Source organism: Pontibacter sp. H249 (assembly GCF_037892465.1).
Lineage (GTDB): Bacteria > Bacteroidota > Bacteroidia > Cytophagales > Hymenobacteraceae > Pontibacter.
Window position 1 is genome coordinate 1 of the sequence record NZ_JBBKTR010000011.1, and the last position, 53299, is coordinate 53299.

Here is a 53299-nt window from a genome sequence, read left to right on the forward strand (position 1 = left end):
TTCTGATTATACTTCTGTTTGTGCTTTGGAGAAAAACGAAAAGCCAAAAATCTAGCACCAACTAATTCCTCTCTTTCTGTTGATCTAAAATATCCTGCTTCGGCTGTTAATCTTACGTTATATTCCCTCCCCACAACCCTCCCTCCCTATCTTCAGTTTGTAAGCATATAGAGCTTAGTGTTTACAAACCATGCCCAAGCAACAGAAGACAGACTACAACCACCTGATAGAGCAGCTGGAGCAGCTATATGAGCAGGCAATTGCGCTGGAGAAAAAATTTGCCCCTACGTTAGAGAAAATTGCTCCGGAATTTAAAAAGAGTGCCAAAAACCTGTTGCACTACCTGGCCTTACGCCACAACGACATCCGGGAACTACAGCAGCAGTTGGCGGAACTAGGCCTTTCTTCGCTGGGCCGTGCAGAGGGGCATGTGCTGGCAAGTTTGCAGGCGGTACGAAAGCAACTGTGCCATTTAGCAGTATGCGAGGCAGCGCCAAAGCACCTGGCGGTGTCGTTTAACGAGAACAAACAGCTGCTCGCCACGCATACAGAAGACCTGCTTGGCCCTAAGCCTAAAAAGCGTGGCACCACCATTATGGTTACCCTCGCCGCCGATATGGTAGAGGAGTATGAGCTGATCGTAAGAATGATGAAGGCAGGCATGAACTGTGCCCGCATAAACTGCGCCCACGATAACGAAAAAGTATGGCTGAAGATGGTGCAACTGATCCGGCAGGCAGAAAAAGAAACCGGCATCAGTTGCAAAATACTCATCGACCTGATGGGACCTAAGCTGAGAACAGGACCGTTAAAGGAAGGGCCGAAGATGCGTGCCATACACCCGGTGCAGAACGATTTAGGACAGGTAATGGAAGCCGCGAAAGTATGGTTAGCCCCAGCTGGCGCCGAACCACCTAAAAACATGGACGCTGTACTTCCGGTAGATGCCGATTGGGTGGCACAGCTGCTGGAGAACGACCGGATAAACTTCAAGGACACCCGTGGCCGAAAACGCACCTTCCGGGTGGTCCGGAAAGAGGATAATGGCTGTGTGGCACATCTTTTCAAAACGTCCTACATTGTTACCGGCACCGAGCTGAAAGCCAAAAGTAAATCGGTTGCCGACAGGACGACCAAAGTAGGCGACCTGCCTGCCGTATACTCACCACTTATACTTAAAAACGACAGCATGCTGGTGCTAACCAAGGAGCAGATACCCGGAGAGCCTGCCCAATACGATGCAAAAGGCCACATGGTGCAGCCTGCACATATTGCCTGCACACTACCTGAGGTGTTTGATCAGGCCAAGGCTGGCCAGCCTATACTTTTTAACGACGGCAAAATTAGCGGCGTTATTGAGGAGGTAAGCAAAGAGAAGCTGCTCGTTAAAATTACCTCTGCCAACGAAACAGGCAGTAAGCTTCGTGCCGACCAGGGTATAAATCTGCCAGAAAGTAATCTGCATATACAAGGCTTAAGTGAGAAAGACAAACACGACTTACAATTTATAGCCCGCCACGCCGACATCGTAAACCTGTCTTTTGTGAGTCACCCGGAAACAGTAGAGGCCCTGCACCAGGAGCTTAAGAAACTGAAAGCAAAAAAGCTGGGCGTGATGCTGAAGATCGAAACGAAAGAGGGATTCAGGAACCTGCCCCACCTGTTGTTAACAGCCATGCAATGCTACCCAGCTGGTATTATGATAGCACGCGGCGATTTAGCAGTAGAGTGCGGCTGGGAACGCTTGGCAGAGGTGCAGGAAGAGATTCTTTGGCTTTGCGAGACAGCGCATATCCCTGTAGTATGGGCCACCCAGGTACTCGAAACTTTATCCAAGAAAGGGCGCCCATCCAGGGCCGAGATAACCGATGCAGCCATGGCCCAACGCGCAGATTCTGTAATGTTGAATAAAGGTCCGTATGTTGTACAGGCCATCGAAATGCTGCATGATATTTTAGTGCGCATGCAGGAACATCAGAATAAGAAAACCTCTATGCTGCGTAGCCTGCATGTATCCAACCTAGCATCACAGCCCTAAGCCAGATCAATAACATCTTATATGCTTTTTAAGCACATAATTACACATCTTTCTGAATTTCAATGGTTTTATAAAAACTTTTATTAAATTTACACATATAACACCCCTGTAAAGTACTAAATATACTCATTAATGATTGATTTAGTATTTGCGCTTAGTAAAGGTTTGTTCAACGCATAAGTAGTAATATGAGACCGAGAACACTTGAAAAGCTGCTTTACAAGGCAGCCATTTTGTTGGTAATTGCAGGAGCTTTTATTAGATTTATACATGCCCCGGACAGTAACACTGGCTTATACCTGATATTAGCCGGACACGCAGCCGGGGTTGCTGGTATTCTGCTGTACATGAAGCATGCAAACGAGCAGGACCGCCAGCACCACAATACAGAAACAAAGCAATATGAAAACAACTAATCTCTCCTCTGTTAAATACCTGATCGCCCTGTGCATATTTGCCTGTAGCTTTGGCGCCTATGCGCAAACCCCTTCAAAATCAGACATAAAAGTTTATACCCGATCCGAATCTCAAAACCCACTTGTGATTTTAAACGGGAAGGAAACAGCCATGGGCGCCTTTGTATTGGAGCCGGATAAGATCAAAAGTATAGATATACTCAAAGATCAGAAAGCCACAGCAAAGTATGGCGACAAGGCGAAAGAAGGCGCCGTGATTATTACTCTGAAGGAGCAGGTAGAGCTGAGCAGATTAGCTGTACTATATGCACATTTCGAGGTGCCGGCAGCGCAGCAACAGTTAAAAGTTGCCATTGATGGTAAAATGGTACAAAAGCCGGAGCTGCTGTTAGTAGAGCTTGCTTCTGTAAAAAAAGTAGAAGTGGCTACTGCCGATAATCCTTTTGTAGAGGGTGGCGAGGAGAAGTACCTGAACCTCGTTACAAAATAAAACCAGCCACCTACCTGTAAGCGTACAGCTGTGCATGGCAAGTATAAAATCAGTAGCGGTTATACTTTTGCTAACAATTTTCAGCATGAGTGTAACCGCTAAATCATACTACATCAGCAGCACCGGCAACGATCAGAATACCGGCCTCTCACCTGTTAGTGCGTGGCGCAGCATCAGCAAAGTTAACAGCCATAGGTTCAACCCCGGCGACTCTATACTTTTTGAGGGAGAGCAGGTTTTCCAAGGTAGTTTGTACTTTCATAGAGATAATCTGCAGCAGGGAACACACCCTGTACTTATCAGCTCTTTTGGCCCAGGCAAAGCAACCATAGCCCCCGACACCAGCTATGGCCTGTACGCCTACAATGTTGCTTACCTTGAGATCAGCAAGCTTATACTTTCCGGCAGCGGCTACCAGACTAACCAGAACAGCGGCATCCTGTTTTACAACGATCTCCCTAACAACACCAAGCTACAGCATGTGCGCATCCACGATGTGGAGGTAACAGGCTTTCGGGATGCTGGCATTGCTATTGGCAGTTGGAACGGTAACAGCGGCTACAGCGATGTAAGTATAACAAATGCCGTTGTGCATGCTGTCGGTTCAGAGGGCATCACCAGCTGGGGCTATTTCGATCAGAGAAAGAAAGGTTATTCGCACCAGAGCATCTACGTTGGCAACTGCCATGTGTACAACATTTATGGACTGCAAAAAAAAGACAAGCACAGCGGCAGTGGCATTGTGCTGTCGGATGTAGACGGAGCCACCATTGAGCATTCGGTGGTGCACAGCAGCGGTGCTAACAACCTGCATTGCGGCGGACCTGTGGGCATTTGGGCCTGGGATGCCAATGCGGTTACTATCCAGTTTAACGAAGTATACAACATGCAGGCCGGCAGCGGCTGCGACGGCGGCGGCCTCGACTTAGATGGTGGTACTACCAATTCGGTAATGCAATACAATTACTCCCACGACAACGATGGTCCTGGCTTCCTAGTAGCGCAGTTCGAATGGGCCAGGCCCATGCACCACAACACCATCCGATACAACATCTCGCAAAACGATGGCCGTAAAAACAACTACAAAGGCATCAGTTTATGGGTAGCTGATTTCAATAACAGCGGCGGCATCAATAATCTATACATCCACAACAACACCATTTATGCAGACGGAGCTATAGTACCAACCGGAGGTGGTTTACGCGTAATGAGCAGCGGATTACATAATGTAGAAGTATGGAATAACATCTTTTATACAGAAAACGGCGCCGCACTTTTAGCTGTAGAAGACACAACTAACTTAATTAGCTTTGGTAACAACAGCTTCTACAGTAAGGGTGCACCTCCTAAATTTAATTGGGGTGATAAAACATATACCAGCCTGGAGCAATTACAAAAGGTAACAAGTATGATAACGGCATCAGAACTGTTCATGCGAAAGCCAAAACTTAGGAAAGCAGGTAAAGGAAAAACGATAGGTTACACTGGAGAGTTGGTTTCATCAAAAGCGTATAAGCTAAAAGCACACTCTCCTTTAAATGGTAAAGGCGTATGGCCAGAACAGCTGCAATTTAATCCTGGGCAGCATGACTTCTTCCTGAACCCTTTGCCCCTGAAGAAACCGCTGGACGTGGGAGCACACCAGCGAACCAGGTAGTAAAGCGATTTATACTTAACTTGCCACGTAAACTAAAACTATGGACGGCAGAAAACGATCAAACATAAAGTCCGGCCTCCGGGTAAATATTGTGCTAAAAGAAGACCAGCGCACCGGCGATCTTACTGAAGGTTATGTGCAGGACATCCTCACCAATTCTCCTAATCATCCGCATGGGATTAAGGTTAGGTTAGAGACGGGGGAAGTTGGTAGAGTTAAAGAGATACTTCCTGAGTTATAGAGTTTAGGAGTTATAGGGTTTGGGAGTTAGAGAGTTATTATTTTTTAGCAGCGTTCCTTCTAACGATAGTCAGTATTGCTGTAAGCTCATCTGCTTCTTGCTTTAAGGCAGCTAGAAGTATGGGTTTTATAATTCCACTCTCTTCAAGCATTTCGAGCCAGAAGAGTGACTCATCTGCCTCTTCTAATGCTATGCCAACTTTAGCAGCAAATTCTGCCTTAGATCTTCCCCTGCATGCTGCACGATAATTTGCAGCAACAGATGTAGCAGCACGAAGCAACTGCTTACCCAGAACCTGCGCCTCCGCATCTTTAGGCAAAGCCTGAAAAAGTTTTATCACCCTTAAACCATAAGACTTGGTGCGCGTCTTAAACTGCTCCCCAAACTCATAATTACTCAATCTTCCCCCACTCATATTACTATTTTTCAACTCTCTAACTCCCAAACCCTCTAACTCCTAAACTCACAATAGTCCTTCATCGGCAAAGCTATAATAATCATTATCGGTAAAAATAATGTGGTCCAGCACGGGCAGGTCCAGAAACTGACCTGCTTCTTTCATTTTCTTAGTGAGGGAAATATCGGCGGCGCTGGGTTTAATATTGCCGCTGGGGTGGTTGTGCACCAGGATGATTGAACTAGCCAGCTGCTCCAGCGCCTTCTTAAAGATGATCTTCGGGTCAGCTACGGTACCGGCTACACCACCCGAGCTTATACTTTCTTTCTTCATCACAATGTTGGCACGGTTCAGGAGTATAATCCAAAACTCTTCGTGGGGCAGGTCGAGCAACTGGGGTTTAATATAGTTGTAGATATCGGTAGAGCAGGTGATTTGCGTACGGGCAGCGGCGGCAGTCTCTTTGCGACGGCGGCCCAACTCCAGGGCACTAACAATAGTAATGGCCTTTGCCTCTCCTATGCCTTTGTGCTTCATCAGGTCTTTTACCGAGAGCTTCGCCAGTTCGTTTAAGTCGTTGCCAACTGCAGTAAGTATAAGTTTCGCTACATCCACGGCTGTCAGTTTGGGAGTGCCAGAGCCTATAAGTATGGCTATAAGTTCGGCATCGCTGAGGGCGGCTTTGCCTTTTAGCAGGAGCTTTTCGCGGGGACGGTCTTCTTCGGCCCAAGTTTTAATGTTTAGCGGCTGCACGTATGGCGCATTGGCAGTAGCTTCGGTCTGTTTCACTTACGGTACAAAATTTGATGATAAGAAGATGCTTCTGCAATTATTTTTAAGTAAAATTAGTTCAGGAATAGCAATCGAAGGTTAAACATCTTTTTATTAAAGCAGTTATACTCGCGCAGGCATTGCTCCTGTAGCAGTTTCAAATAAATATGACACAACGAATTTTGAATTTTGGCATCGTCGTCCTGCTCCTTTTCCTGGTCGATTTGTATGTCTTCCAGGCAGTACGAACTGTAACACAGCACTTGGCGCCATTTACACAGCGACTATTACACATTGCTTACTGGGCAATTTTTGCCATAACGGCAGGCACCTTTATACTTGCCTCTGCCACACGCGGCACTCCACCTAGCACATTTCAAACCTACCTGGCCAGCACGCTTTTTATTGTGTTTGCCTCTAAGCTGGTAGTAATAGCCTTTTTAATGGTAGATGATGTATTGCGGGTAGGAAAGCTTGCTATTAACGGCCTGAGCAGCGAAACTTCTTTTGATCCGTCGCGCAGCAAATTTATAAGCCAGTTGGGCCTTGTAGTGGCAGCCATACCGTTGTCTGCTTTTATATATGGCATGGTGAAGGGCGCTTATGACTACCGTGTTAAAAAGGTAACGCTCCGTTTCCCGAACCTGCCACAAGCTTTTGACGGGTATAAAATGCTGCAGATTTCAGATTTGCACACAGGTAGTTTTACCTCCACAGAGCCTTTACAGGAAGCTGTTAAAATTATCAACAAGCAGGAGGCTGACCTGGTATTTTTTACCGGCGACTTAGTTAATAATTTGGCTTCTGAGGTAGAGAATCATATTCCGGCACTAAGCCAGATTAAGGCAAAAGATGCGGTATACTCTGTACTCGGGAACCATGATTATGCCGATTATGTGCGGGAGTGGCCACATCCAACTGCCAAGAAGGAGAACCTGCAGCGCATGATCGAAACGCATTCACAAATGGGGTGGCAGCTGCTGATGAATGAGAACCGCATTATCGAGAAAGACGGTGAAAAGATTGCTGTACTTGGTGTAGAGAACTGGGGCAACAGGGCTGGCTTTCCGAAGTATGGCCGCCTGGAAGATGCTTATAAAGGCACTGAAGGCACACCATTTAAGGTACTCCTCTCCCACGACCCATCTCATTGGGATGGCGAGGTTAACCAAAAGTATAACGATATTGACCTTACGCTTTCGGGCCACACGCACGGCATGCAGTTTGGCGTAAACATACCAGGATTTAAGTGGAGCCCGGTGCAGTATGTATACAAGCAGTGGGCAGGCCTCTACAAAAAAGGGCAGCAGCACCTGTATGTAAATACCGGCCTTGGCTTTATAGGCTATCCTGGCAGGGTTGGTTTCTTACCAGAAATCACAGTTTTTGAGTTAAAGAAAGCTTAATCTTAAGTATCATATTTTGCAAAGAAGCCGGCCAATGTGTCGGCTTTTTTCGTTCTGCGATACTTGCCGGCAGCCTCCATAATCAAACATAACAAGGTACAGGACGTAATAAACTGAAGTAAAACTTATGCTGGTTTCTTAATAAGTAAAACTGGCATCAAACCTTAAAAACCAAAGCAAATCATGAAAAAGGCGTTAAATATTATGCTGGCTGCAGGTATACTTTTCTTTGTGAGTTCATGTATAGAAGATAGTGGCACCTCTTTTGAAACAGAAGAATCTAACAACGATGAAAGTGTTAATCCTAATCATATCAGGCCATACTCGAACCTAGACTCCCTATCTCGCATGATACAAATGACCACAGCTACCGTACCAGCAAACGGGCAACTGGCTACCGAGATGGTTAAAGTATATTATAAACCTGGCCAAGACGTAAGTGATATAGTAGAACAATTTAACTTAAATGAAACCGCTCGCATGACTGGGCAGGCAGGAGATACCAAAGATGTGACTAGTGCTACAGACCCGCTGGAGCAGCAAAGTATGCGTACTGTACAGGATAGCGTAAATGTGGTAACAGGTGGCAAGAACAATGCTGATGCACGCTCTAAAGAAAAGACTACAGACAGCGGCAGCTCCAGCGAGCAACAGTCTGGCACCAAAGACAAATCTGCTGTCGAGAAAAAGAAAGCAAAGCAGTAAGTATAAAAACACAAAAATGGCAGGTTATAAAAGATTATAGCCTGCCATTTTCATTTTTGTTAATCCTAAACTATCTTTCCCAAACAATATTTAAACGCACGCATACTTTTTAGCAAAGTCAGGCGTAGTAAATAAGGTTTGCTTCTGAACGCTGCCTTCCAACCTATACTAAATGTTCCGTTTTTACCTATACTTAAGTGTTACATGTTTGCTGTTATGCGTAAGCCTCCATGCCCAGGCACAACGCACGCTACGGGTAAGTGGCACGGTGGTACAGTCTGATAAAAAAACTCCTATTCCGGGTGCCAGCATTGTAAAAGTAAACTCAAACTTAGGCGTAATTTCTGATGAAGAGGGCAAGTTCCTGATTGATGTTGCCCTAGAGGACACACTGATGATACGCGCCATTGGTTTTAAACCGCTTTTGTATTTACCCAAACCAGTGCCTGTTTCTGAGATAAGAGTAAATATTGTGCTGCAGGAGGATAGTGTAATGCTGGGCGAAGTGGAGGTAACAAGCCGCCCATCGCCGGAAATGATACAGCGTGCCCTGCGTAACATGAAGCAAAATACCACCAGCCAGGTAAAGAAACCAGGTTACATACCAGGTCTTGAGCCACCCCCGCCAGCAGAACCAGCACCTGCTACCATTATGAGTCCCGCAACGCTGCTGTACGACCTGCTTTCCAGAGAAGGCAAAGAGAAACGTAAGCTGCAAGAGCTGCTCCTGCTCGAAGAAATAGAGCGGCGGGAAAAGGAACGGCAAGAGTACAACAAGTTTTTTAAGAATAATAAAGGATACGAATAAACCAGAGAGGCCTGCCATTACTGCAGGCCTCTCTGGTTTTTAGAACAATAGCATTCACTAAATATAATAAAACTGCTATGTTTTCGTGTTAGTTATACCAAGCCACGAAAACAGACAGTAAATGCTTAAAGCCACCTATACTTTTTTTTTATTCTTGCTCCTGTTTTATACTTTACAAGCCAGTGCGCAGCAGATAAAAGTTATTGGCAAAGTATTGCAGCCAGACAAGCAAACGCCGGTTGCAGGAGCAGGTGTTTTAGTACTTAAATCAAGGGTAGCAACTGTTACAGATATAGCAGGCCAATTTAAACTTTACGCACAGCAAGGCGATTCGCTGCTGGTACGTGCAGTAGGTTTTAAGCCATTATACTATAACATAAAGCAACAGCCAGCAACAGAACTGCGACTCACAATAATCCTGCAAGAGGATAGCGTACTGCTGCAGGAAGTACAGGTTAACAGCATGCCCTCCGAAGACCAGATCAGGAAAGCGCTTCGAAATATGCCTGAAAAGCCAAAGATGCTGGTGCAACGGCCTGGCTATATTCCGGGGTTAGAGCCGCCTCCGCCTCCACCTCCTCCACCGCCTACCATTTTATGGAACCCAGTTTCTTATTTTTCTAAAGAAGGAAAGCAAAAACGTAAGCTTAAAAAACTGCAAAGCACCGAGGCTGCTTACCATAGGCAGCTAGAATTAAATAGGCTAAAAGCAGCACAAGAAGAAGCTGAAAGACAGTATAACAGCTTTTTTAAAGACAGCACCAGTTACAGGTAAGTCAGCTAAACAATTGCTTCCTGCGTAGGTTAAGAGAAACAAATTAATCTGCTATGAAGATTGGATACCCTTGCATTAACGAATCCTTAGACTGCACATCGGCACGTACTTTTAGGTTGGCCTCGTATTCTGAAGAACGGCTAATACAAACCGTAGAGCAGAATCTGGCGTGCTTGCGCCGCATACTAGAGTATAATGTGCAGCACGGGCTAATGTTTTTCAGACTTAGTTCTGGCCTGGTTCCCTTTGCATCGCATGAAATTAACCAATACAACTGGCAGGAGCACTTTAAGATGACGTTCCGGAGACTGGGCAATTATATTAAAAGCAATAACATGCGCATCTCCATGCACCCCGACCAGTTTGTGGTACTGAACTCACCAAATGAGCAAACTGTAAAGAACAGCATAGCTGAACTGGTATACCAAGGTAGTATACTAGACATGATGGGATTAGACTCTACAGCTAAACTACAGATACACGGCGGCGGCGCTTACGGCGATAAACCCTCTGCACTTAGCCGCTTTGCCGAAGTATATCATACCCAGTTACCCGATGCCGTGAAAGCACGCCTTTGCGTAGAAAACGACGATCGTACTTATAGCCTCAGGGACTGCCTGTACCTGCACGAACTTACCGGTATGCCTATCATATTCGACAACCTTCACCACGAGTGCGTAAACAACGGAGAACCCATGCGCGAGGCCGTAGAAATGGCAGCTACTACCTGGCACCCAGAAAAAGACGGTATTCTAATGATGGACTACAGCTCGCAGGCGTTAGGAGAGCGCAAGGGAAAGCATACCCAAAGTATACACGAGCAGCTGTTTCATGATTTTATGGCAGAAACCGAAGGTTTGGATATGGATGTTATGTTAGAGATAAAAGACAAAGAAGAAAGCGCACTTAAGGCACTTAAACTTGCTAAAGAAATGGGCAGAGCCTAGAATAAACCTGTCAGTATATGGTATACCCACTCGGCCAACTGCCACAGTGCCCACAGCAAAAAGACAAACAGCGCTAAGATGGCCACAGCCGCGCCTAGCAGTATCCCTTTGCCGCTGCCCTGGTACTTGCCTTCTTCGTAATGAGCTTTTAACATGCGTACGTTACGTTCATTGGCTTTAAAGGCAAAATCGAATATGTTACCAATTATAGGTATACTTCCGATCAAAGCATCCAAGGTGATGTTCAACAGCATCAGCACTACTACCTTACCGCTTGCACCGTAACGAGCCATTGTCATTACAATAGACGCTGAGATAGCAAAGGAGGCAAGATCACCGACAACAGGTACAAAACCAAGTATAGGATCCAGGCCAAATCTAAAGTTCGTGCCCGGAAACCGAAACTGGTTGTCCATGATTTTAACCATGTGCTCTACCCACTTAAGCTTCTCGCTGCGCGGGGTGCGCGCATAGTGGCTACTGCTATAATCTACCATAAGCGCATATACGGTAGCCTGTTGTTTAGGATATTTTAAATAGGGTTATACTTTTAGCCACGCCTTCTTTTTGTAAAAGACTTGTTTCGCTTTTTCTGCTGCTTATTTATACTTTTAGAGCTGTTCCACTTTTTGTTTTTGCTCTCTTGGCGTCCATTGCTAAAGCGCATGCTTCTGCCATCATCATCTACAACAATAGCTTTATTGCTCCTGCCAAGTGGCGAGCAGGAGGCTAACATCACACCAATTAGTAACACAAGTAACCCTTTAGAGAAAACACGCATAGACATAAATTTTTAACCTTACCCAAGTTCAAGCTTTAAATGAACAATAAACTTAAGGATGTATATACCATATAAAATTATATTGGTTTTATACAATTATATCTTTATTACATATTCGCCGCTGAATGGTGCAGAGGCATAAAAAAAGCGTCGAAACCTATGGTTCGACGCTTCATTAGCCAAAATGCTTATCTGCTACTTTTTCTTCCCGTGGCTATTCCCTTTTCCATGTGGCTTACCTCCAGATTTAGCTTTCTGTTTAGTATGCCCTGGATTTGTAGTGCGAGGGTGATGTGGGTTGTTTGTATTTTTATACCAACCTTTGTGTAAGCCATTATCTTTGTGGGAGTTTCCTGAACGGACATTCTTTCCATCGATTACAATTATGCGTCCATCGCTGCTCTTTTTAGAAGATGAGCAGGAAGCCATAGCAAGTGCAAGCGTTAACACCAGCACCCCTTTGCCAAGTATAAAATTCATAAAATAAGTTGGTTCTTAAAATCGAAGTAACGCCAGATAATGCACCTTATTGCACCGCTTCAACTGCATCCACTAAAATTCATTTTTTTAAGAAGTAAAGCAGCTTTATTAAATGCTATTACTTGGCGTAATACATTAATGTAGGCACAAATGCTTGACTATAGTTAAACACATTGATAGCGTTGGCGAAAGAACAATTAGTTAAGAAAGTTGTAAGAAGTTTTTTAGTGACCTGCCTGGCCTTCTGTTTCTTATTAGTGTACGCAGAGGTATCACAGTCGTTTATTATAGCAACTATCTATATTATTAAAGTAATGAGGTAGTTGGTGCCGCTGTTCATAATTATAAAATTGGCCATGTTACTCATTACCTATAACCCTTATTTAAATTGCGGTTACTGCTGTGTTAGGATTTACATTATTAATAGCCTATAAAAGCAGAAAGCCTCCCGAACGAGAGGCTTTCTGCTTTTATAGGCTTATTGTATATTATCTGCCAAAGTCATCCTGAAGGCGCACAATATCATCTTCATCAGACGGATTATCTGCATCGGTGTGCCGCCATATTTCAGCAAGCACTCCCCAATCATCTAACCCAATAAGGCGGTGTCTTTCACCTTGTTTTAACGTAATCAGCGACTCTGGAGATAACTTCTGAAGTTCGCCTTCTTCGTCAGTTTCACTGGTAACTACGCCAACTTCGCCTTTTAGTACTTTCCAAATTTCGGCACGCCGGTGATGATACTGCCACGATAATCTCTTTTCTGGAGCAACAATTAATATCTTAGGACTTAGTTTACCAGAAATCTTTAAATCCTCTATTGCCACCTGATCAAAATATTTTTCAGCAAAACGTGGCGCCTGCTGTTCATCTATTACAAAAAAGCCACCCCATGGCCTGTTTAAATCTTTTTTCTGAATATGAAAGCCCTGGCTGGCAAGCTCTTTCTCAACTTCGCTAAAAAGCGTTTGCTTATCTTCTACTAAACTCATCATAGTAAGGGTGTTCTAAAGGGTAATGTACAGGAAATAGTTGAGTTAAATTAATACTTGCCCTCATTAAATTAAGTTGCCACAAAATTAATCAATATCAATATTAATGTAGCTAAGTACAATTAAACATTATTAAACTATAAACAAAAAAATATGCTTCATAACCTCATTAAAATATGCTGTATTGATAGCTGAAAAAAGCTCTGCAGCAGAAGGCATAGCAGCTGCTGCAGAGCTAAAGTTTTAAAGTTGGCTGCCGATAATGAATAAACAGAGCCAAGACACAAGATATTATTGACGCTTTGACTTCTTTGCCTTACGAAGTAATGCTTTACGATGCGCTTTTGCTAACCGACGCTTCTTCTCTAATTTTTTGTAATAATCATCATTAGATTTTTTCTTCATGAAGCTGAATACTCCTTCTTTAGATGATTTTAAGGCTGTTTCATACTTGCTTACTACTTCTCCATCTGCTGTGTGAGCATAAGTGATAAAAGGCGCAAGAACAATTGCTAAAGCCAGAAAGAAAGTTAATTTTTTTAAGGGTTCCATTATAGTATAGAGATATAGGTTTATATAAATTATTTTATAACACCTATAACTATACTTTAAAATAAAGGTTTCAATATATTTAATATTTTTTATTTAAAATATAAATATATTTCCAATGCATTATATTTAATATACACAAAACATCATCAAAACCCTTGTTTACACAAAATATCCATAATTTCAATGCTGTTGAATGAATATCAATTAAAGTATAATAATAAGCCCAACTACAATTGTTACCAAAGTTATAGCTCTTTTGCACTTTAAAAATTCATTAATAGCTGATTATCTGGTAGGACGTATGCTTCGGGCCAATTCGATGAAGAGCAGTTTTATTTAGATGACTACCCGAAGCATTACAGGCACGAAGTAGGACGATTTGCTGAGCTCGGCTTTCAGGGATTTTTAAGCAAGGGTTTAACCAATGTTTAACCGGGTAAATAAAAAAGGGCCTCAGCAATATGCTAAAGCCCTTTTTTGTGGGGTGTTGTGGAGATGCAGGGACTCACGAAACACCCCTAACTAACTGATTACCAATAGATGTGTTTTTACAGGTGACGTAAAGCGTGCCGTAACTGTTTGCAAAACCTATCGGCGGTGCTTCTTTAGGGCTATAATCTGGCAGTCCCCCTCCAGGAAACTTTCCAGCACAAGCCTCACCTGGTATGCCTCATTCCGGAACTCCAGCACAAACCCCGATGCGTTGATGTACTTCTCGTAAAAAGTGGCTGTCTCCATCACCCGCAGGGCCAGTTCCTCCACCTCCGGATAGAAAAACTCCGCATCCTCCCCGTTCCGGTAAAAGCCGCTGTGCATAAACATGCCGGCAAAGGTAACGAAAAAGCCCGATCCATAGGACCGGGCTTTTGCACCTAAACATTAAACTACTCTACCTTAACTAACCATATTTGCGGTACCACCAGATCAAACCCGTTGCTGTTATAGCGACTCCCAGCAGCAGCCATAGCCACCAAAGAGATGCTTCTTCCTCTGTCGTATTGCCATCTCCTACAATGGCATGCTTCTTCGCCTCTACCGGCGCATTATCGTTACCGATGATGGCCTCATCTTTTGCGGTTATATTGCCAATGTCTTTTTGTCTGGAGTCCGTGTTGTTCGACTTGTGCTGCGAATTATCAGTGTTACCCACGTTCTTCCATTTCTGCTTTCCCTGCCTCTTCGCTGGCTGCGTCAACAGTGCCTGATGGTCGTTGATCGGCGTAAGGAAGACATTGAATTTTGCCAGCCGGTCCAGTTCCTCCGGCGTATACCGTAGGCTGTCCGTGCTGATAAGGCTCGTCTCAAGCCTGGGAGTCAGGCAAGATGGTAGCGACATTGATGTCATTACCAGAAGCAGCAGGGAATATAGCTTTCTCATGCGATCTGCCCGTTTTTAGAGTACTTCACATAGGCCTTGGCCAGCTTGATATGATATCCCCCTGCGGCATAGTTGCTGCCATTGTAAAGCTCGGCTACCTTATTCCAGTTCAGGGACCTGATAGCGGCCATCATGCCTTTTTTGTTCTCCAGGTAGTGGAGCATACCCTTCACCTGCTCGTACTCGCTGCGCTTAAAGGCCTCCACCATCTCCCCGGCACTGGCAAAGCCAAGCATCTTATGATTGAAGCCCATCACCTGCCCCAAGCCCCAGCTGGCGCTTTGCATGGCGGCATCGGGATGGATGGCAAAGGCACAGTTGAAAGCCTGCCACTCGGCCTGCTGCACGTCCACCTTGTTCAATACCGCGATCTGCCAGTTATGGAGCAACAGCTTTTGGGTGTCGGTCAGCTTTACCTTTCCTTTCTCCTGCTTATCCCACAGCTCGTAGATATTCTTCAGTATATCACCTGGCAGCAGACGTTTAAACCAATGCGGCTCAAACTGGATCTTGATGCGGGGCTGCCCTTTCCAGTCGGAGAAGAAACCGCTGCCGGCACTCTCCACCTCCAGGAAGGCCTGCAGCATCGGCAGCGATATACCGAACTGCCTGGCCAGTTCTTGCTTCTGTTGTAGTGTTATCTTCATATGCCGATAAATAACCTGATGACTGTGACAATAGCGGTGGTGATCACTTCAAACTCATTGGCCTCGATCACACCCGCGATAAGTAAAGTATAGTTGATAGCCACGCACAGCAGGGCAATCGTGCCCCACTTGCGCCACTTGTTTCGCATCACCCAGCGGTAAACCTTTTTCATAACCTTAGTTTCTTTTTTGCTTTCTCAAAGAGCCATTTACCGGCAGCACCGATAAAACCGGACACCAGCGCCAGCACCGCCGCCTGTGCGGCCGTCTCCGGGGCAGGCAGCCAGTTCACGACCTCTGCAAACTTCACCGTGCTGATGGCCAGCACAGCACATTGTATGTATTCCCTCATCACGACTTAGTCCCCACTACTCTAATACCTATCCTGCTTTTTCTTTTGATGGGCCTGCCCACACCGTTTATGGCTTTGATGGCTTTGCCCAGCTCCCCTTCCCAGTAGCTGATCTTGGAGCGGTAGGAGGCGATGACCTGCTGCCGCTCCTGGTGCGAGGCCTGCTCATAAGTACCTTCCGTGTCTTTTGACTTGGTGATGCCCGAGGAGGTGACGCTGATGCCGTGAAAAGGCAGAAAGCGCACGTAGGCGTTGAACACCCACACAGCCTTCACCAAATCCACCTCTTCCATACCGTCTTCGGCAGAACCCATGAAGGGCTGCGTGCCATCCTGCCACTTGGTGTACAGGTCCCCCAGCAGCGGCTTCACATCCATGAGCAGCGCGTCCTGGATGTAGGGCGTGAGCTTACCTTCCGATAAGTTTTTTGAAAGCGGCACGTGCTTTAGGAAATCTTCCTTTGTTAGTTGCTGCGGCATTGGCTGTTTCTTCTTTAGTCGTGTTCAGACCTACCAGGTCCAGTATCTGTTCTTTTGTCATACTCTCCAGCACCTTGGTTGCCACCAGCGGTGAGAGGGAGTTGAGGGCATTCAATGTCTTCTGCCCCTCCGAGGTCTGCTCTGTCTCCAATGGCTGCAATCCCAGGAAATTGCGCTTCTCATCCTCTGTCATCGCCTGCCATGCCTGCTCGGGCATGGCCTTGATGATGTTGAGGCTGCTCAGCGTCCAGTCGATGTTTTGGTAAGGGAAGAGCATCTCAAAGGTGCGCTGGATCTTGCCCTGAATGTCGAGCACTTCCTGCTGCGTGAGCTGGATGATGTTAAGCAGTTGCTGCGTGTTGCCCAGCTGCCCTGTGGTATCGATGCCGATCAGCGTCGGGTGCAGGCCAAAAGCCATGCAGATGCGCTTGCGGATGGTCTCGGACTTGGCATCCATGGCCAGCGTGTTCTTCATGCCCGGCATGTCCAGTACTTGCGGGCAATCATCCTTGCTCTCACCGTTGAACACCACCGCATCGCCTTCCCCTTCCGGGTCGGTCAGGTTCTTGACCTGCTCTTCGATGTAGTCCCACTCGGTTTTGCCCGATTCATCCTTGGTCTCATCGTCAATGTCACCGGCGATGAACACGCCCACATTCGGTTTTACCCTTTTGCGGATGGCGTTGTAGTCGGCACGCTGAATCTCGGTATCGGATAAGATGTCTTCCTTGGCAGCCCAGGCCGCTGGCTCAGGGTAGTGCGGGTGCGCAGAGGTCTCCTCGAAGACATAGAGCAGTTGCCCCGGCTGCACGTTACCGTTTTTATCAACCTGTTTCAGGCACCGCGCAATGGCCTCCGGCGAGTTGTCGAAAGCATCGAGTATCTCATCCTCTTCCTTTTTATACTTGTCGGTACCAAGTGTCGGGTTGACCTGAAAGCGGCCATCATCCAACCGGCGCACCGTATGAAAGGGCACGTGGTATACCTCCGCCACCTCATGGCCCAGGTTGTACTTTACCCGCAGGGCAAATCCGAAGGGTGCGGCATCCCAGGCAATGAGCGGCAACAGGTCATCTGCTCGCTGCAGCGGATTTACCCTTACAGCGGCTGCGGTCCTGTCGGAGAACCCGTCTGCCTGAATGAACTTCTTCAGCTTCAGCCAGCAACGCCTGGCCGTGGGAGAGGCCAGGAACGTGGCGACGATCTCCTGCGGCAGCTTGTTACCCTTGCCGTAGTCAATCACCTTCGCGCTCCCGATCTCCTGCGGTTTGTCGGCCGCAGGCTGGGTGGCGGGTTTCCCCGCCGCCTTCACCAGCTTTGCCTTGTATTTACCTTTGCCCTTCTTCACTTAGCTATGCTTTGGGTTCCGCCGCCGCGATGGCAGCCAACAATGTTTTCAGGTTGCGGGTGCCGGCCTTGGTGCCAGTCACCTCGTAAAAGCGAGTTCTTGCCTCCTCTAAGGTTAGCTCAGGCGCTGTGCCTGATTTTACCTCACCGGCACCAGGTGCTTGCACCTCGATGATATTGCCGTTAGGGGCTAAAGCGCCTGTGGTAGTTCCTTCTTCTGAGCCTGTGCTGTCTTCTTCTGAATCAGTATCAGCAGCATCAGCTTCCGGCTCTGTGCCTGGGATGCGCTCAATGTTGTGGGCATAGGCTTTGTGGGCCAGCACCATCTCCGCTTTTTCGTCGGTCAGGTTATCGGGTCTCACGGCAATGGTGCCGTGCGCTGTCACCAGGACAATGAGCTTGCTGGTGGCGTTCTTTGAGAATCTGTAGTTAGTTGTAGTTGGCTGTTCCATTTCGTTCTGTGCCTCTTGGATGCGCAAGGCGTAGCGCTCTGGTTGTCTTACAAAGGTTTCTAAAGTGTTGATGATGCGACGCTCGTTGCAGGGTCTGCAATCATAGTCCACACCGGTTATGGCTTTGTGCACGCTGCCTATCTCGCTGTAGTCCCGCGTTGGAGAGTTAAGTATAGCCTGTGCGCGTGCTAGCAATTGTTGGGTTAGCTGATTCATGTGCTTAAAAAGAAGGGCCGCCACCACACATGGCAGCGGCCCCAACCTTCACCTTAAACTATGAAAACTATGGAGCCAGAAGCCCCTCCAGGTAAGCGATGCTCTCGGCACGGGTTTCGGCGAACTTGCAGTACACCGGCAGCTTGTCAGACTTGCCGTCGAAGACCAGCTGCAAAGCAGTTGAGTCCTCGTACTGCACGCCAGAGCCACCCTCCGGTATCGTCATGATCAAGCCGTCCGATAGGCCGTAGGTAGCCACCAGGCCGTGTGCCTCGAAGTGTCCCGAGTTAAGCGGCACGATCAGCACCAGGTCGTCTGCCAGTGCCAGTTTTTCAATACTCTCCTTTTCTGCCTGTGAGTCAAAATAGGCCACGAACGTACCGCCGTGTGCGTAAGAGGGACCGTTCTCGGTCTGCTCCATGCCTGTCTTGGTGGAGTTCTTGAGCTTCTTACCTTTGAACTTCTTCAGGTGCTCACCTTCTTTGAAGGCGATGCTGGTTAGTTCTTTGGTAACCGGGTCCATCACAATTGGAGCTGACTCCAGCAGCTGCGAGATACCCAGTATATAATAAGTCCTGTCAGCGCCTCCCCTTTTGAGGAGGGCACCGCAGGAGGGGTTAAGGTTGGTAACCCCCGTTAATGGTGCGCATTCTGCCATATCCTAGCCTCCTTTCGTTAACCTGCCACAACAGGTGAAGTGCGGTACACAGTTAGCTCAGGCCACAGAATCTGCACGCCCAGCTTAAACTCTGCATCGATTGTATTCACCTTCTGGTATGGGTGGTACATAATTTCTACCGACATGGCGTCGTCCACGCGGTCCGTGCCTAGGCAGATGTTCTGCGTGTCGGTCAGGATCATGCGCCACTGCTCGGAGCCGTCGAAGTCACTCTCAATGATCTCTGTCCAATGCACATGACCCACTACCTCAATGCCCTTGTAGAACACACTATCCACGCCTTCACCGTCCTGTGTGCGCTTCAGGTAAATGTCGCCACTTGCCTTGCCGCCCAGGGTGGTATAAGCATCGATCAGCGCATCACGGATCTCATCGTTCACCTGGAACTTCTTGCGATCTTTCGGAATGGCTTTCAACACAGGAGACTGTGCTTTGTACAAGTCTTTGAACAGGGCGATAACCGCTCTCGCACCTTCCTCTGTGTCTTCGTTTGGAAGCTCCGCAGGAAGGTTGGCGATCTTCATGCCCGGGTTGGTCGCCGCATAAGCCGCCAGCACCTTGAACACACCGTCGAACTGGTTGTAGTCTGCGCTTGCATGGGCCGTGTCGGCAAAGTACCCTACGCGTGGGATATCCAGCGCCAGCGCCTCTTTCACCTTTTTCTCAATGTAGGCCTTGATCTCCGTGCCATCCAGGTTGTAGATATCGTTGCCCGTGTTCAGCTGGTCTTCCAACAGGGAGTCTTCCAGCGTAGCAGCGCACTGCTCCAGGTCCACACCCACACGCGTTACCTCCAGGTCTACCTGGCTGATGTTAATCACCTCGCCTGATGGCGTGCGACCGCAACCGGCTTTCTTTTTTAGAATCTTCTGCAGAATGGAATCCACAGCAAGACGCTTCTTGCTCTTCACGTTCGGAACCACGCGAAACTGCTTAAGCAGCTCTGGGTCTGTAAAGATGGGCTTGGCGAATATCTCATCTGCCTCTTGCCCGTTCCACTCGTAAGTGATGTTGAATAAGCTCTTATCTGCCATTTTCTTAATTAATTAGCTTTTCCGTACTTCTTTTTGATGTTGCCCGCAACCTTGTTCCATGGATCATTGGCTTTGGGCTTGTTGCCGCCCTCGCTAAAATTCTGAGTGCCTTTCTTTCCGGCGTTGCCAGAACCCGGTACCGCTTTCTTCAGCTCGTCGAGCTGCGCCTGCAGGGCCTTGATCTTGTCTGCTTCTTTTCCCTTTGCTGCAGCTTTCGGTGCTGGCTTCTTGGAGGCCACCGGGGTATTGTCAGCGGATGCCTCAGCCTCTTCCTCCTCTTCTTCCTCAGCCTCTGTGATGTTGGCCACCACGCCTTCCACCACTTCAATGGTGCGGCCGTCAGCCAAATCATAGTCTCCGTCTTCCAGGGCCTCGGTCAGTTCCGCATCAGCGAATACCGCTGTGCCTTCTTCCAGCTCTTCGCCTTCATAATGGATTGTGGCACCATCAGCCGTTTCAGTTGTAGCAGCGACTACTTCCACCACTTCGGCTTTTGGCTTCGGTGTTGGTTTGTTGCTGGCCTTTGGTTTAGGAGTCTGTTTATCCTGGGCTTTTGGCTTAAGCCCGAACATAGCCGCGATCTCGGAGATCAGCGAGCCCTTCTCTTCTTTTGTAATAGCCATTTTATTTAATTCAGATTGGTTGCTCTTGGGATTGTAGAAAGCCATCGCCTTCTTTTCTGCCTGCTCGGGCGCGACTCCTTCAATGGCCAGGGGAAGTATCTCATCGATAAAGCCCTCCGCCTTGGTTTCCTCCGCTGTCATGAAGCGCTCTTCCCGCACGAAATCCGCCACTTCCTCTTTCGATTTACCGGAGGCGGCAGCGTAAATGGTGATCATGGGAGACTCGTACTTGTCGAGGTAGTCGGCATACTTGCGCATCTCGTCGGCGTTGCCTTCGCAGCCGCCCCAAGGCTTGTGAGCCATGAACAAGGCGTAAGGCCGGCTCTTGCGCAGGCCCTTGGAGGCACCTTGCAGCAACAGCGAACCCATCGAATAGGCGCGTGACTCGTTGATCACCTCCACCTTTACCCCTCTCTCCTTCAGCGCATCCATCTTGGCCAGTATCTCAAAGCCCTGAATCACGCAGCCACCGTTGGTGTTGAGGCGGAAGGTTACTAGCTCCAGCTCACTTGAGCCGATGGAGTTGTCTTCCCAGTTGTAGCCCAGGTACCAGTCCACCATGTAGGCCATGAAACCATAGACCGGGTAGCCGTACTCGTCTACTCCCTCGCCGATGGGGCCTGTGATGGGTATGTTTATGTGCTTTGCCATAAGGTTACACTCTTCGCTAAATATTTTAGTAAACTTACTATATAATCACTCTTACATTTAGTAACTTCACTACATAAAGCCGGCACTACACCGGCACAACTTTTAGCCAAAGTTTTATGAGCATGAAAAATGGGGTAAGCAGGGTAGAGGTACGCCTGCTGCCGCAACTGGAGCGCGAGCTGAAGGAAAAGGCCGCCGCTGAGAACCAGACCATCAACGCCTTCCTGCGCCCTTACCTGTGGGCCATCGCCAAAGGGAAGATTCACCTGGCCGCTGTCGTGGACAACGAGAAGCTGCTGCCTAAGAAAGCCTGTAACAGCTGCTGCCATGAGTGAGAGCGCCAACACCTCCAAAAGCCTGAAGCAGCTGTGCAATGAAGCCTATGCTTTGTCGGGCTACCTTAGAAACAACCCCACCGATGAGAAGGCTTCTGCCCTGCTGCACAGCACCACGCTGGAGATAAAGCAGCTGCAGGAAGCTACCAATCGAGAACCTTTAAACAGCTAAGTGAATGAGAAAGAAGAATTGGGTATTTATGAAGAAGGCCAATGACTGCCTCTACAGTAGGCGCAATGGCTACATAGGAAGGATAGTGCTTGGCTATTCTATTAGTTTGAGACTGCTAAATATTGACATCTTATAATGACTATAAAGAGCAAAATATTAAGAGGCGTCGCTGCAGGTTTAGTAGTGATCCTTCTGTTTGTCCCAGTAATGATCTTTCAAGTAGTAACTCTGCCATTTCATTGGGTTTTCACTATACCTCTTCAGATGGTCTTAGAGTGGACAGATTGGAATACAAGTTTGAGCTGGAGTAATTATAAAAGGAAAGCGGTTAGGCTTACCAAAGAAGCATTCACGTTTTCTTATCGATTTTACTAATGGATAATCTAACTAGGCAGGAAGCCAAAGACGCACTATTGCAAGGTAAGAAAGTGCGCCATAAATACTACACTCCTGAAGAATGGCTTAAGTTGGAGAACGGCACTCTTAAAACAGAAGATGGTTGCAGCCACGGTTCTTTCTTAGATGAGTTTTGGACTAAGTATCAAATATTCCCTGATGGATGGGAGGTAATTAACTAATGGCAGACGAAAAAAAGGAAGTGCTGCTGCGCATCCGCGTAGACGAGGAGGCAGCCAAGAAGAAAATAGTTGACTACCAAAAGGAGATCAACGCCACCAAAGCCGCCCAGCAGGAACTGGCCAAGGCCATCAAACTGGCAGGCGGTGCCACCGATGAGCAGACAGCCCAGCAGGTGGAGCTTAAAGCCAGGTTAAAAGACCTGACCGCCCAGCAGAACACCCAGATCAAGGCGCTGGAAAGGCAGAAGAAAGCTGACAAGGACGCAGAAGGTTCGGTAAATCAGCTGCGTGCTCAACTGGCCCTGCTCACCGACCAGTACAATGCCCTGTCCGAGGAGGAGCGCGAGAACACAGAGCTTGGAAAACAGCTGGAGGCGCAGACGCTGGCCATATCCGATAAGCTGCGGATGGAGGAACAGCAAATCGGTGACACCAGAAGACAGGTAGGCTCCTATACCAAGAGCATTCTGGAGGCTGTAGACGGCACCGGGCTTATTGCCACCTTCACCGACAAGGCAACACAGGCCAAAGCCGCCTATACGGCCACGCTGCAGCTCACACGGAATGCCATGGCAGGGAATGTGAGCATGCTCAAGCTGCTCCGCCTTGGTTTGGCCGCTACCGGCATCGGAGCAGTATTGCTGCTCCTGGGTGGGTTGGTCTCGTGGCTGACCAAGACACAGGAGGGCATTGACTGGGTGAACCAGAAAACCAAGGGCTTCACGACTGTCTTGGGTGTGCTGACCGATTACCTGTCTTCTATCGGCAAAAAGGTGATTGACTTCGTGGGCAGCTTCGAGGATTTGGGCGATGCGGCCGAGAAGCTGGGAAAACTCTTACTGGAAAACCTGATCAACCGCTTCAAAGGGCTGGCAGTCATTATCGATGGCATTATCAACCGGGACTTCACCAAGATACAAGATGGAGTGACGCAGGTGGGCACCGGCATCACCGATGCCACGGCCAAAGCCAAGGCCTTTACCAAAGAACTGAACGAGGCCCGAAAAGCCGGGGAGGCCATTGAGAAGGAGAACCAGCGCCTGAGAGAGTCGGAGCGTGCTTTGAACGTGGAGCGGGAAAGAGCCAACGCCCAGATTGAGAAGTATAAAATGGTGGCAGAGGACACGACTAAATCTGAGTCCGTACGTGCTGATGCAGCCCGCAAAGCCTTTGCCCTGGAAGAGGACCTGCGGGGCAAACAACTGAAGCTGCAGCAGGACAAGATCGCCAACATGATTGCCGAGCAGAAGCTGACCAATAACCTTACCGCAGATAACGATAAGCTGGCCGAGGAGCAGATAAAGCTGGCCGCCATCGAGAGGGACAGCATCGGAAAGTCTATTGAGCTGCAGAACAAACTCAATGCCTTGCGCCAGGAAGGTGCAGCCAAAGCACGAGAAGCCGCTATCAAGCAATTAGAAGCAGAGGCCGCGCTGCTGGAGGTTCGCACCCAGAATAGCCTGAATTCAGAAGAGGATATTTTAAACCTGCGCATTCAGATGCTGGACAAACGCCGGCAGATAGAGTTGAAGGCGGAAGGATTGACGCAGGCGCAGGTAAATGCTATCAAGGCCAAGTACCTGCAGGAAGAGGCGAACCTGCGCGAAGCGTTCCGAAATGAGCAGCAGGCAAAAGAGTTTGAGGAAACGGAGCGCCAGAGCAAGGCGGCGTTTGAGTTGTCCCAGAAGCTGCTGCAGCGTGCTTCCGAAAGGCAGGAACTAGACCTGAAGCAACGGCGTGCCAAAGGATTGGTTTCAGCGCAGGAGTATGAGCGGCAGCTGGAAACCATGAAGATGATGCAGCTGCAGCGTGAGTTAATGTTGCTAGAGCAGTTCGCCGGAAAGATTGCAGGACAAGAAGAAGCGATTGCCGCCAAAAGAATAGAAATCAGCAATTACCTAGCTGATAAACAGATTGAGAACCAGAATAGAGTAGAAGCCAATGCGCAGGCACAGGCGGAAGCAGAAGCAGATCGTCTTAATAGGCAGGCAGAGGAAACAGCTGCATTTGTTACCAATATAGGTGAGATGTTTGCATCTTCTTTGGATCAGCAAGGATTAGACTTGCAGAGGTTCGCGCAGGGCGTGCTGATGGTTACGATTGACGCAATAGAAAAAGCTGTACAGGCAGCTGCAGCTGAGGCAATTTTAAAAGCCACTGTTTCTTCAATGGCTTCGCCTGAGTCAGTGGCGACCGCAGGAACAGCGGGTGTTGTGAAGGCAGCGCTTTTAGCCGGTTTGATCAAAGGGGCATTCGCCATCTTTAAAGCTCAAATCAGCAAGGCTGTAAGTTCCCCACCAAAAGGAGGATTTGCAGAGGGTGGTTATACTGGCTCCGGCTATGGTGCGCCAGATCACTCAGGATACCGTGTCGCAGGCGTGGTGCACGAAGGGGAATATGTCGCTCCGAAATGGATGGTGAACCAAAACCCGGGTCTTTTCCAAAGCTTGGAGCAGCAGCGTGTGAGAGGCTACGCCACAGGCGGCTATGTGCAGCCGCCTGCCACCAGGCAGTGGCTTGGCGGCCAAAGCATGGCGGGATTCGACTACAACAAACTTGCGACGGCCATGAGGCAAGTAAATATTTACACTAAGGTTACTGATGTAAAAAGCGGCTTGGCGAAAGACGCCGCAACTGCCAGAATTGCCAACCAGTAATTACCAGTCACTGGATTGAGCGGCAGCTTCTTTTATGTTAGCCATAAGAGCAGTTGCCGCCTTTTCTATTTCTCGCTCAAAAGAGGCGTAACCAACAGACGGTTTACCTTTTTTGTTTACTTGGTTCTGAGGGGAGAGAATCTGCTCGGCAGGGAACAACCTTGTTTGAGGCTCACAAGGGCCATAGGCAGGCAGGCAGTACCGCTGCATGTGAAAGTCACTTAACTCTATACGATACCGCCCCTCTTTCATTTCCAGCTTCACAGTATACCACAGCTTCCTTTTTTCCTGAACCTTGCCATCGTCTACAATAATATCCTGCCAAGCTTTGCCGATCACTTTGTCTTTCGTATCCATCTGAATCACATCGTCGGCAGACTTGAATTGAACAGTAAAGAACTCCCGCAATCGCTGGTATAATTGCTCCTGCGTCAATCCCTCAGCGGAAACAACTTCGGAATAAGTAATTTTGCCATTCGCCACGGGTAGGTTATGCCCCATTACAGCAAGCGGCAGGATAAACAGCAGGGAGAGTATCAGTTTCTTCATGGGATTGTTTTGTACAATGGTAAGTATACGAAGATTGTAATATTTGGATTAAGCGCAAAAGGAAGGCGCATTTCACAGTAAATCAACTACACTTACTAAGTTTCATGTAGTATAACAACTCTAATATCCTACTGAAAATAAAACACCCCGAAGCCGAAGCCCCGAGGTGAAAAAAAATGCTTTTGGTTGCCACCAAATAAATGCGAAGTGCAAATATACATGTTCCCCTGATATCAGTTTCAAAAAACCTTATGTTTTACAGTCGCCACAGCTGGCACTCGGTCGGCCCCTCCCCTGTGAACTCTGTGATCTGGTTTAGGTAAAAATAGCCTTGGAACTGATCCAGCCAGATCGGAATGCTCGGGTCATACTCCTGCACATCCTGCACGTTAAGCGTAAAGTAAGGCGTAATGCCCTTGCACTTCTCCAGCACTCCCTGCAGGGAGGTGTAACGAGTAGGCAGCAACACTTGGAAGCTGATCGGGGTGAAGTCAAGCCGTAATGTAGGGCGTGTCTCAGCCTGGGTTCTCGTGAGGCGCAATGTAGCCTGCGCCTCCCCTCCTGTTACGGCAAGCCGGGGAGAACCTTTTCCCGCCTGGTAGAAGTCTCCTTCCTGCTGTCGCAGGCACCAGCCGTCCGTGGAGTCATAGCGCCCCTTTACACGCTCATAGATCGCCCAGCCTTCCCGCACCATCGGGTCGCCGCTGGCATTGTGCACCAGCACCCGCTCCCGATCTGCTGCGCCGTGCCCGTTACGCGCTGCAATGTCTGACACCTCATGGTCAAACTCCCGGCTTTCTAATGGAGAGAACAGCGGAACTACGATACCCCACCCTGATTCTGCAGAAGCAGCAAATGGGAGCTCCACCATGTTCTTCTCCCGCTCCAGTTGGGCATTGTCAACAGTCAGGTAGCTGTCGCCGTTCCCGCCAGTCTCGTCTTGCTTGTAGCGAAACCAGCTCTTCTGCGCAAAGTCCCCAAAGCGGTAAGACACCGCTACCTGCGGACTGCCCACGTACACCAGCTTATCACTCCAGTCCAGCGCTGACGCCTTGTTTTCTTCCAGCTTATTGAAGGGCGTAAAGTGCAGCGTGTTGCTGTAAGGCTCGAAAGTGACCATCAGGTCAAACAAAGCCCGAATGGATTTCAGAAAATCTTTTTGCTTGATATCAGGCAGGTTCAGCGCCACATCCCACTCTGTCTTGAAAAAAGCCTCCTCTCCCATCCGGTACCCGCGTGAGAACATGCCCAGCGAGCGCGGGGTGCCCAGGTCCTGCCAGTTGATCGGCCTGACCTCCAGCACCAGCTGGCTCAGGTCCTCGTGCGGCTCAATGCGAAACGAGGCTTTCAGGGAGTAGCTTCCCGGCATGGTCATCTGCAGCGTGTGCTTGCCCAGCTCCATGCCGTTGCGCTTGAGCACGATCCACAGCTCCGGTGTCATCACCGAGTCAATGTGCGTCATCGTGGCATCAGCCCAGACATCCAGCACGCCATAATCCGGCACGGTCAGGAAAGGGTTGAAGAATAGATCCACAGGCGGCGCGTCTGAGTACCTCCTAGTGCTTTGCCATTGCTGGCTGTGCAACGGTTTTTCATTGGAGAAGGGCAGCACCAGCTTCTCCCACAGCACATCGTCAACGCCTGAGTAGTTCACCCCAGCTTCGGCAAGCATCTGCTCAAACACCGCCTTTGCATAAACGGAGGGGTACATCTCCTCTGCCCACACCCCGGAAACATTAAAGGGCTTGCCGGTGGCATAAGGAGCATAGACAAACCCTTCGGTATTATTCGTGTTGGCGCTGACCGTGGCGGCATCGCGAACGTGGTTGAACCTGCTCATATCCAGGTCGCGAATGCTTTTATCCCCCAATCGCTCGAATAAGTCCAGAGAGCCTGAGAAAACCTGCAGCTCGTATCCGCTTTGTGAGGCCTCGCTTAGGTAAGCTTTCGGCAAGGGGAGTACTTCCGCCCCATCCTGCAAGACGCTCGCATCCAGCTTTGTATAGGGGATGTCTGTCAGTGAGCTTACGTCGCCCGCATTCCCCATGATCCTGTTATTATGCTCAGTGAAAGGCGCAGTCAGTGTGTTGGAGTAAGTGCTTTGCACAGTGTCCGGCTTAGTAATATCATTCGATTGCACTGTCACAGCAAAGATGGCCCCCGGCTCCAGGTCTACGCGCTCCTCGTTTATATACAGATCCATTATCTTCTAAGGGTATTGATCGGTGCTTTGGATATCTCAACGGTCAGGTCATAGCTGTTTCTTCCCAGAGGCATGGCAGGCACAGCGGCAGGCAGCACGTACACTTCCTCCGTGCTGTTGTCCGGGTGGTGGATCCATACCATAGGCGATGTGAACAGCTGCCACAGCGCCTGGTAGCGGTCGTAGCTCAGGTTGGCTGTGCGCAGCGTCATGGTTGGCTGCCCGGCTTTGGAAGCGGCTGCTTTCAATCCGTTGGCATAGCTGAACTCACCCGATGCCTCAGAGGCAAACGGCCTGTCTACTTTCCCGCTGAATACCCATGTATCGATGCCGCCCAAGTTGTTGAACCAGCGCAGGCACACGCCTTTGGTGCAGCCTGTCACCTCCACTACCTTTACCTCTGTAAAGATTTTAGGAGGGTAGGTACAGGCATTGGCCTGAGCGTTGCCTGGCGTGGCATTGGGGTTATAGTTATCCGCCTCCGGGTCGGTGCAGCCTAGCACTGGTTCAGGTTCAGGTTCTGGCTCAGGCACATAGCCGCATGTACTGCTGTTCTGCTCCACGACATTACCCCAGCGCTCTCCTCCGCTGCCATCTGCCAATACCTGTTGCAGATCGTAACCGTTGCAGTCGTTGCGCAGAAAGGTGCCGTCAGCAGGATAATTGGGACCGCATGCTATGGTAACCGGCTGCGTTTCGGTGTCTCCGTTTGCCCCGGTTACCCTCAGGGTATAGGTGCGGTTCTCCAGTCCCTCAATATAAATGTTGCCGCTCGTACCCGAAAAGGTGCCGCCGTCAAGGGTGTAGCCCTCTGGCCCGTCCAGCACCGGCAAAGCCTCCAGCGTGACGGTGTAGTCCTGGTTGATACTGGAGGAAAAGGAGCCGCTGACCACCCCCGCGCCGTTGGCACAGGAGGCGCTCGCCTGGATGTTGATTACTGCCATTTAGCTTTTCGTTTCTTTTAGTTATGCTTTAAACGTCTCGTAACAAGTGCCCCGCTCCAAATTCAGGTGTAAAGGGTTCCCACGTATTCCAGGCAATCGAGGCCGGGCAGCGAGCAGGGCACACACGCTATATTCCCAAAGGGCTTGTTTCATCTCTAAAATTCTGGTGAGGCTCATTTCTTGAAGGTCTCGTAACATTGCCCCAATTGTGGAGAGCAAAGTTGTGGTATGCGCTATGGTAATAGTAGGACGGGAAAAGTTAGGCTTCGGCTTATCTAATCAACTCCCCGGAGTATATCCTTTCCGCCAGGTCAATCCCCAGCGCCGTGTAACCCGCCGCGTTCATGTGCGTGTCATTTGGGGTGCCAGCGGCTTGATAAATAGGCGTGCTGTCTAAAGTTTTATAGTGTTTGTCCTCTGCTGCCACCTGTGTTTTTATGGCTCGAATATCGGCGGTATAAGGATAAGAAGAGCTGCTTAGATTAGCATTGATCAATACATCAATCCAGGGCAGGGCGTGGTTTAATTCCTCCTCTCTTGTGAGGTATATCAATTCTTTTAAATTCGCATAGTAAGCGTCTTTATCCGCCTGCGTGTCTGCATCGTTTTCCCCCTGGAACATAACCACACAAATGATCTTGGGCAGTTTTCCTGCTGCAATCAAGGCTGCTTTGGCAGCCTGCACAGCCTGCAGCATCTTTTCCGTGTGGTAACCCGTATTCCAATTGACTATTTGCGGCCGCCATTGATCGGCTAGTGAGGAACCGTCTAAAGCATATTTTATCAGATACAGTTCTTTCCCTGTCAGGTCTGCCAAGCGCTTCATCAAGGGCGTTTCTAAACCCATTCGCAAATTTGCGCTTCCGGCTGGCTGCTGGTTGTTGGTGGTGCTGAAGTTCAGCGGGACAAAGCCGCCGCCCTTTTCGATGTCCCAAATCTTGATATTGTCGAACGTGGTTTTATATTCGGCCGCGTAGTTGTTTTTATTATCCCAGCCTAGCGCGTTGCTTTGGCCTATCAGCAAGACAATAGGCGCGATATTGGCGGGTATTCCTGTAGCCGCTACCTGCCCTGCTGTGGCCGGCTGGCTGTACAGATCCAGCGTTACGGAATTCCCCACAACCTTTTTTAAAAGTCGGTTTTTTTCAGCGCCGAAAGGGTGATTATAGTGCAGCTCGTCTACGTGTCTGGCTATCGCGGTGCCGTTTGCATCTGCAAAGAAATTCAAAACATCATTTGCAGCGCTATTGCGCTTGAACTTGGTTTCTGACCCGTTATGGTAGCTGCCAGATGGATTTGTCAGGCTAAAGCCGCTTGCTGTTGCCTGCGTATCTTTGGCTGGAATATAGACGAAGCCTCTCCTGGTTGGCTTGCCGCTCCCCTCCCTTAGCCTCAAATCGCCATAGCCGGACGTGTGCGATTTAACACCGACCTCATCTGTGGAGAAATCATACAGCAAATCGGTAGTGTATGCGCTGTTGAAGACCCCATTATTAAACAGGCTTGCGGCTTCTGTGGTTTTGTTGCCCGAAAACACGCGCAAGCGGTGGTAAATCGTATCGTTAGCGGAGTTATTAGCAGCGCCTACCCACAGTTGGGTAGGCGCTGCGTTCGCCGCTGGGTTTTGGCTCGCGGAAACGAGGTTAACGCCATTCAACACCGCCTTGCTGTTGCCGGCCGTTGTGAAGTCTATGTAGGCCAATAAATGGTTTACCCCCTGCTTTGCGTTCGCGCCCACGGTGAAGTAATTCCAGGCGCTGCCTGTGATGCGCAACCGTAGCTGATTGCTGTTAAAGTGCATCATGCTACCACCTGCTATGTTGGAGTTCAGTATTAAGTAATTCGCGGCCGCGGCAATCTTAGCCTTAAGGTCGCCTAAGTGCTCAAACCATAACTCAACGGTAAAGCCTGTAGGCAACGATAGCCCTGTAAGCCTTGCCTCTGTTTTACCCATTGCCAGCTTCTTGCTGCAGCCTTTAGTCAGGTTGTAATGGTAGTTATCCTGCTTAGCCCATACAGAAGTATTAGCCGGAATAAATAAGGGCAGTTGGCTGTTGGCTATGTTGTACAACACCGCGCCAAAACCCTCTGCTACAGGGCAATTTACAAACGGAGTAGCTTCGCCTGTGTGCGTGATCTTCAGTCCGTATAGTTTGCCTGTCCCCACGGCCAGTACACCGTCTGCGGAATATGTCGGCATAATAGAGCCTGAAGCTACTTCGATGGTGTCGGTGCTGACCAGCCCCGCAACATTAAATGTCGTGGCTGTCGTTATTTCCAGACAGTTGCTATCCACCAACTGCAAATTAACGTCCGTTCCTAGCACCTCCGTTCCGGCCTGGTTGAAGCCCTGCGCGAAGTAGCTGTACTGCTCTTGCTCCGGCTGCGCCTCCAGGGTGGTGAAGCTGGCTGCCTGTCCCGGTGCGCTCTCGTTTCCGCTGTCGTCTACTGCCGTGAAGTAGCAATTGCCGGAGGTGCTGGCGACAAGTCCTGTGCGGGTGAAGGATGGTTCTGCGAGTAATTCAGCGTTAAGCTTGATAAAGCCCGATCCTAGATTTTCGTAAAAGTTGTATCCCTGTACCATTTATTCGTCTGTTGAAGTATCTGCCGTGGCCGTGTAGCCGGTTTCAGTAATGTTTGATATGATTGTGCCCTGCGGCGCGGTTGGTGGCGTGGTGTCCGGTGTCGGAGCTTGGCCACCTAGCAGGTAAACGTTGAGTTGATGCTGCGAGGAGAAGGCCGGGTGCGTGCCGTGCTGGTTCTCAGAGATAGCGGTGAAGTTGCTACTGAACTCTGGCAACTGCTCTGCTGCCACCTTGCCATCTACCAGGTCAGCCTTGCCTTCTAGCATTGCCATTACCCATGCCTTCAGGCGTGTGACAACAGCTTTTAGCAAGGCGCGGTGCTTCCTGCCGCTGGTCTTGTTTTCATCCAGCTTTGACTCATCCGGGAAAACCTTGATGGTGTTGTCGATGGAGCCGGCTGTGCTCTCATCGGCCAGTAGCTCATCCAGTAATTCTAGTTCTGTCGGCATTAGTTATACTCCAGTTCGTTATATTCTAAGACATTGTATTCTAAGGTGGAGGCCTGCTCCGTTGCCCTGTACTGGTTGGTCAGGCACACGTTGATGTACCTGGTACCCGCCAGAGGCTCCGGCACGTGGATGTTAAAGCCCACCAGCATGCTGCGCTCATGCACCAGATCGGAGCGTATGCCCAGGGTCTGCCTGCGTGCGTCCAGGTACTCGCGCTCCAAATACACCATCTGCCGGGTTGAGCCTACGCCCATGGAGAGCTGCAGCGGGTACTCCCCGAAAAGCCTGGGCACCTCCATTGCTGTGGCAAACTTTGGCAAGGCGTCTATTGTCTCCGGAACATCTAACACCGGATCAGCCTCAGTCGCGCGGTTCTGGTTGGTCACGCATACCTGCATGCGGTGCGTGCCCACCGGAAAAGGCCCCGATTCTGTCAGCCACAGCAAGCCTCTCTCAGGAATGAGCGTTGAGCGGATAGCCAGCTGATTGCCTGCTATATCCGAGTACACCCGCTCGAAGTACAGCGCCTGCACCACACTTGGGCTAAGGCTAATGGCCAGCGTGAGCGGGTAGCCTTCCCAGGCCATTGCCCTATCGAATCCGGTGGCAAACAGCTTGCTCAAATCGTGTAGCCTGAATAGTCCGACACATTGTAAGGCAGGGCCGCAGCCACCGCATGGCGCACGTTTGCGCTATCGTCCAGCACATTGCCCTGGGCATCCTCCAGCACGCAGTAAAAGGCCACAGAGGAACCGTGGGCAGGCTCTACCGTTAAGGCACCTGCAGGTATGGTGAGCTTCATCTGAGCACGCAGAAAGCCGCTCACATCAATACTCACCTCGCCTTGGCGCTGACTGGCCCTTGTCTGGCTCAGCGCCTCTCCTTGCGCATTGCAGATAACCGCCTTCACGTAGGCGCTGTCAGTAGCGATGCGGTATACCACCGGGTTAGGCATGCGCCCACCCACGGGGCTAAAGGTTGCGGGTCTCTCCAGTATCTCCATTAGGCTGTTGCTTCAAGTAAGTATTCTGCTATCTCTGCGGTGTAGGCCTCGGTAAGCAATGCCTCCACCTGCTCTATCAGTTTATCGTTGATCACACCCGATATCACGCCGGTGTGCTGCCTGTTGCGCCAGGGCTTGCCCCCTTCCTCATGCAGTTTCCTCGATATGAAGTAGGCGAGTGTGCCTTCGTCTATCGGCATGCCGTTTCTATCCTGCCCCCTGGGCTCAATCCCTTCCTCCCGGATATAGGCCAGCACGTAACGTCGCACCGCACCGTCTCCGTTATTGACCGTGGGCCTTCTGCCGGTCTCCTGCGTGTAGAGGTACTCCGAGCCGTAGATACTGAACTCGGTATCAGTCAGCTCATAACCCACAGAGGCGGCCAGCTTCTCGCGCTCGGCTCTTGGCAGGTATTGCCCGGTGTCGGTGGTGGCGATGCGCTCGGATAGCTGGCTGACCAGTTTCTCACCCAGGCGGTCCAGTCTTAGCTTGGTGGCTAGAAGCATAGGTTTATGGGCAGTTTAAGCGTGAACTCACAGGCAATGCCGGTTAGCTGGTGCACGGTGTAATTGCGAACCAGGGAATCCCGCACGGTGATATCGCCGATTCCGTCTTCCTCCTGCAGCATACTCAGGAACTCCGCCGATGCAAGCTCCTGCCGTTTGTAGATGGCCTGCAGCTCAGCGCTCGCTGTATCCTCCCCGCCTTGCTCAAAGAAGCCAAGCGCGATGTTGGCGGTCTTATTGCCCGACTCAATGTTTCGGGTGCCTGCAATCGGGTCCAGGTGAATCACCGGATAGCCGTGGTCTTCCACAGCCTGCTTCAGGCTTTCGTCATTGCCGCAATGGAAGTGCCCGGCCCCGTTCAGGATGCCGAGCGCCACTTGCTTGATCAGGTCTTCTAAGGCTGCGTAGGTCATTTGCCGCTTATTATCTCGCTGTATTTCTTCTCGTAATCCGATTTCTCAGAGTCCACGCACAAAGCCGTGTAAAACACGTAGGCCGGTATCTCCAGCAGTTCGGCTGCTTTGGTCAAATCACCGTCGCAGTAGTTTAATAGCGTCGGGTAAAAGCCGTACTTCTCAAACTTCTCGATGCCTGCCAGTAGCTGCTCTGCCTCCGGCTCTTTGTCCAGTATCGGGCTGTAGCGCTTGTCTATTCGCTCGATCTCTGCCAGCACGTGGTACACCACGCCCAGCACCTCGGGCAAGGGCAGCGCCTTGGCCTGATCCACCAGTTGCTGCGGGAATCCCGCGCCGCTGATAGCCAGCAAGGCATTGTAATCGTAGGGCCAACGGTACACCGCATAGATGAAAGGGAAAGCCTGCTCTGGCAGCTCCTCATTCAGGCGCAGGTACTGGCGGCATAGTTCCAACTGCCCTATCGCTGTAGCCCCCAAGTCTGCGGGCATCCACTCTTGCTTGACAGCCTCGGGCTTTGTCTGCAGCAACCCGCCGATAAGCTCGGCCAGCAGGTGCTGCGAGTGCTCGTCTGCCTGCTGGAACTCTTCCAGCTTCAGGCCTGCAAGCACGCATATAGCCGCTGTCATGGAGCCTGCCATGGCCTGCATGTACTCGCCTAGTGTCACTTCCTGCCATTCGGTCTTACAGGCGCGGTAATCGTTGTTAAGTCTATAGCCTATCATCGTTTGACTGTCTTGGCTTTGAATTTCTTTCCTGCTGGCTGGTGTACCCTGTTGATGGCTTGCACCAGATCATCTACCATATCATCATGGGCAGCGAGCGGAAAGGCGGCGCATTGCCCTAAAAAGTTATCGTTCCAACTACCATCTATCAGCACCACGCGCCCAGCCTCCACAAAAGGAGAGATGGCATTCACGCGGCTATCCTTATCGCTGTCAGGTGCAGGAGCCTCTACTATGTTGAGCGACGTTTCGCGCTTCAAGGTCTGCACCGTGCTCTTGCCGGATGCTTTCGGCTCTATGTGCAACTTGCTCTGGTTGGAGTAACCGTTGCGCATGGCAAAGGCTGGCAGCTCCTTCACCAGCTCCGGGAACTCCAGCCAAGCCTCTTGCACATCCCGTATGTACAGGATAGGCTCCATGTAGCAGCTGGCCATAAAGGCACTCGGGTCATTCTTCTGATCCTGCGTATAGGCCGTATCGGCATCAAACTGCCAGACAACCGGTTTGCCCAGTGTGCGCTTCTGAAACTCCTCCCAGGTGATCTTTCCAAACCATGCCTTCTTCAGCTTTCCACCCCCGTCCGGAGTAGGTGTCTGCCCGATCTGACCTGCATAGCCGTAGCTGCCCAGGTCTTCTTTCAGTTTATCCAGTGCTGCCCTATCCAACCTGTTCACATCCATCAGACCGTTTACATAGTACCTGCGCACTCTTTCCGGCTTCACATGCTCCGAAAGTTCACCCGGCAGGCAGATGTGGTTTACACTCTTCTTTTTCTTCAGCCAGTCCCCTGTTGGGTCTGACTCATGTAGGCGCTGCATGACCATGATAGTGACAGTGCGCTTCTTGTTGGTCTTTCTGGTGGAGAGCGTGGTACCAGAGAAGCGGTTGGCTGTCTTCCGGGCATTGCTGCTCTCTGCCTCTTCCGGATTAATGGGATCATCATTGATGATAAAGTCCCCGTGCATACCCGTTACCCTACCTCCGGTTGAGGTGGTGAAGCGCTCCCCCTTCTTTGTATTCTTAAAGGCAGACTTACCGTCACTGTCTTTCTTGAACTCGATCAGTCCAGGATAATAGCGTTGAAACTTGTCAGACTTCAAACAGTCCCTGGTCTTCACCGCATGCGCTATACTTAAATCAGCTGCATAGCTGGAGGAGATCAGGCGTATGCTCGGGTCTTTCACCCAAAGCCAGGCTGGGAACAACTGCGTGACAATGGTAGACTTCGAAGAGCCTGGCGGCACGTTGATGATCACATCATCCTGCGGCAGCCCCTTGGCCCATGTCTCATACACTCTCTGCAGTTCATCGCATATGAACTTGATATGCCAGTTTGGCACCAGCTCCACCGCCTCTATCGTGTCCCAGAAATCCCGAAAGAACTCATAGAAGGACTCCCTGCAGAGTGCCGCGTTAACGGCTATGTCAAAGCTGCTCTGGCTTTCTTCCATACTTGAGCTCATACAGCTGCTCATAACTCAGGTGGCTCAGGTCCTGCTGCTTTGTTTCCACCTCGCCTGATATCTCCTTCTTGTCTGCAAGTCCTAAATCCCGCGCGATAATGCTGGCGTTAAAAGTGCCGACAGCGGCCCCCTCGAACTTCTGCGTGTAGATGGTTTCCTCTATGCGTGTAAGGACTTCGGAAAAATCTTCGCGTCCTGCCTTCTTAAAATCATTAAAGTACTTTGTGTTCACATCCAGGTACAGGCACAAGCCTGATAGCGTGTAAGGTCTCTGGGTAGGTCTGTCAACTTCAAAGGCATCCTTCCCTACCCAGTCCTTCTTTATCCACGGGTGTTTATCGCACCACTCAAAGTATTCACAGGCGGCCTCCCACAGCAAGTCAGGAGAGGCAAAAAGCTTGTCTCTTCCGTGCTTGCTTCTCAACTTCCAGAACTGATTTCCCTTTGGCGCTGCCATATAGTTTACTTACTATAAATTACCTAACAAATATAGTAAATTAACTAAACATTCAGGCAAATAAAAAGAGGCTAAGAATTCTCACCCTTAGCCTCTTCATCCGGTTAACTTTTCATTTCACACCATCTGGTCTGTGGTGGCTGGTATATTTAAATTCTCCCTCTTCACGTAAACCTTTATATACTTAACCTCATGCTCTGGACTTTCTCCATCCAGCTTGAACTTCTCGTTATAAGCGTCAACTAAATCTTCAACTGTTAGAAACTCTCGCTCATCATTGTCAATGAAATAATAAGAGCGAGACTTGGTTATGCCTGTACCGCACTTGGTTTTGTTAGAAATTGTCTCCATCTGAAGGCCTAACTCATTATTGCGCATTAGGGTATGGTGCTGGTTACGCATGTTCAATGATCTAACAAAGTCAAAGCGAATGTCATCAGCGTGTATCATATATGACTTTAGTATTTCGGTTTCGATTTTGCTTTGCGTTTGGCTCTGTTTTTACGCCTTGTTTCTTCTCTCTTTTTGCGTATATCCATTGCCCACTTGTCTGTATATTCCTGCTTGGTTTCGCTATCGTTGTGGAATATTTTATTGTATAAAAGTCTTGGCATAAAGCATTAGTTAAAGGCGTGGTACATGAGTATCTATTTTACCTGCAAGACAATTCTCAATCATTGCCTTTGCCTGAACAATATCCCTGTCCATAGATGTTGTTTTGCTCTCTGACTTTAGCAGTCTGGATACAAGCCTTAGCGTGTCCTGTATGTGTTCTGCTTGGAATTTGTAGATGGTTAGTTCTTCCATATTCAATTATTAGTTTTTGATGAGCTTGTAAAACCTAAACCATGATTTTCTACCACTTAAAGTATCTCCATTCTCTATATAAAGAGCGTAATCACCTTTAACATCTAATATCAAAGCATCATAGGTTTTAGGCTCTCTGAATGGGTTGTCTTCGTGTAAGACATATCTCCAAACTTGACCTGCTTTAACTTCAAAATCAGAATTCATTTCTGGCTGATTTTTAGGTATTAAGAAGAAAGCTGATACTGCAAGCAAAACTGCCATTAGCAGTACAAAGGGTAAATTGTCATTTCTCATTTTTCTTAGTTCGATTGATCTGTTTTCTTAAAATCTACAACCCATACCCATGGGTTTGCATCCCAACTTTCTTTGCCGTTTATACTTATCCAAAGAGTTTTGAAAGAGACTTTAGCTGATTCTAGTGGAGCTAAATTTTTACCGCTGTAATCTTTCCATCCTGAGAAACCGCCTGGTACAGCATCTACCCAAAGTACACCTTCAGCAATGGCATCTTCTTCAGTAATATCATGCAGGCGTTCTACTCTGATGTTAGGGATTTCAAGCTTAATGCGGCATGCTTCTTTAGGCATGTGTATTGAAGGCTTCCACTTCATCCGGTTAAAGACTTCAGGCAACCATTCCTCCATTTCTTTCTGCCTGTATAGGTAAGGCTCTTCGAGGCTATCGCTGTAGTCCCATGCCTCTCTTACCCAAAGCCTGTCACCTATTTGACCGTAAGGGCATTTGATGCCGCAAAAAGATTCACGGAGCTTGCCATCTACCACTTTGAAATGCACCATCTGCCCGTTGTCGGTTATAGATGCTTTTATATCTGGCTTGCTCATTGTTGAATCAGAAAGTCCATGTTTAACGACACGTCTGGTTTGTGTCTTTGTGCCATCTACTATTGCCTGCACCATAGGAGTGCTGAACAGGATTGGCCTTTCTTTGATTTCTGTAGCTGTTGTTGTCATGGTTTTAATCATTAGTTATTCGGTTGCTTTCTTAATTGCTTCTTTCGCTAAGGTATAAGCAGGTTGCCCCTTTGCATTCTTAACTATATGCTCAAAGTCATTAAGCAGAATCTCTAAAGCGTCCAGTAGTTCTGGTGCTGCCGCTGCCAGTTTCCCGTTGAAATGTGCAGCACTACACTCATCTTCATCCAGTAGGTTAGTGGCTCCGTAATGGTCGCCATCATGCAGTTGGCTATAGCCTGAATATTCGATATGATGCCAAGGTGCAGGTGTATGTTTATGTTCCATTTAATTATTAGTTATTCTTTGCTCGTGTAGACCACACACCACCACAATTGCCACACTCGTCATAATTCTTTTTCTTCATCGCAAATCTGCAATTACACGGAGAGGTTATTATTGAAAGCTCCTTTTGTTTTTCTGCTTTCCAATCACCTATCATTGTGGCGAGTTTATCTTTCTGATGCACGTTATCCGTGCTGATTTCTGAAAGCGTGGTTTCCATTTCCTCTAAAAAGGCAATGTCTGACGTTAGCTGCTTCTTGCTCATTTTATCTTCAGTTTTTTTGTGACAGTATTGCTTTTACTTTTTGTACCGTATTGCTGGAGACGCCGCATATTTTGGATATCTCCCGTATGCTGTAATCCTTATCGCTGTTGAGGTAGTAGACCACCCGCTTCTTCTCTTTCAGGAACTGATCCACCGGCTTTACAGAGCCTTTCTTCCTGCCCAGCACCTTGCCTTTGCGCCTCGCCTCTTCTAGTCCTGAATGAATGCGTTCAATGATCACCTCCCGCTCCATGCGTGCGAACTCAGCCAGCAGGGTAAACATCAAGTGTGCGATGGGATTCCTGCGGCCATCTGGTGTCAGGGTCTCCATGTTGAAGTTGAGCACATAGACTGATATGCCAAGCTCTGTCAGTTCCTCCAGCACCTGCAGCACCTCCGATGTTTTCCTGCCCAGTCGTGACACCTCGCAGACGATCACCTTGCTTACCTGCCTGGTGCTTGCCAAAGTGAGCAGGTCCTGTATGGCTTTGCGCTCTTTGTTGCTTTTTGCGCCGCTGACCTTCTCTGCCAGCGTGGCTACGATGGTGTAATTCTGGGAGGTGCAGTAGTCGGTCAGATCCTTCACCTGGCGTGTGTAGTCCTGCCCTCCCTTGCTGACTCTGGCGAATATGGCTACCTGTGTCATGTCTCTTTAAATTGGATGGTTTGATTAATGGTTTTTAAAGCCTTGGGTTTAAGCAGCTGCTCCGGGGTGAAGCGCAGCACCATGATACCCATGGCCTGTGCGGCATTGTATTTTTCAAGATCATTGACATAGCCTTTGCCCCTGGTATGCCTGCCCTGCGTCCAAACACCGCCCTCCACTTCGATGGCGATGTTGCTCTCAGGCAGGAAGAAGTCAATGCGCCATTTCCTTTCAGGGTGAAAGGCATGCTCTGCGATCACCTGCTGGCCTGTCGCCTGCTGCAGCTTTTTGATCCGGTGCTCCTGCTCTGCCTGCTCCAGCTGGATATCAGCGGCGGACTTCTTGCGGGTGATCTTGGCTTTGGCTTTGCCGCCGCTAGCGAAGTACTCCCGTGCCTCTGCTGCGGTCATGACTTCTTTGCTTTTGGTCATGGCTAGAAGAGAACCTTTAACTGATTCAGATCGCGCAGGTGCTGTCTTTTGGCGGCTGCTACGGCTAAGTACTTATCCTGCGTGTGCTTTACCTTGGCGCTGGTTGCTTTCCTGGTCAGGAGATTCACCTGCCGCTTCAGTTCATGTATCTTGGTGGTGATGTCGGTCATATCTCCAGCGTTGAAATATCCGTTTCGTTAAATGCCAGCAGCTCCAGCTCCGCTTTCATGATGCGCCGGCGATAAGCACCCTGCGCCTTCTGCTCAAACATATTGTCTGAGAGCGCCACGCCCTTTTCAAGGCTGGCTTTATAGGCTTTGAACTGGATCTTCTTGCCTGGCTCAAAAGCCTCCCCGCTGGCGATGGCTGCATTCTCCGTCCGGGTCCTCTCTTCATGGTAGATCTCCCACATCTTCTCCGATGGCATGGAGAAGGCTTTGGCTTTCTTGAAGCGATCATAGTAGCAGCCTGTCAGGTGCGTCAGGTCGTCTTCTGTAAGCGCATCGGATGCGGCTTTCTCCACGCCTTCCTGCAGGAAGCTGAGCGGCTTGTAATCCCTTTGCCTGGGCAGCTCTTCGATCCGGTTGCAGGTCTGGATGGCTTTGGCCTTGCAGTCATTCTTGTAGACTCTCAGCCAGGAGCTGATCTGCTCAATGTTCAGAAAAACGATGTCGGTCGGCTTCACCTTCAATTCCCCGCGGGCACCCATGCTAAACACCAGGTCCACCTCTTCGATGGTGTAGTAGCTGTAGCGTTGACGGAGGAGGCGGTTTAGGTCCCCGAGTAAAAGCGTCTGCTCTTCTGCAGCCCCCCACTGGTGCTTGTGCCCCAGCAGCAGCAATGCCTTATTGAAGGCGCGGGTAATAACCATATCCAACTCCGCATCGTTGACTGCGCTCACCTTCCTGCCGTTCATGGCTTGGATGATTTGCAGGTCAGCAGGGGTGGTCTTCTGAGTGGGCAGGAAGGAGATCAGGCTGCCGGCGCTCTGGTACTGCACCACGCCTGCGCTCTCCGGATGTTTTATAGTTAAAGCTGTGCTCATATTCTGTTCCCTTCCGCATCGTAGGCCACCGCTGAAAGCACCTGCTTGGCGATGTCTACACGCTTTTCGAATTGTGATTGTACTGATTGATGATTATTTGTAACTTTTGTATCAGGCGTTCGTAAGATTCTTCGAATCTCAACCAAGTGGTTGTGTATCTGAATGGGCTTCAGCCTGTCCCGATGGTAGTTCTTAGGGTGTTGCCAGCCTGAAAGGATGTACACAAACTCTTGATAGGCCTTTTCCTCATCCCCATCAAATACAGCAGCCAAATCCTGCTGTATTTTTTTTACCCCATTGAACAGCGAGGGATTGCGCCACGAGTGGGGCGGCTCCTCCCCGTTGTTCTGATCCTTGTAGAACTGCCACCAGGCGTCTTTGTACTTCTGGTACCAGGCATGGTGGCTCTCTTCTTTTTCTTTTTCGGCGCAACCTTTTTCTTTTTCTTCTTTCGGTTGTGCAGGGAAAGCAGCACCATCCAAAACGTTGCTTTCAGAAGGACCTGAAGCGCCAGCTTCTTTATCTTCTTTAGTAATGTTTGGTTTAGTTTGGTTTAGTTTAATGTTGTCTGAAGCGTTAGCTCCCGAAAAGCTTACCTGTTCTTGCCCGAAAAGCTTACCTGTTCCTGTCCTAAAACCTGTAATTTTTACAGGTTTTAGGTTGTAAGAAGTAAGTATCCTTCGGCCTTTATGCGAGTCGAAGTCCAAGAGGCCAGCTTGCTTGAGCGAGTTGCGGGAGGCAATGAGCGTCTTCTCAGATATGCCGAGCGTGCCGGTGATATATCCGTTGGAGTGCTTGAAGGGATTCTTCCAACCTAACGTGTTGCATGTATGCACCAAATAGAAATACAATGCTGTTTCGTTACCGGTGAAGCAATGCTCCTTATTAGCCTGCCAGAAGTTGTTTATTAGCTCTATATAATTCATTCCGCTTTTCTTCTTTCATTTCTACCAATGGGCTTTGCATAGGGGTCGGGCACCTCAGGCACTTCATGGGCACCGTAAGCCGCTGCAGTCTCTGCCTCGATCTCCTCTGCAGCCGCTCAATGAACTGCCACAGCCTCCACCGCTCCGGGTACTCCTTTTCCATTCTCAGCCTCCTTCTGCAGCAAAGCCTCCTGCTCTGCCTCAATTTTCTCTTTCCGATCCCGCAGCCTTTTCTTCTCGGCCCGGCTGTTGCTGGCCAGGAAGCGGGCGCGCACCCGGCACCAGAGGATGCTCAGGTACACGAACCGCTTATGCTCTTCCGGTGTCACGCTGTCTTGGTTTGCGGCATCCGGCCACCGCCAGGGCTAGCCGGAGCCTGTTCATGAACCTTTTCATCAGGCAGCGGCTTCTTCTTGCGCCTCTTCCAATGCCTGCTGCTCCGTCACGTCTTCATGTTCATCGAATAGGGCCGAGGCATTGCTTTTGGCTCTGGCTGCCCGCTCTGCCTCGAAGTCAATGCCGTTGTTTTGGTTGTCCAGCTGCAGGGCATTCACCACCGCTTCGCTGATCTCCGACTTCGGCAGGTACTTGTAGAGGCGCTTAACCACGGTCTTCTTCCACATCTCATCCTCATCGGTTTTCCAGCTGCCGTCATTCTTCTTGCCCATCTCGGAGCGTGACTTGATGGCGTTCACCTGGTCGGCACGCATGAACTCAAACTGGTAACCACCTTGCAGTAGAAAAGCCACGGCATACACGCCTATCTTTCGGCCTCGATCTCCCGTTACTTCCGGCTTATGGTCAATCTTCGGGTTGGTGCCCTGCTCGATGTAGAAGTAGTCATGCTCATACACCACCTCGGCATAGATATTCTTCACGCTGCCGGCATCCGTGAGCACCTTGATCAGGCCCATGTAGGAAGGGTCCAGGATGCACTCCCCTTTGCGGGGTACCAGGTAGGCCAGCTTTAATACCGGATTTAAGGTAAGGCCCGTGAGGGCGCAGTTGATGATGGCGTTCTTAATGCTCTCCGGGTTGGTCTTAGCCAGGAAAGCATTCTTCTGCAGGATCTGCAGGGCAAAACCGGCTTCCTTCTGGAAGCTCAGTTTGTTACCCTCTACTGCCTCGAACCTGGCTTTGGCTGAGGCGATGATATCTCTTGGTTGTTTGACGATGTTGCTCATTATTGTTTCTCTGAATATTCACCTATAGTTTTCATCACGTCACGCCCTTTGTCTTGCAGGAAGTTGGATCCTTCTACTGTTGCCATTTGGATACAAAATGGGGCTGCCCATTCACGCACAGTTATCTCTCCAATCTCTGAAAAGAACTGCGCCTGCTCATCTCCGTCCATATTGCAGAAAAGCCTAGCAACTTCATAAGGCGTGATGTCTAGTTCAATCTCTTGGTTAGTCGTGTATTTCATGTTACAGTTTCTCCTTATAGGCGTAAGCCGGTAAATCCAATTCAATCACTCCCTGCGCCTCTTCTGGCGCATACATCTCATAGCCATGGTGCAGGCCGGAATTCAGCGCCTGGGTGTACTTATCCAGCGCCAGCTGGTACTCGTAGCGGCCCTGCGCCATGAAGCCTTCGGTTGGTTTGTAGATGGCGGCGGCATAGGGATATTCCTTCTCCTGCGCCACGAAAACAAAAAGCCTTTCCTCCTGGGTGGCATGCTCCAGCACATCGCAATACAGGGCTGCCTGCAGGTGGTAGCCGTAGTTGGCGGCGGCTCTGCTGAAACCTTCCGGTGAGGCATCCTCGCATGTCTTCAGGTCCACGATGGCTTTCGACTTGAGGTAGTCGGGACGCACTTTCACGTTCACACCGGCATAGTCCACGTAGTGCGATACCTCCGCTGTGCCTTTGGAGAAGAGTTGCTTGATACTGGCATTGGAGAACAGGGCTTTGTGCATGTCCATCAACTTCTGGTAGTCATCCAAGGAGAGACATATCTTGCCTTCGTTCAGGGCCTCCTGCTCTGCGCGCCATTCCTTGTATAGTTTGGTGGCTCTTGGATTGGCTCCCCCGATTTCTGCCACTTTCTCGCAGTCGTTCAGGCAGTAGTATTCCTTTTCGAATTGCTCCGGTTCCAATACCAGGGTATGGTAGGCAGAACCGAAGACAAGCGTAGAAGACTGCTTTTGCGGCGGCTGGTTGAAGTAATGGAAGACAGACTTCTTGTTGATCAGCTTCAGGCCGGATGAGCCGATAAAGTTAGTCTGGGCGTGGTAATACGCGTTGCTGTCTTTCTGAATGAGGCAGGCAGTGCCTGCTAACTGTAAAGAATCTTGCATGGTCAGTTTTATAGTTTAGGTGTCAATAATTGATAGGTTGGTCAAAGGTCAATTGCATTACATAGCCGAAGCTGTATAGTTCGCCTAGGTAGCCTTTCATTCTAGCGTCCATAACTTCAGGGTCTTCCAGCGCCACTGATGGCACGAACACAATGCGCGAAGGCACATCTAGCTTGAATGTTTTTTTTACTTCTCTATGGAGATAGTATCGCCTCTTTTTGTTGGCAGGGAGTAAGCTTTTCGGTTTCATGATTTATATAAGTTATCGGTACAACTCTCTTACAATGCTTGGCATGTCGCGCAGCTTGCCGATGTAGACGGCAGGCGCTGGCACCTTCACTTTCGCGCTCATGCGGTCACCCTCCTTCTCTCCGCCAGGTAGGCGCCCATGGCCTGCTGGCGCTCATCGGCCACCCCGTAGGCGTACATGCCCACAGCAATCATCGGGGCACCTCCCACCATGCCGAAAACAAAGCAGCTGGTGAGCAGGTCAGTATCGAGTTGAGGGTTCCAAACGGCCAGCATTCCGGCTGCAATGGCAAGGGTTATCCCGGTCAGCCCCAGCGCCGCCAGCGCCAAAGCCTTTAATTTTGCTTTATGTAACATGTGTCTATAAGGGTGTGAGTGGGGTTGCTTACTGGATGTAATGGCTCAGGTCATAGCGGCGCTTCGGTGCCGCGTGTATCTCGTAGAGCGTGCTGTGCCCCAACTCCTTCGTTATCTTGGCGGCACGCTTCCGGGTGGTGTAGGTCGGGTGATCGGTAGTGGTTAGCACCACGCCATCCGCTGTCTGGTATTGCACTCTCTTGCTCATGGCAGCCTGTGTTATCAGTCGTAGGAAACAGCCATGCTCTGGCAATCGACGTAGCCCATGCCCACCTTCACCAGCAGGTCGAAGTGCTCTTCCCTGGCCTTTGATGGAATGTGCCGGCACTTGGCTAGCTCGATGTCCTTTTTCTCGATGTCCACCAGCACGAGCGCCTCCTCTAAAGACATCGCCGGCCTGCGCCTTTTGCCAATCTCCTCCAGCAGGCGCTCCCTGAAAAGGGCTGTCAGGCTATCGACCATCTCCACCTGGTGCTGAGGTAGCTGTTGTGTTTGCTGTAGCGTTGATTCCATGATTCTCTTTATGATGTTATGCTGACTGTCTCAGCGTTATCTCCACTCCCACATAGTTCCTGCTGATGAAGTCGATAGCGTCTTCCCAGTTGATGCGGTACTCGTAGGTGCTCACCTTGAAGGCCCGCAGGTACAAACGTTCACTCGGATCGCGCTTGATGTTGCGCAGGATCGTTTCCGTGGAGCAGTCCAGCTGCTCTGCCAGGTAACTCGGCTTGATGCCCAGCTGCGGCGGGATGGAGACTGTCTTGTGTGGCGTTAGCATAGGATATAAATATTTTATCTTAACTATATACAATTTACAGCGTACAGCAGCTATGCTACCTTGTCCTGACCTCTGGTTTCGCGCAGGTATGCCATGCGCTCTTCATACAGCGTAGGGTACTTTTCCTTGGCTAGTATCTCGATGTACTTCCAGTACTTGGATGTAGTGCGCTCTCCCAGCACCACATCGGATATGGTGGCGCGTTGAGCGGAGTGTCCGTCTGCTTGCGCCATGCGGATCACGCGCGGCAGGTACGGCTCTGAGTCCAGTAGCTCCCTGATTGGTGGCGGTGTTGAAGTTTCAGTCATTTTAATTACCTTTAGTCGTTGTTGTTGTCGTTATTGATTCAAATATACGCTCAATTGAAACTAAAAGTCAATCAAATTGAGATAAATATTTTCAAATTGAGATAAATATTTTTTAAATGTCTATAAATAAGCGGATTGAAGAACTGATTAGTTATTTCAATTTGAACCCAAAATTGTTCTCGGAGAGGTTTGGTGTTAATGAATCGAACACTAGAAACTACATCTATAGAGGTAGCATGCCAAGTGCTGATTACTTGGAGAAGCTATTTATTTCAATAGAGAACCTTAATAGTGAATGGCTTCTTGCTGGTAAAGGGGCAATGTTTAAGGAAGATCAACCTTCCGCACAGGCACCTTCGATTATAGAGAAAGAGAAAATTGTAGTTGCAACTCAGGATGTAAGCCACAATGTGACAATCCCAATTGTAAATCAAGAAGCGGCTGCTAATTATCTTGCTGGTTACCAGTCACAAGAGTTTTTTGAGGAGCTAGCACCTATGACTATGCCTCGGTTTATGCTAAATGGCGGACAAAATGCAGTTTTTCAAGTTCGTAATGATTCAATGGAGCCCACCTTCTTTGACAGCGAGTATGTTATATGCACTAAAGTCGAGAAAAGCGATTGGCAGTACATCAACGATTTGGAGGTGTTTGTTGTAGTCAGCACTACTCACGGTGTTCAGCTGAAGCGCGTGAAGAATCGTTTGAAAACGAGAGGGTTTGTGCGATTCAGGTCTGACAACCGACAGCATAGAGACTTCTCTCTAAATGAAGATGAGATACTTGAATTGTGGCGCTTTCAATGGAAGCTTTCCCCATTTGCGATAAACCGAGCGGAGGAGCTTTACAAGAAGGTGGATGATATGGAGGAGAAGGTTCAGGAGATGGAAGACATTATTTCTTTCATGGCTAAACAAATGGGCATCAATCCTAAGAATATTACCAGACTAAATAGATAATATCCCGAATATAGCCTCCTACTATATTATTTTTTTACCATTTAATTTTCTCTATACATTAATACCTATTTATGAAAACACTTTACAAACTTACCCTTGCCGCTGTTGTTAGCTGCGGCTTATTATTATCATGTGGAGGTGACTCTGATCCATCCCCCACTACTAGTACACCTCGAAGTGGAAGTGGGAGTGGTGGAGGAAGCGGCTCAGGAAGCCAGAGTTGCGGCTCCTACAATAGCAAACCCCTTTATAAGGGTCCAGATGGCGGTTGCTACTATATCAACTCTAATAACAACAAAACTTACGTTGACCGCTCTAACTGTAAATGCTAATGGGCTTCCGTTTCAGAAAGAGCGTAAAGCTGATGCAAGGCGTCAGGCTTAACTTCAGTAAGTCAGGGATAAGCACATCTGTGGGGAGGCCTGGGGCTACAGTTAATTTTAGCAAAAGAGGCACGCGAACTACGGTAGGCATACCGGGTACAGGGCTTTCTTACTCCAAATCAAGCAGCAGGCGCTCCTCTAATAATGCGGCGCGCTATTATGCACCGAGCAATACACCCAAACCCTTTTCAGAACCCGGTTTCGGTTTTTTCTCGATTGTGCTTATCCTGTTAGCGTTGATTGTGGCAATTAGCAGCTTTGGCGCTATTGAGAAAGATGGGAATTTAGCTATTGGCTTGGGTTCCGTTGTATTTATAGGGCTGCTCATCTTCCGGGTAATGAACAAAAAGGCCAAGTACAGAGCCGCAATAACCGCTCAATTGGTTAAGGAAGCTGAGGAACAGGAAGCCCTCGAAGCAGAGCAGGCTAAGGAGTACAGTACTCGCATTGCCTTGATACAGGAGAGATTCAATCAAAACCTACTATCATCTGATGGTAGGGACATGTATACCCAGAGAGCAACAGAAAGATCTATTACTCTAAACGACCTTGATCTTCACTTAGAAAGAGCAAGGGTTAAACATGAAAGGATAAACACCATATTGACCAAGTATGGCGATGAGGTTGGAAACAAGATACTAAAAGAAGAATTCTGGATTGGCATGACTAAGGAGCAGGTTATAGATTCTAAGGGCAGGCAACCTGACAAGATCGAAGTCGAAGCTCTCAAAACTAAAACAAAGGAAACCCTCATTTACGGCAATAAGACCAGCGGAGATGTTTTTGTAATCGAAAACGGTACTGTTGCCAGGTTTAAGGATCGTTAAATAGAAGAGCTCCATTTTGAGCAGGACATCAACCATAGCTAAACAATGTACGACAAAGAAGCTGTAAGGAAGCGCTTCCTGGAGGAGGTGGAACGACTGGTTTCTACAGGCGTGGCACGCTCCTACGCCCAGGTGGCGGAAGGCTGCGGCCTGAAGTCCTACCACCTGTCTGATGTCCGCAACTCCCGCACCGATGTCAGCCTGCAGGTGCTGGCCAGTTTCGTACAGGCCTACCGGCCGCATGGGGTAAGCTATGGTTACATATTGGATGGTGAGCGGGAGCAGCCTGTGATACCCCAGGCAGCCATACAGCAGGTAGAGAAGGCAAGGCAAGAGCTGGATGCAGCACTTAAAACATTAACCAATCCATGATCCTACTCCAACTCCTCTGGTACCACTGGCTGCTGATCGCCCTCGGCTGGGCAGTTGGGCTGTGGATCATGTCCAAGGTGTTCCCGGGGAGGCATGGTGGAAGGAGGAAAAAAGAAAATAATTCTAAAAGGAATAAAACCTAAGTATAAATTGTTACCTCTATATAAAGCTGTATCTCTTCTAAACCCTGTAATGGGTGGAGGTTCAACCCGGCCTTGGTTAGCTATGGTAAAAACTCCGTATGGGTTTGATAGCTATGTTCTGAAACTGTTTAGCGCACAAGATACCGCTCAGTTACCTTATTTAAATAAAGAAGTGTTTGCTTCTGTGATAGCTGAGGAACTGGATATTCAGACACCGCCACCAGCTCTTATAGAGTTAGATAAGAACTTTATTTCAACTCTAGATGATAAACAGCGGGAAAGGGTATGCAGCCTTGATCGAGACATTGTCTTTGGGTGTCAATTTCAAGATGGGTACAATGAATTTGGCCCGGCATTCAATCCTAATAACTTTGGATTCGTACATGCACAAACAATTTTTGCTTTCGACGTTTTTATTAGGAACTTTGACAGGCGAAGAATAAAACCGAATCTTTTATTGACTAACAATGACTACATGTGCATTGATCATGACAAGTCACTCGAGATCAGTAAAACATTCGATGAGTATATTGACTTAAATGGATGGGAAGTTTTTGCCAATGAAGGTGACACTGGACATCTTTTCCACGGACACTTAAGGGCAGAAAGAAGGAAGGGTAAAGGAGTAGATTTTTCGGAGTTTCAAGAGTTACTCAAAACATTTAACACAAGGGCATTAGAGGCTACTGTTACGTGCTTGAATGATCATGGAATTGATACTGAGGACTTCTATGAAATCCAGAATTACTTACAGGAAATAACTGGCGCTAAGCCAAAATTTTTTAAATTACTAAATCATTTAATAGGATAGATGGACGGCAAATTCCAATATAGCGTTTTGAAGTACCGCCACTCCTATGCTATAGGCGAGGTGGTGAACCTAGGCATTCTCTTTCTTTTTGAGGATGGCGAGGTAGCTTTTTCATTCCCCAATAAGCTAAGCCGCCTGTCTCAAATGTACAGCCATGGCTTATCTTTGAACTTCATTAAGAAAACCCTTGCTTCATTTGATACTCGAGCGAACAAACTCAATAGAAGCCGAGAGGCAATAGTAGGGTTAGAAAACGATCTTTCATTCATTATCGGGCAATACTTCTTGCCTGAGAATGCATCATCATTATTCTTTTCCGATACCTGCAAAGGCCTATTCGATGATAAGGAGGCAATTATAGAATACTTCTCTAACTTTTACCTTGGGTGGTATAATAGCAGATCGGAAGAGAAGAAGGATGATAAGTACATTGTAGATAAAGTTAAGTCCTTTTTAAAAAATGAGTATTCTCAGGAAGTAGAGAAGAAGATGAGGCTTGACCTTGTTTTAACAGATAGTAAAAATCTGGTGTCTGAGAAGTTTGAGTATGGCTGGCAGAATGGAACCCTCCATCTAATTACCCCCATAAGCTTAGACTTGGCAAATGAGCAGTATTATGATACAAAGGCACTTAAATGGAGAAGCTTACTAGGTATGTTTAAACCAGAGGCAGATTCTAAAGGCATCAAGTTTGATATCTTAGTCGCTAAGCCAACAGAAAGAAGTTTATTTTCTAGATATGATAAGGCAATGAAGGTAATTACCGACTCGGATGCTCCTATAACAACATACGAGGAGGATAAATATGATGAGTATTTAGATCTTGCAGCTAAGACTGTTCTTAGCAAGAATGAATAACAGAAAATAAAAAGAGCGGCCCACCAGCCGCTCTTTTTATTTCATTTCCACCTTCTCCCAGGCATCTAATAATCTCTCTGCTACCTCCACCGGGTTATAATGCGAATACCTTTCTGTCACATCCCGCCCCTTATGGCCCAGTAGCTTCTTCACCAATGCAGGATCCTTGCTCACAGCCAGTACCCTGCTGGCGCCCGTATGCCGGGCATCATGCGAAGAAAGCACCTGGTGCAGCGGCACCTGCGTTTCCTCAATGTGGCCACCGCCCAGGCTTCGGGTCTGTCTCACCAGCCTGGTTAGCTTCGCCTCCGCTGCCGCATCCTTCAAATACTCGTTATACTTCTGCAGGCTGATCTTGCCGGACCTGGTACGCAGCACCGGTATGCCATCGTGCTCCTCCATCAGCTTTGCCGCCACCGGAGGAATTGGCACATACACCGTATCACCTGTCTTGCCCTGGGTGGCATTGATCACCGTCACCTCCCCGTGCTTTGGCAGCTTTACTCTTTCGAAATTAGCCGCCTTCAGTGAGGAGATATCACCGAAGCGAAGCGCCAACTGGCACTGGATCACAAACGTATGGGCCGCCCTTCTAAGGGATTCCTTGCTATAGTTTGCATCCCTGAGCTGCAGCACTTCCTCCCAGGTAAGGTCGTACTTGGTGGCCACCTCGCCGGCTCCAACCACCAGCCACTCGTAAGGCAGGCCTGCCTCCTTCATAGCATTGCGGAGCACCTTGCGGTAGCGCTGCACCGTGGAGAACTGCACCTTGTAATCCTTATGGTTCAGCACCCACTCCTCAAAGCCCTCCACGGTCTCATCGTTGAGCTGCTCCGGCCGGATATTGGGCATGTACTCTTCCAGCTTATCTACCACCTGCTTATAACTGCGGGTGTAGTCTTCCACCTTGCCTTTGCGCCTGGCTCTTTCCTCCGGATCCTTGATGCCGCGCAGCTTACGCTCCACGTATTTCTCCGCCCAGCGCTCCAGGTACTGCCGCACGGTGCGCGGCCCCTCCTTCTTCTTCAGCTTTTTGCTCAGGTTCGGATTGATCAGGCCTGCCAGGTCTACCTCTGCCAGTGACCTGCCCTCCTGCTCTGCCTCAAAGTATGCCGTGTGGATCTTGTCGTTAAGCTCCCGCAGCTTCCTATTCCACTCAATGGCGTAGGGATGGTCAGACTTGAGCCACTTATTGACGACCGTGCCACGGGGCACTTTCTTGCCACGGAGCGCCCAGTACTTCGGCTCGACAGATAAGTGAGTAGAGGCGCGGAAATCTCCCGGGTGCACCCTCACGTAGATCGGGGAGATCGGGGATTTTGCGCGGTGCAGGTAAAAGGTAACGTAGATCATAGCGTGTGCTTGTGACGTGATTGTGACGCAGCATTTTTGCAGTAGTGCCATAAACAGTAACGCAAGTTGTGACGTACAAGTTACGTTTTACAGCCCTTACCACACCTGCTACCGACACGCTAAATTACACAAAAACCCATAAAAACAAAGCGCCAGCCCCTATGGTGGGGGCTGGCGCTTACATTAAAGTGGAGATGCAGGGATTCGAACCCTGGTCCAGACAAGGAAACCGTCGTGCCTTCTACATGCTTAGACGCTAGTTGGATTGTAGGGAGCTTGCGGGCCTAGGTCAAGCCTATGCGCACTCCTTAGATGCTTAATTTCGCCTGTGCACCGCACCTTTACACAAACTAGTAAAACGGATCGAAGCCTCTAATGTGCAAGCAGTTTCACGAAACCTGCACGAGACTATGGCAATTGCTTAATACCTAGATTAAGCAGCCATGGCGTAATTAGATTCGCCAGTTATTGTTCGAACGAATTTTTAACAGGTGGCACGTTCATCACCCGACATGCTTACACGCAATCTGCACAAGCTGTCAATTCCGGTCATCCCCAATAAATAAAGAACGAATTCTTGTTTTTTATACTTCAAGAAGTATGCCACAAATGTATAAAATTTACGGCATACTTCTATCTGTTTTCTAGCTTAGTAACATTAAAAAGTATTGTCAGGTTTCAACTTTTTAAAGTTTTGCCTGCAGGTTTCTGCTCCAATCCAACATAGTTATATAAAGCTCATCTACACTTATCTTTGGGTTCTCTTTGTAAAGCGAGATAAGCTTCTGGTTAAAGTCACCGAACCTGATAAAGCCTCTGCTCTTTTCCATCTGGCGCTCCATTTTGGGTATAAAGGTGGCATTGTCTTCCGCTGAAAACTTATCCAGGCAGTAAAGCGAGTAGAGGCTCCAAGTCATGTATTCTTGAAAAACATGGTCAGGAGAAGCATAAGCGCTGGTACCCGAAATATTATCATTTACCCATTTTGCTCTGTCTACAAATGCCTGGTTTACCTGCTTAGTATACTTTTCTGCAACCGGATTTACAAAGTTGTGGTCAATCTCGGTAAATACCACACGCGTATTGCTCATCTCGTTTACTTTCGCGTTATACTTTGAGCTGAGCTTTGCCCGGTTTACGAACATTACTGTCTGACTGAAGCCATTATCTTCAAAACTCATGGTTGAGTGAGCGCCCCCTACCAGCGGCGAGAATGTAACGCGGTAGTTACCATACTTGAACCCGAATTTTTCTTCCAGCCACTCCTGCTGCTGGTCAATCGGGTTTTGAGAGCGATACAGCTGTACAAGCTCATGATAGTATGGCTGGTGCTGCTTGTAAAATTCTCTGAAGCCAGACTTCCTGGCAAAGTCCTCGATCAACGCAAGGTTAGCAAGTATTGGATCTCCAGGATAGTTAAAGCCCATCTTCCGTATGATACCTTCGTTTTTGATGTTTCCTTTCTTGTCGAACACATAGGCGCAGGCATTCATTTTTATGCCGTAGTAGTACCAGTAGCTATCGGTATCGAATGGTGCGGTAATGTGCTTGTTAACCACATCCATTACCGGGTGGCTTTTGTAGGGAGAGAAATGCGCCATCACTTCTTTATAGTATGGCGTGGTCATATCCACCATGTTAGAGTCCAGCTGCCCAACCCTGGATATAGCTACCAATATGTTTGCCAGTTCATGCACTTCCGGCACCTCCACGCTGAACTTGCCCTGATGCTCGCTGATATACTTCTTTGTGAAGTTCACGTTCTTCGGCACTCCCACAATCTCGGCAAGTGTTTTTTCTTTACCCGCCTGCAGTATGTGTAGCCGCACCGTTTCACCGACCTTGATATCAAAGAAGACAGAATCTATA

73 protein-coding genes and 1 other RNA gene (1 of these 74 cut by a window edge) are annotated in these 53299 nt (G+C 48.9%); 19 read left to right on the forward strand and 55 right to left on the reverse strand.

Going from position 1 to position 53299, the window contains the following annotated elements:
* Window positions 1–190: 190 nt before the first annotated feature.
* The 5 genes from WG943_RS13665 to WG943_RS13685 all read left to right on the forward strand — a co-directional run bounded on the left by WG943_RS13665 (window position 191) and on the right by WG943_RS13685 (window position 4842).
* Window positions 191–2038: a pyruvate kinase gene (locus WG943_RS13665; protein WP_340409815.1), complete on the forward strand. Its 1848-nt coding sequence runs from the start codon at window positions 191–193 to the stop codon at window positions 2036–2038.
* A 188-nt stretch (window positions 2039–2226) separates the two neighbouring features.
* Window positions 2227–2454, forward strand: a complete 228-nt coding sequence (locus WG943_RS13670) for a hypothetical protein (protein ID WP_340409817.1) — start codon at window positions 2227–2229, stop codon at window positions 2452–2454.
* On the forward strand, window positions 2441–2944 hold the full coding sequence (locus tag WG943_RS13675) for a hypothetical protein (protein WP_340409818.1): 504 nt from the start codon (window positions 2441–2443) through the stop codon (window positions 2942–2944). The genes WG943_RS13670 and WG943_RS13675 overlap by 14 nt, the downstream gene beginning before the upstream one ends.
* 34 nt (window positions 2945–2978) lie before the next feature.
* Window positions 2979–4601, forward strand: coding sequence for a right-handed parallel beta-helix repeat-containing protein (locus tag WG943_RS13680; RefSeq protein WP_340409819.1), 1623 nt, complete (start codon window positions 2979–2981; stop codon window positions 4599–4601).
* Between the two features lie 40 nt (window positions 4602–4641).
* Entirely contained in the window at window positions 4642–4842 is a 201-nt protein-coding gene (locus WG943_RS13685) for a YwbE family protein (protein WP_340409821.1), read from the forward strand.
* Window positions 4843–4879: 37 nt separating this feature from the next.
* Here WG943_RS13685 and WG943_RS13690 read toward each other — a convergent pair whose 3' ends face one another.
* Both WG943_RS13690 and radC read right to left on the reverse strand, forming a co-directional pair.
* Window positions 4880–5287 (reverse strand): four helix bundle protein, encoded by a 408-nt coding sequence (locus tag WG943_RS13690; protein ID WP_340409822.1) that lies wholly within the window; start codon window positions 5285–5287, stop codon window positions 4880–4882.
* A gap of 18 nt (window positions 5288–5305) precedes the next feature.
* Window positions 5306–6028: a RadC family protein gene (gene radC / locus WG943_RS13695; RefSeq protein WP_340409824.1), complete on the reverse strand. Its 723-nt coding sequence runs from the start codon at window positions 6026–6028 to the stop codon at window positions 5306–5308.
* A gap of 149 nt (window positions 6029–6177) precedes the next feature.
* On the opposite strand from radC, the gene WG943_RS13700 reads away from it, so the two are divergent.
* The 5 genes from WG943_RS13700 to uvsE all read left to right on the forward strand — a co-directional run bounded on the left by WG943_RS13700 (window position 6178) and on the right by uvsE (window position 10651).
* Window positions 6178–7416 (forward strand): metallophosphoesterase, encoded by a 1239-nt coding sequence (locus WG943_RS13700; protein WP_340409825.1) that lies wholly within the window; start codon window positions 6178–6180, stop codon window positions 7414–7416.
* A 183-nt stretch (window positions 7417–7599) separates the two neighbouring features.
* A complete protein-coding gene (locus WG943_RS13705) occupies window positions 7600–8121 on the forward strand; it encodes a hypothetical protein (RefSeq protein WP_340409827.1) in 522 nt (173 codons plus the stop codon).
* A 172-nt stretch (window positions 8122–8293) separates the two neighbouring features.
* Window positions 8294–8929: a carboxypeptidase-like regulatory domain-containing protein gene (locus WG943_RS13710; RefSeq protein WP_340409828.1), complete on the forward strand. Its 636-nt coding sequence runs from the start codon at window positions 8294–8296 to the stop codon at window positions 8927–8929.
* 121 nt (window positions 8930–9050) lie between these two features.
* A complete protein-coding gene (locus WG943_RS13715) occupies window positions 9051–9704 on the forward strand; it encodes a carboxypeptidase-like regulatory domain-containing protein (protein WP_340409830.1) in 654 nt (217 codons plus the stop codon).
* Between the two features lie 53 nt (window positions 9705–9757).
* A complete protein-coding gene (gene uvsE, locus WG943_RS13720; RefSeq protein WP_340409831.1) occupies window positions 9758–10651 on the forward strand; it encodes a UV DNA damage repair endonuclease UvsE in 894 nt (297 codons plus the stop codon).
* On the opposite strand, the gene WG943_RS13725 is transcribed toward uvsE, so the two are convergent.
* The 16 genes from WG943_RS13725 to WG943_RS13800 all read right to left on the reverse strand — a co-directional run bounded on the left by WG943_RS13725 (window position 10648) and on the right by WG943_RS13800 (window position 21314).
* Window positions 10648–11148: a DUF4112 domain-containing protein gene (locus WG943_RS13725; protein ID WP_340409832.1), complete on the reverse strand. Its 501-nt coding sequence runs from the start codon at window positions 11146–11148 to the stop codon at window positions 10648–10650. The genes uvsE and WG943_RS13725 overlap by 4 nt on opposite strands.
* A gap of 53 nt (window positions 11149–11201) precedes the next feature.
* Complete coding sequence (locus WG943_RS13730; RefSeq protein WP_340409833.1) at window positions 11202–11438, reverse strand: hypothetical protein; 237 nt, start codon at window positions 11436–11438, stop codon at window positions 11202–11204.
* Between the two features lie 189 nt (window positions 11439–11627).
* The gene (locus tag WG943_RS13735; protein ID WP_340409835.1) at window positions 11628–11912 is read right to left on the reverse strand and encodes a hypothetical protein; all 285 of its coding nucleotides are present in this window, start codon (window positions 11910–11912) and stop codon (window positions 11628–11630) included.
* A gap of 488 nt (window positions 11913–12400) precedes the next feature.
* The gene (locus WG943_RS13740; RefSeq protein ID WP_340409837.1) at window positions 12401–12907 is read right to left on the reverse strand and encodes a phosphoheptose isomerase; all 507 of its coding nucleotides are present in this window, start codon (window positions 12905–12907) and stop codon (window positions 12401–12403) included.
* Window positions 12908–13195: 288 nt separating this feature from the next.
* On the reverse strand, window positions 13196–13456 hold the full coding sequence (locus tag WG943_RS13745) for a hypothetical protein (protein WP_340409838.1): 261 nt from the start codon (window positions 13454–13456) through the stop codon (window positions 13196–13198).
* Between the two features lie 588 nt (window positions 13457–14044).
* A complete protein-coding gene (locus tag WG943_RS13750; protein WP_340409839.1) occupies window positions 14045–14278 on the reverse strand; it encodes a hypothetical protein in 234 nt (77 codons plus the stop codon).
* A gap of 76 nt (window positions 14279–14354) precedes the next feature.
* Window positions 14355–14834 carry a hypothetical protein gene (locus WG943_RS13755; RefSeq protein ID WP_340409840.1) on the reverse strand — a complete coding sequence of 160 codons (480 nt, stop codon included), beginning with the start codon at window positions 14832–14834 and terminating at the stop codon, window positions 14355–14357.
* Window positions 14831–15481 (reverse strand): N-acetylmuramidase family protein, encoded by a 651-nt coding sequence (locus WG943_RS13760; protein WP_340409841.1) that lies wholly within the window; start codon window positions 15479–15481, stop codon window positions 14831–14833. Before WG943_RS13760 ends, WG943_RS13755 begins: the two co-directional genes overlap by 4 nt.
* Window positions 15478–15654: a hypothetical protein gene (locus WG943_RS13765; RefSeq protein WP_340409843.1), complete on the reverse strand. Its 177-nt coding sequence runs from the start codon at window positions 15652–15654 to the stop codon at window positions 15478–15480. The genes WG943_RS13760 and WG943_RS13765 overlap by 4 nt, the downstream gene beginning before the upstream one ends.
* Window positions 15651–15833 (reverse strand): hypothetical protein, encoded by a 183-nt coding sequence (locus WG943_RS13770; RefSeq protein WP_340409844.1) that lies wholly within the window; start codon window positions 15831–15833, stop codon window positions 15651–15653. Before WG943_RS13770 ends, WG943_RS13765 begins: the two co-directional genes overlap by 4 nt.
* Window positions 15833–16312 (reverse strand): DUF6712 family protein, encoded by a 480-nt coding sequence (locus WG943_RS13775; RefSeq protein ID WP_340409846.1) that lies wholly within the window; start codon window positions 16310–16312, stop codon window positions 15833–15835. Before WG943_RS13775 ends, WG943_RS13770 begins: the two co-directional genes overlap by 1 nt.
* The gene (locus tag WG943_RS13780; RefSeq protein WP_340409848.1) at window positions 16242–17660 is read right to left on the reverse strand and encodes a hypothetical protein; all 1419 of its coding nucleotides are present in this window, start codon (window positions 17658–17660) and stop codon (window positions 16242–16244) included. Before WG943_RS13780 ends, WG943_RS13775 begins: the two co-directional genes overlap by 71 nt.
* 4 nt (window positions 17661–17664) lie before the next feature.
* A complete protein-coding gene (locus WG943_RS13785) occupies window positions 17665–18327 on the reverse strand; it encodes a hypothetical protein (protein WP_340409850.1) in 663 nt (220 codons plus the stop codon).
* Window positions 18328–18394: 67 nt separating this feature from the next.
* Window positions 18395–18985 carry a hypothetical protein gene (locus tag WG943_RS13790; protein ID WP_340409851.1) on the reverse strand — a complete coding sequence of 197 codons (591 nt, stop codon included), beginning with the start codon at window positions 18983–18985 and terminating at the stop codon, window positions 18395–18397.
* Between the two features lie 17 nt (window positions 18986–19002).
* On the reverse strand, window positions 19003–20040 hold the full coding sequence (locus tag WG943_RS13795; RefSeq protein WP_340409852.1) for a hypothetical protein: 1038 nt from the start codon (window positions 20038–20040) through the stop codon (window positions 19003–19005).
* An 8-nt stretch (window positions 20041–20048) separates the two neighbouring features.
* Window positions 20049–21314, reverse strand: coding sequence for a Clp protease ClpP (locus WG943_RS13800; RefSeq protein ID WP_340409854.1), 1266 nt, complete (start codon window positions 21312–21314; stop codon window positions 20049–20051).
* A gap of 116 nt (window positions 21315–21430) precedes the next feature.
* On the opposite strand from WG943_RS13800, the gene WG943_RS13805 reads away from it, so the two are divergent.
* From WG943_RS13805 to WG943_RS13820, 4 genes are all read left to right on the forward strand, one after another.
* Window positions 21431–21649, forward strand: a complete 219-nt coding sequence (locus WG943_RS13805; protein ID WP_340409856.1) for a hypothetical protein — start codon at window positions 21431–21433, stop codon at window positions 21647–21649.
* A complete protein-coding gene (locus WG943_RS13810) occupies window positions 21642–21821 on the forward strand; it encodes a hypothetical protein (protein WP_340409858.1) in 180 nt (59 codons plus the stop codon). Before WG943_RS13805 ends, WG943_RS13810 begins: the two co-directional genes overlap by 8 nt.
* A 374-nt stretch (window positions 21822–22195) precedes the next feature.
* On the forward strand, window positions 22196–22399 hold the full coding sequence (locus WG943_RS13815; RefSeq protein WP_340409860.1) for a hypothetical protein: 204 nt from the start codon (window positions 22196–22198) through the stop codon (window positions 22397–22399).
* Window positions 22399–25056 (forward strand): hypothetical protein, encoded by a 2658-nt coding sequence (locus WG943_RS13820; protein ID WP_340409862.1) that lies wholly within the window; start codon window positions 22399–22401, stop codon window positions 25054–25056. Before WG943_RS13815 ends, WG943_RS13820 begins: the two co-directional genes overlap by 1 nt.
* On the opposite strand, the gene WG943_RS13825 is transcribed toward WG943_RS13820, so the two are convergent.
* From WG943_RS13825 to WG943_RS13990, 34 genes are all read right to left on the reverse strand, one after another.
* On the reverse strand, window positions 25057–25605 hold the full coding sequence (locus tag WG943_RS13825; RefSeq protein WP_340409864.1) for a DUF4468 domain-containing protein: 549 nt from the start codon (window positions 25603–25605) through the stop codon (window positions 25057–25059).
* A gap of 256 nt (window positions 25606–25861) precedes the next feature.
* Window positions 25862–27025 carry a hypothetical protein gene (locus tag WG943_RS13830; protein ID WP_340409866.1) on the reverse strand — a complete coding sequence of 388 codons (1164 nt, stop codon included), beginning with the start codon at window positions 27023–27025 and terminating at the stop codon, window positions 25862–25864.
* Window positions 27026–27807: 782 nt separating this feature from the next.
* Complete coding sequence (locus WG943_RS13835; protein ID WP_340409867.1) at window positions 27808–28752, reverse strand: hypothetical protein; 945 nt, start codon at window positions 28750–28752, stop codon at window positions 27808–27810.
* Window positions 28753–29023: 271 nt separating this feature from the next.
* Complete coding sequence (locus WG943_RS13840) at window positions 29024–31336, reverse strand: sialate O-acetylesterase (RefSeq protein ID WP_340409869.1); 2313 nt, start codon at window positions 31334–31336, stop codon at window positions 29024–29026.
* Window positions 31337–31786, reverse strand: a complete 450-nt coding sequence (locus WG943_RS13845) for a hypothetical protein (protein ID WP_340409870.1) — start codon at window positions 31784–31786, stop codon at window positions 31337–31339.
* Window positions 31786–32409 (reverse strand): hypothetical protein, encoded by a 624-nt coding sequence (locus tag WG943_RS13850; protein ID WP_340409871.1) that lies wholly within the window; start codon window positions 32407–32409, stop codon window positions 31786–31788. Before WG943_RS13850 ends, WG943_RS13845 begins: the two co-directional genes overlap by 1 nt.
* Window positions 32406–32789 carry a hypothetical protein gene (locus tag WG943_RS13855; RefSeq protein ID WP_340409873.1) on the reverse strand — a complete coding sequence of 128 codons (384 nt, stop codon included), beginning with the start codon at window positions 32787–32789 and terminating at the stop codon, window positions 32406–32408. Before WG943_RS13855 ends, WG943_RS13850 begins: the two co-directional genes overlap by 4 nt.
* Entirely contained in the window at window positions 32789–33295 is a 507-nt protein-coding gene (locus tag WG943_RS13860; RefSeq protein ID WP_340409875.1) for a hypothetical protein, read from the reverse strand. Before WG943_RS13860 ends, WG943_RS13855 begins: the two co-directional genes overlap by 1 nt.
* Complete coding sequence (locus tag WG943_RS13865; RefSeq protein ID WP_340409877.1) at window positions 33286–33582, reverse strand: hypothetical protein; 297 nt, start codon at window positions 33580–33582, stop codon at window positions 33286–33288. Before WG943_RS13865 ends, WG943_RS13860 begins: the two co-directional genes overlap by 10 nt.
* Window positions 33583–33704: 122 nt before the next feature.
* A complete protein-coding gene (locus WG943_RS13870; protein ID WP_340409879.1) occupies window positions 33705–34433 on the reverse strand; it encodes a hypothetical protein in 729 nt (242 codons plus the stop codon).
* Window positions 34430–35884 carry a phage terminase large subunit gene (gene terL / locus WG943_RS13875; protein ID WP_340409881.1) on the reverse strand — a complete coding sequence of 485 codons (1455 nt, stop codon included), beginning with the start codon at window positions 35882–35884 and terminating at the stop codon, window positions 34430–34432. The genes WG943_RS13870 and terL overlap by 4 nt, the downstream gene beginning before the upstream one ends.
* Window positions 35859–36353 carry a DNA-packaging protein gene (locus WG943_RS13880; RefSeq protein ID WP_340409883.1) on the reverse strand — a complete coding sequence of 165 codons (495 nt, stop codon included), beginning with the start codon at window positions 36351–36353 and terminating at the stop codon, window positions 35859–35861. The genes terL and WG943_RS13880 overlap by 26 nt, the downstream gene beginning before the upstream one ends.
* 117 nt (window positions 36354–36470) lie before the next feature.
* The gene (locus WG943_RS13885) at window positions 36471–36803 is read right to left on the reverse strand and encodes a hypothetical protein (RefSeq protein WP_340409885.1); all 333 of its coding nucleotides are present in this window, start codon (window positions 36801–36803) and stop codon (window positions 36471–36473) included.
* A gap of 8 nt (window positions 36804–36811) precedes the next feature.
* Window positions 36812–36967 (reverse strand): hypothetical protein, encoded by a 156-nt coding sequence (locus tag WG943_RS13890; protein ID WP_340409887.1) that lies wholly within the window; start codon window positions 36965–36967, stop codon window positions 36812–36814.
* A 10-nt stretch (window positions 36968–36977) separates the two neighbouring features.
* The gene (locus WG943_RS13895; protein ID WP_340409889.1) at window positions 36978–37160 is read right to left on the reverse strand and encodes a hypothetical protein; all 183 of its coding nucleotides are present in this window, start codon (window positions 37158–37160) and stop codon (window positions 36978–36980) included.
* A 9-nt stretch (window positions 37161–37169) separates the two neighbouring features.
* Complete coding sequence (locus WG943_RS13900; protein ID WP_340409891.1) at window positions 37170–37457, reverse strand: hypothetical protein; 288 nt, start codon at window positions 37455–37457, stop codon at window positions 37170–37172.
* Window positions 37458–37462: 5 nt separating this feature from the next.
* A complete protein-coding gene (locus WG943_RS13905) occupies window positions 37463–38134 on the reverse strand; it encodes a hypothetical protein (protein WP_340409892.1) in 672 nt (223 codons plus the stop codon).
* A 15-nt stretch (window positions 38135–38149) separates the two neighbouring features.
* Complete coding sequence (locus WG943_RS13910) at window positions 38150–38422, reverse strand: hypothetical protein (protein WP_340409894.1); 273 nt, start codon at window positions 38420–38422, stop codon at window positions 38150–38152.
* Window positions 38423–38429: 7 nt separating this feature from the next.
* Complete coding sequence (locus tag WG943_RS13915) at window positions 38430–38684, reverse strand: hypothetical protein (RefSeq protein WP_340409896.1); 255 nt, start codon at window positions 38682–38684, stop codon at window positions 38430–38432.
* Between the two features lie 7 nt (window positions 38685–38691).
* Window positions 38692–39330, reverse strand: a complete 639-nt coding sequence (locus tag WG943_RS13920) for a recombinase family protein (RefSeq protein WP_340409897.1) — start codon at window positions 39328–39330, stop codon at window positions 38692–38694.
* Entirely contained in the window at window positions 39327–39761 is a 435-nt protein-coding gene (locus tag WG943_RS13925; RefSeq protein ID WP_340409899.1) for a hypothetical protein, read from the reverse strand. Before WG943_RS13925 ends, WG943_RS13920 begins: the two co-directional genes overlap by 4 nt.
* Window positions 39762–39763: 2 nt before the next feature.
* Window positions 39764–39931, reverse strand: a complete 168-nt coding sequence (locus tag WG943_RS13930; RefSeq protein WP_340409901.1) for a hypothetical protein — start codon at window positions 39929–39931, stop codon at window positions 39764–39766.
* On the reverse strand, window positions 39928–40806 hold the full coding sequence (locus WG943_RS13935) for a hypothetical protein (RefSeq protein ID WP_340409903.1): 879 nt from the start codon (window positions 40804–40806) through the stop codon (window positions 39928–39930). The genes WG943_RS13930 and WG943_RS13935 overlap by 4 nt, the downstream gene beginning before the upstream one ends.
* Window positions 40803–41732, reverse strand: a complete 930-nt coding sequence (locus WG943_RS13940; RefSeq protein ID WP_340409905.1) for a hypothetical protein — start codon at window positions 41730–41732, stop codon at window positions 40803–40805. The genes WG943_RS13935 and WG943_RS13940 overlap by 4 nt, the downstream gene beginning before the upstream one ends.
* Window positions 41733–41848: 116 nt before the next feature.
* Window positions 41849–42061, reverse strand: a complete 213-nt coding sequence (locus WG943_RS13945) for a hypothetical protein (RefSeq protein ID WP_340409906.1) — start codon at window positions 42059–42061, stop codon at window positions 41849–41851.
* A 66-nt stretch (window positions 42062–42127) separates the two neighbouring features.
* Window positions 42128–42916 carry a recombinase RecT gene (locus WG943_RS13950; RefSeq protein ID WP_340409908.1) on the reverse strand — a complete coding sequence of 263 codons (789 nt, stop codon included), beginning with the start codon at window positions 42914–42916 and terminating at the stop codon, window positions 42128–42130.
* Window positions 42916–43158, reverse strand: a complete 243-nt coding sequence (locus WG943_RS13955) for a hypothetical protein (RefSeq protein ID WP_340409910.1) — start codon at window positions 43156–43158, stop codon at window positions 42916–42918. Before WG943_RS13955 ends, WG943_RS13950 begins: the two co-directional genes overlap by 1 nt.
* A gap of 1 nt (window position 43159) precedes the next feature.
* Complete coding sequence (locus tag WG943_RS13960; protein WP_340409912.1) at window positions 43160–44032, reverse strand: PD-(D/E)XK nuclease-like domain-containing protein; 873 nt, start codon at window positions 44030–44032, stop codon at window positions 43160–43162.
* A gap of 22 nt (window positions 44033–44054) precedes the next feature.
* Window positions 44055–44282, reverse strand: coding sequence for a hypothetical protein (locus WG943_RS13965; protein ID WP_340409914.1), 228 nt, complete (start codon window positions 44280–44282; stop codon window positions 44055–44057).
* A 98-nt stretch (window positions 44283–44380) separates the two neighbouring features.
* Window positions 44381–44638 carry a hypothetical protein gene (locus tag WG943_RS13970; RefSeq protein ID WP_340409916.1) on the reverse strand — a complete coding sequence of 86 codons (258 nt, stop codon included), beginning with the start codon at window positions 44636–44638 and terminating at the stop codon, window positions 44381–44383.
* A gap of 28 nt (window positions 44639–44666) precedes the next feature.
* A complete protein-coding gene (locus WG943_RS13975) occupies window positions 44667–44846 on the reverse strand; it encodes a hypothetical protein (RefSeq protein WP_340409918.1) in 180 nt (59 codons plus the stop codon).
* Between the two features lie 14 nt (window positions 44847–44860).
* Window positions 44861–45151, reverse strand: a complete 291-nt coding sequence (locus WG943_RS13980) for a hypothetical protein (RefSeq protein ID WP_340409920.1) — start codon at window positions 45149–45151, stop codon at window positions 44861–44863.
* 16 nt (window positions 45152–45167) lie between these two features.
* On the reverse strand, window positions 45168–45449 hold the full coding sequence (locus tag WG943_RS13985; RefSeq protein ID WP_340409922.1) for a hypothetical protein: 282 nt from the start codon (window positions 45447–45449) through the stop codon (window positions 45168–45170).
* A gap of 17 nt (window positions 45450–45466) precedes the next feature.
* The gene (locus tag WG943_RS13990) at window positions 45467–45724 is read right to left on the reverse strand and encodes a hypothetical protein (protein ID WP_340409924.1); all 258 of its coding nucleotides are present in this window, start codon (window positions 45722–45724) and stop codon (window positions 45467–45469) included.
* Between the two features lie 254 nt (window positions 45725–45978).
* Here WG943_RS13990 and WG943_RS13995 point away from each other — a divergent pair, with 254 nt between their 5' ends.
* The 5 genes from WG943_RS13995 to WG943_RS14015 all read left to right on the forward strand — a co-directional run bounded on the left by WG943_RS13995 (window position 45979) and on the right by WG943_RS14015 (window position 50077).
* Complete coding sequence (locus WG943_RS13995; RefSeq protein WP_340409925.1) at window positions 45979–46683, forward strand: S24 family peptidase; 705 nt, start codon at window positions 45979–45981, stop codon at window positions 46681–46683.
* Between the two features lie 325 nt (window positions 46684–47008).
* The gene (locus WG943_RS14000) at window positions 47009–47893 is read left to right on the forward strand and encodes a DUF4236 domain-containing protein (RefSeq protein ID WP_340409927.1); all 885 of its coding nucleotides are present in this window, start codon (window positions 47009–47011) and stop codon (window positions 47891–47893) included.
* Window positions 47894–47938: 45 nt separating this feature from the next.
* On the forward strand, window positions 47939–48265 hold the full coding sequence (locus tag WG943_RS14005; RefSeq protein WP_340409929.1) for a hypothetical protein: 327 nt from the start codon (window positions 47939–47941) through the stop codon (window positions 48263–48265).
* A 93-nt stretch (window positions 48266–48358) separates the two neighbouring features.
* A complete protein-coding gene (locus WG943_RS14010; protein WP_340409931.1) occupies window positions 48359–49219 on the forward strand; it encodes a HipA family kinase in 861 nt (286 codons plus the stop codon).
* A complete protein-coding gene (locus WG943_RS14015) occupies window positions 49220–50077 on the forward strand; it encodes a hypothetical protein (RefSeq protein WP_340409933.1) in 858 nt (285 codons plus the stop codon).
* 36 nt (window positions 50078–50113) lie between these two features.
* On the opposite strand, the gene WG943_RS14020 is transcribed toward WG943_RS14015, so the two are convergent.
* The 3 genes from WG943_RS14020 to WG943_RS14030 form a co-directional block, all read right to left on the reverse strand.
* Window positions 50114–51430 carry a tyrosine-type recombinase/integrase gene (locus WG943_RS14020; protein WP_340409935.1) on the reverse strand — a complete coding sequence of 439 codons (1317 nt, stop codon included), beginning with the start codon at window positions 51428–51430 and terminating at the stop codon, window positions 50114–50116.
* 186 nt (window positions 51431–51616) lie between these two features.
* Window positions 51617–51987, reverse strand: a transfer-messenger RNA (tmRNA) gene (gene ssrA / locus WG943_RS14025).
* A gap of 129 nt (window positions 51988–52116) precedes the next feature.
* Window positions 52117–53299, reverse strand: the 3' portion of a protein-coding gene (locus WG943_RS14030) for a DUF4932 domain-containing protein (protein WP_340409937.1). The gene runs 233 nt beyond the window's last position; only the last 1183 of its 1416 coding nucleotides appear in the window; its start codon lies beyond the right edge, outside the window; the stop codon is at window positions 52117–52119.

What these genes read in the sequence shown, in the direction of transcription:
- WG943_RS13685 (WP_340409821.1), top strand. Translation starts at nt 4,642, where the DNA reads ATGGACGGCAGAAAACGATCAAACATAAAGTCCGGCCTCCGGGTAAAT.
- WG943_RS13990 (WP_340409924.1), bottom strand. Translation starts at nt 45,724, where the DNA reads ATGACTGAAACTTCAACACCGCCACCAATCAGGGAGCTACTGGACTCA.
- WG943_RS13940 (WP_340409905.1), bottom strand. Translation starts at nt 41,732, where the DNA reads ATGAATTATATAGAGCTAATAAACAACTTCTGGCAGGCTAATAAGGAG.
- WG943_RS13715 (WP_340409830.1), top strand. Translation starts at nt 9,051, where the DNA reads ATGCTTAAAGCCACCTATACTTTTTTTTTATTCTTGCTCCTGTTTTAT.
- WG943_RS13795 (WP_340409852.1), bottom strand. Translation starts at nt 20,040, where the DNA reads ATGGCAGATAAGAGCTTATTCAACATCACTTACGAGTGGAACGGGCAA.
- WG943_RS13860 (WP_340409875.1), bottom strand. Translation starts at nt 33,295, where the DNA reads ATGCTTCTAGCCACCAAGCTAAGACTGGACCGCCTGGGTGAGAAACTG.
- WG943_RS13840 (WP_340409869.1), bottom strand. Translation starts at nt 31,336, where the DNA reads ATGGTACAGGGATACAACTTTTACGAAAATCTAGGATCGGGCTTTATC.
- WG943_RS13805 (WP_340409856.1), top strand. Translation starts at nt 21,431, where the DNA reads ATGAGCATGAAAAATGGGGTAAGCAGGGTAGAGGTACGCCTGCTGCCG.
- WG943_RS13950 (WP_340409908.1), bottom strand. Translation starts at nt 42,916, where the DNA reads ATGAGCAACATCGTCAAACAACCAAGAGATATCATCGCCTCAGCCAAA.
- WG943_RS13925 (WP_340409899.1), bottom strand. Translation starts at nt 39,761, where the DNA reads ATGACCAAAAGCAAAGAAGTCATGACCGCAGCAGAGGCACGGGAGTAC.
- WG943_RS13765 (WP_340409843.1), bottom strand. Translation starts at nt 15,654, where the DNA reads ATGAAAAAGGTTTACCGCTGGGTGATGCGAAACAAGTGGCGCAAGTGG.
- WG943_RS13680 (WP_340409819.1), top strand. Translation starts at nt 2,979, where the DNA reads ATGGCAAGTATAAAATCAGTAGCGGTTATACTTTTGCTAACAATTTTC.
- WG943_RS13815 (WP_340409860.1), top strand. Translation starts at nt 22,196, where the DNA reads ATGGATAATCTAACTAGGCAGGAAGCCAAAGACGCACTATTGCAAGGT.
- WG943_RS13705 (WP_340409827.1), top strand. Translation starts at nt 7,600, where the DNA reads ATGAAAAAGGCGTTAAATATTATGCTGGCTGCAGGTATACTTTTCTTT.
- WG943_RS14010 (WP_340409931.1), top strand. Translation starts at nt 48,359, where the DNA reads ATGGTGGAAGGAGGAAAAAAGAAAATAATTCTAAAAGGAATAAAACCT.
- WG943_RS13710 (WP_340409828.1), top strand. Translation starts at nt 8,294, where the DNA reads ATGTTCCGTTTTTACCTATACTTAAGTGTTACATGTTTGCTGTTATGC.
- WG943_RS13915 (WP_340409896.1), bottom strand. Translation starts at nt 38,684, where the DNA reads ATGAGCAAGAAGCAGCTAACGTCAGACATTGCCTTTTTAGAGGAAATG.
- WG943_RS13800 (WP_340409854.1), bottom strand. Translation starts at nt 21,314, where the DNA reads ATGGCAAAGCACATAAACATACCCATCACAGGCCCCATCGGCGAGGGA.
- WG943_RS13735 (WP_340409835.1), bottom strand. Translation starts at nt 11,912, where the DNA reads ATGAATTTTATACTTGGCAAAGGGGTGCTGGTGTTAACGCTTGCACTT.
- WG943_RS14020 (WP_340409935.1), bottom strand. Translation starts at nt 51,430, where the DNA reads ATGATCTACGTTACCTTTTACCTGCACCGCGCAAAATCCCCGATCTCC.
- WG943_RS13975 (WP_340409918.1), bottom strand. Translation starts at nt 44,846, where the DNA reads ATGAGCAAGAGAGTGCAATACCAGACAGCGGATGGCGTGGTGCTAACC.
- WG943_RS13845 (WP_340409870.1), bottom strand. Translation starts at nt 31,786, where the DNA reads ATGCCGACAGAACTAGAATTACTGGATGAGCTACTGGCCGATGAGAGC.
- WG943_RS13730 (WP_340409833.1), bottom strand. Translation starts at nt 11,438, where the DNA reads ATGTCTATGCGTGTTTTCTCTAAAGGGTTACTTGTGTTACTAATTGGT.
- WG943_RS13895 (WP_340409889.1), bottom strand. Translation starts at nt 37,160, where the DNA reads ATGGAAGAACTAACCATCTACAAATTCCAAGCAGAACACATACAGGAC.
- WG943_RS13810 (WP_340409858.1), top strand. Translation starts at nt 21,642, where the DNA reads ATGAGTGAGAGCGCCAACACCTCCAAAAGCCTGAAGCAGCTGTGCAAT.
- WG943_RS13750 (WP_340409839.1), bottom strand. Translation starts at nt 14,278, where the DNA reads ATGTTTATGCACAGCGGCTTTTACCGGAACGGGGAGGATGCGGAGTTT.
- WG943_RS13785 (WP_340409850.1), bottom strand. Translation starts at nt 18,327, where the DNA reads ATGAATCAGCTAACCCAACAATTGCTAGCACGCGCACAGGCTATACTT.
- terL (WP_340409881.1), bottom strand. Translation starts at nt 35,884, where the DNA reads ATGGAAGAAAGCCAGAGCAGCTTTGACATAGCCGTTAACGCGGCACTC.
- WG943_RS13700 (WP_340409825.1), top strand. Translation starts at nt 6,178, where the DNA reads ATGACACAACGAATTTTGAATTTTGGCATCGTCGTCCTGCTCCTTTTC.
- WG943_RS13980 (WP_340409920.1), bottom strand. Translation starts at nt 45,151, where the DNA reads ATGGAATCAACGCTACAGCAAACACAACAGCTACCTCAGCACCAGGTG.
- WG943_RS13670 (WP_340409817.1), top strand. Translation starts at nt 2,227, where the DNA reads ATGAGACCGAGAACACTTGAAAAGCTGCTTTACAAGGCAGCCATTTTG.
- WG943_RS13770 (WP_340409844.1), bottom strand. Translation starts at nt 15,833, where the DNA reads ATGAGGGAATACATACAATGTGCTGTGCTGGCCATCAGCACGGTGAAG.
- WG943_RS13955 (WP_340409910.1), bottom strand. Translation starts at nt 43,158, where the DNA reads ATGAAATACACGACTAACCAAGAGATTGAACTAGACATCACGCCTTAT.
- WG943_RS13920 (WP_340409897.1), bottom strand. Translation starts at nt 39,330, where the DNA reads ATGACACAGGTAGCCATATTCGCCAGAGTCAGCAAGGGAGGGCAGGAC.
- WG943_RS14000 (WP_340409927.1), top strand. Translation starts at nt 47,009, where the DNA reads ATGCTAATGGGCTTCCGTTTCAGAAAGAGCGTAAAGCTGATGCAAGGC.
- WG943_RS13905 (WP_340409892.1), bottom strand. Translation starts at nt 38,134, where the DNA reads ATGACAACAACAGCTACAGAAATCAAAGAAAGGCCAATCCTGTTCAGC.
- WG943_RS13790 (WP_340409851.1), bottom strand. Translation starts at nt 18,985, where the DNA reads ATGGCAGAATGCGCACCATTAACGGGGGTTACCAACCTTAACCCCTCC.
- WG943_RS13960 (WP_340409912.1), bottom strand. Translation starts at nt 44,032, where the DNA reads ATGCAAGATTCTTTACAGTTAGCAGGCACTGCCTGCCTCATTCAGAAA.
- WG943_RS13880 (WP_340409883.1), bottom strand. Translation starts at nt 36,353, where the DNA reads ATGGCAGCGCCAAAGGGAAATCAGTTCTGGAAGTTGAGAAGCAAGCAC.
- WG943_RS13855 (WP_340409873.1), bottom strand. Translation starts at nt 32,789, where the DNA reads ATGGAGATACTGGAGAGACCCGCAACCTTTAGCCCCGTGGGTGGGCGC.
- WG943_RS13970 (WP_340409916.1), bottom strand. Translation starts at nt 44,638, where the DNA reads ATGTTACATAAAGCAAAATTAAAGGCTTTGGCGCTGGCGGCGCTGGGG.
- WG943_RS13760 (WP_340409841.1), bottom strand. Translation starts at nt 15,481, where the DNA reads ATGAAGATAACACTACAACAGAAGCAAGAACTGGCCAGGCAGTTCGGT.
- WG943_RS13665 (WP_340409815.1), top strand. Translation starts at nt 191, where the DNA reads ATGCCCAAGCAACAGAAGACAGACTACAACCACCTGATAGAGCAGCTG.
- WG943_RS13745 (WP_340409838.1), bottom strand. Translation starts at nt 13,456, where the DNA reads ATGGAACCCTTAAAAAAATTAACTTTCTTTCTGGCTTTAGCAATTGTT.
- WG943_RS13930 (WP_340409901.1), bottom strand. Translation starts at nt 39,931, where the DNA reads ATGACCGACATCACCACCAAGATACATGAACTGAAGCGGCAGGTGAAT.
- WG943_RS13835 (WP_340409867.1), bottom strand. Translation starts at nt 28,752, where the DNA reads ATGGCAGTAATCAACATCCAGGCGAGCGCCTCCTGTGCCAACGGCGCG.
- WG943_RS13885 (WP_340409885.1), bottom strand. Translation starts at nt 36,803, where the DNA reads ATGATACACGCTGATGACATTCGCTTTGACTTTGTTAGATCATTGAAC.
- WG943_RS13755 (WP_340409840.1), bottom strand. Translation starts at nt 14,834, where the DNA reads ATGAGAAAGCTATATTCCCTGCTGCTTCTGGTAATGACATCAATGTCG.
- WG943_RS13900 (WP_340409891.1), bottom strand. Translation starts at nt 37,457, where the DNA reads ATGAGAAATGACAATTTACCCTTTGTACTGCTAATGGCAGTTTTGCTT.
- WG943_RS13890 (WP_340409887.1), bottom strand. Translation starts at nt 36,967, where the DNA reads ATGCCAAGACTTTTATACAATAAAATATTCCACAACGATAGCGAAACC.
- uvsE (WP_340409831.1), top strand. Translation starts at nt 9,758, where the DNA reads ATGAAGATTGGATACCCTTGCATTAACGAATCCTTAGACTGCACATCG.
- WG943_RS14005 (WP_340409929.1), top strand. Translation starts at nt 47,939, where the DNA reads ATGTACGACAAAGAAGCTGTAAGGAAGCGCTTCCTGGAGGAGGTGGAA.
- WG943_RS13910 (WP_340409894.1), bottom strand. Translation starts at nt 38,422, where the DNA reads ATGGAACATAAACATACACCTGCACCTTGGCATCATATCGAATATTCA.
- WG943_RS14015 (WP_340409933.1), top strand. Translation starts at nt 49,220, where the DNA reads ATGGACGGCAAATTCCAATATAGCGTTTTGAAGTACCGCCACTCCTAT.
- WG943_RS13675 (WP_340409818.1), top strand. Translation starts at nt 2,441, where the DNA reads ATGAAAACAACTAATCTCTCCTCTGTTAAATACCTGATCGCCCTGTGC.
- WG943_RS13870 (WP_340409879.1), bottom strand. Translation starts at nt 34,433, where the DNA reads ATGATAGGCTATAGACTTAACAACGATTACCGCGCCTGTAAGACCGAA.
- WG943_RS13775 (WP_340409846.1), bottom strand. Translation starts at nt 16,312, where the DNA reads ATGCCGCAGCAACTAACAAAGGAAGATTTCCTAAAGCACGTGCCGCTT.
- WG943_RS13740 (WP_340409837.1), bottom strand. Translation starts at nt 12,907, where the DNA reads ATGATGAGTTTAGTAGAAGATAAGCAAACGCTTTTTAGCGAAGTTGAG.
- WG943_RS13725 (WP_340409832.1), bottom strand. Translation starts at nt 11,148, where the DNA reads ATGGTAGATTATAGCAGTAGCCACTATGCGCGCACCCCGCGCAGCGAG.
- WG943_RS13825 (WP_340409864.1), bottom strand. Translation starts at nt 25,605, where the DNA reads ATGAAGAAACTGATACTCTCCCTGCTGTTTATCCTGCCGCTTGCTGTA.
- WG943_RS13965 (WP_340409914.1), bottom strand. Translation starts at nt 44,282, where the DNA reads ATGAAACCGAAAAGCTTACTCCCTGCCAACAAAAAGAGGCGATACTAT.
- WG943_RS13935 (WP_340409903.1), bottom strand. Translation starts at nt 40,806, where the DNA reads ATGAGCACAGCTTTAACTATAAAACATCCGGAGAGCGCAGGCGTGGTG.
- WG943_RS13820 (WP_340409862.1), top strand. Translation starts at nt 22,399, where the DNA reads ATGGCAGACGAAAAAAAGGAAGTGCTGCTGCGCATCCGCGTAGACGAG.